Here is a 57,671-nt window from a genome sequence, read left to right on the forward strand (position 1 = left end):
CCGCTTGTGCGGGCCCCCGTCAATTCCTTTGAGTTTCAACCTTGCGGTCGTACTCCCCAGGCGGAGTGCTTAATGCGTTTGCTGCAGCACTGAAGGGCGGAAACCCTCCAACACTTAGCACTCATCGTTTACGGCGTGGACTACCAGGGTATCTAATCCTGTTCGCTCCCCACGCTTTCGAGCCTCAGCGTCAGTTACAGACCAGAGAGCCGCCTTCGCCACTGGTGTTCCTCCATATATCTACGCATTTCACCGCTACACATGGAATTCCACTCTCCTCTTCTGCACTCAAGTCTCCCAGTTTCCAATGACCCTCCCCGGTTGAGCCGGGGGCTTTCACATCAGACTTAAGAAACCGCCTGCGCTCGCTTTACGCCCAATAAATCCGGACAACGCTTGCCACCTACGTATTACCGCGGCTGCTGGCACGTAGTTAGCCGTGGCTTTCTGGTTAGATACCGTCAAGGGATGAACGTTTTACTCTCATCCTTGTTCTTCTCTAACAACAGAGTTTTACGATCCGAAAACCTTCTTCACTCACGCGGCGTTGCTCGGTCAGACTTTCGTCCATTGCCGAAGATTCCCTACTGCTGCCTCCCGTAGGAGTCTGGGCCGTGTCTCAGTCCCAGTGTGGCCGATCACCCTCTCAGGTCGGCTATGCATCGTTGCCTTGGTGAGCCGTTACCTCACCAACTAGCTAATGCACCGCGGGTCCATCCATCAGTGACGCAAAAGCGCCTTTCAACTTTCTTCCATGCGGAAAATAGTGTTATACGGTATTAGCACCTGTTTCCAAGTGTTATCCCCTTCTGATGGGCAGGTTACCCACGTGTTACTCACCCGTTCGCCACTCTTTTTCTTTCGGTGGAGCAAGCTCCGGTGAAAGAAAAAGCGTTCGACTTGCATGTATTAGGCACGCCGCCAGCGTTCGTCCTGAGCCAGGATCAAACTCTCATAATGATTTGTTTGAATGACCATACGGTCATTAAGCTCATAAAAATTAACTTTGCTAGCTATTGCTTGCATGTATTTGTTTCAATAAATTGAAACGTCCTACACATTGGTTCGTTTGCTTGCTTTGTTCAGTTTTCAAAGGTCTACAGTGCTGTGTTAGCAACTTTTATATCATATCAGAGCGACGTTTGATTGTCAACTCTTTTTTAAAAGTTTTTTTCGCTCGTTGTTTTTCAACTTCGCAGCGGCTGTCTCAGCGACTTCATTAGAATAACAAATGATTTGTTATTTGTCAACAACTTTTTTTAATTAATTTTGTTGATGTATCAACATCGATTAACTATTTTAAAATTGCGACTTCGTTATAATATCATCTGTCGAGCTGTGCGTCAACCACTTTTTTCAATTCTTTTTACGAATTCATTTCAGTCATTTGGCACATGTAATAATATACCAACTAAATCCCTTGCGGTCAATCATTTTCTATGGCTTTTTTTAATTTTTACAAACCCGTCTAATCACATTGAATCCAGCTTTTATCGTTCGTATTTAATCCGTTTCCTAGCATCTGTCCTAACGTATTTCCCTCTATTTCCTCGCAGTTTTTCTCTCTGGCTCAGTAGACAATAAAAAAGCCGCCCATCTCTTGCGAGTGGACGGAGCTTTTTTATCTCATTGTCGGGAATAATAAAACGTCACGAATCGATTGTGCATCGGTCAACAACATCACTAAACGGTCGATCCCGATCCCTAATCCACCAGTTGGCGGCATACCGTATTCAAGTGCTTCTAAGAAATCTTCATCCACCCCATGGGCTTCATCATTTCCTGCTTCGCGCTCTTTTTCTTGTCCTTCAAAACGTTCTCTTTGATCGATTGGGTCATTCAATTCCGTGAAGGCATTCGCAAATTCACGACCAACGATAAATAATTCAAAGCGATCCGTAAAGCGTTCATCTTCTGGATTCTTTTTCGCTAATGGCGAAACTTCCACTGGATGACCAAAGACAAAGGTTGGCTGCTGTAACGTTTCTTCAACAAATGTCTCAAAGAATTCATTGATGATATGGCCAACAGTCATGGCATCAGTGATTTCAACATGATGTTCTTTCGCTAAACTACGCGCTTCTTCAACGGACATTGGTTGCCAGAAATCAACACCTGTTTGATTTTTGATTGCATCGACCATATGGATTCGTGCAAAGTCGCTAGCTAAATCGACTTCTTGTCCATCGTATTGGATCGTTGCTGTATGCAAGACTTTTTCAGCAGCATTACGGATAATGCCTTCTGTCAAATCCATCACATCTTTGAAATCTGTATATGCTGTATACGCTTCTAGCATCGTAAACTCGGGATTATGGGTCGTATCGATTCCTTCATTTCGGAAAACGCGGCCGATCTCATAGACTTTTTCCATGCCACCCACGATCAATCGTTTCAAGTGAAGCTCAAGTGCGATTCGTAAATACAGATCCATGTCTAAGGCATTGTGGTGTGTAATGAAGGGACGAGCCGCTGCACCACCTGCTTGATTATGCAATACTGGCGTTTCGACTTCGATATATCCATGTCCGTCAAGGTAACGACGAATTTCGCTAATGATTTGGCTTCGTTTCATGAAACGATCAAAGCTCTCTTTATTACTGATCAAATCCAAGTAACGTTGACGGTAGCGTTGTTCTACGTTCGTCAAGCCATGGTATTTGTCTGGCAATGGACGCAATGCTTTGGATAAGATCACGATTTCTTTGGCTTTGATGGTCACTTCGCCAGTGTCGGTCTTCATGATTTCACCAGATACACCAAAGAAATCACCTAGATCTGCATGCTTGAATACTTCGTAAGGTTCGTCCCCGACTTGGTCTTTACGTACATATATTTGAATACGGCCTTCGCGGTCTTGTAAATGCGCAAAACCAGCCTTCCCTTTTCCACGTTTTGTAACGATTCTTCCTGCAATGCTTGCTGAAAGATTCATTTCGGCTAATTCTTCTTTGGTTCTTTGATCAAATAACTCATGTAACTCGGCAGAATTATGGGTGCGTTCGAATCGCTTGCCAAAAGGATCAATGCCTTCTTCCCGTAGTTTTTCCATCTTTTCACGGCGAACCAACATTTGATCATTCAATTCTTCTTGTGTTTGTCGTTCCTCTGTCACGAGTTTTCCTCCATTCTTAACTTGGGTTTCTTTCTTATAATGCCAATGATGACGCAAAAAATCAAGCCGAACTTTCGAATCGACTTGATTTGTTTCTTATTCCTTAAAAGTTGCTACCGGCTGTTTTTCGGTCTTCTCTACAAATGCATCCAATAAATCAAAAATCGTTTGCTTATCTTCTGCTTGATTGATAGCTGCCTTCACTTTGGCTGCCCGTGAAATACCTTTTAAGTAGTACGCAGCATGTTGGCGGAATTCTCGCGAAGCGATTTTTTCCCCTTTTAGATCAGCCAACCGTTCTAAATGAAGTTTCGCTGTCGAAATTTTTTCTCGTGGTGTTGGTTCCGGCAATAACTCGCCTGTCTCCAAGTATTGCTTGGTGCGGTGGATCATCCACGGATTGCCTAAGGCTGCCCGTCCGATCATCACTGCATCAGCGCCGACTTCTTCCAACATTCGTTTCGCATCTTCAGGGGTTCTGACATCGCCGTTGCCCATAAAAGGAATGGTGATACTTTGCTTCACTTGTTTCAAAACGTCCCAATCAGCCGATCCTTCATACATCTGTACACGGGTTCTGCCATGCATACCGATTGCTGCGGCACCCGCTGCTTCCGCGGCTTGGGCATTCTCAACCGCAAAGACGTGCTGCTCATCCCAACCGATCCGCATTTTGACGGTAACGGGCTTGTCGATCGCACTGGAAACAGCATGGACCATTTCATAAACCTTGTCGGGATCTAAAAGCCACTTCGCACCAGCTTCTGCTTTGATGATTTTGTTTACAGGACACCCCATATTGATATCAATGATATCGGCAGTTGTGTTCTCTGCGACAAATTGCGCTGCTTCTACTAAGGATGCTTTATTCCCACCAAAAATCTGAATACTAAGAGGATGCTCGGTCTCGTCAATAAACAGCATCTCAAGGGTCTTCTTGTTACGCAGTTGAATCCCTCGATCACTGATCATCTCACAGACGACTAAACCCGCGCCAAATTCTTTGACTGTCACACGAAACGCAGAATTGGTGATCCCTGCCATTGGCGCAACGACGACGCGGTTAGGAATCTCAACCGAGCCGATCTGCCATGTCTGTCTATCTTTCACTTACGCTTCCGCCTCTTTCTTCAACGCCGCCAATTCCGTTTCATCAAAATGATACTTGTTGCCACAAAACGAGCAGACTGCCTCTGCCCCATGATCTTCATCAATCATTGCTTGGATCTCCTCAGCCCCTAAGGTGATGATCGCTGTCGCAAATTTTTCTTTCGTACAATCACAGTGGAACTGGACGGGCATTTTTTCTAGTACTTCGATCGTCGTGTCTGGTAACAATGTCGCTAAGACCTCTTCTGGTGATTGGCCTTCATCGATCAAGGTTGACACTCGAGGCAATTCTCCCAAACGTTTTTCGATGGCATCAATGATCTCTTCACTGGCACCAGGCATGATCTGTAGCATAAATCCACCGGCTGCCCGAATCGAATCATCGGTTTCTACTAATACACTCAGACCAACAGCAGAAGGAATCTGTTCTGACACTGCTAAATAATAAGTAAAGTCTTCCCCAAGTTCCCCAGAGACGATCGGTGTTTGTCCAGAGAAAGGTTCTTTTAGCCCTAAGTCTTTGATTACGGTAAAAATTCCTTGGTCTCCCACTGCGCCCCGAACATCCAATTTTCCTTGAGGATTCAATGGCAGACTGATCTGTGGATTTTTTATGTATCCTTTTACGTCCCCACGGCCATTGCTGTCTACGACGATTGCCCCAGCAGGACCATTTCCTTGAATTTTGACGGTCAATTTGTCTTCCCCTTTTAAGGTACTGCCTAATAACAAACTTCCCACCATCGCTCGCCCTAAAGCAGCAGATGCCGTATTCCATGTTTCATGGCGTCGTTGTGCTTCGGCGATCGTCTCTGTTGCCGATACGGCGTATGCTCGGACGAAGCCGTCATATGCGAGTGCTTTTACTAAATAATCCTTCATCTTGATTCTCCTTTTTATTCATTAATGAATCATACTAGGAAGCGCCGCTTTTTTCAACTGAATGTGTTTGAATTTAAGAAAAGTCTTCTTAAATAGAAACAAAAAGGCGCCGAGTTTCCTCGGCGCCTTGATACGTCTTGTTTTAGGCGTTATCATCTTTGTTTTCTTGATCAGTCGGTTGGCTTTCGCTATTGCGGCGAACGTCTTCCAATTGTTGATCAAAATCGTTTGATGATGCATCTTCGCTGTGTTTTTCTGCAGCTTGCTTCTCTGCATCTTTTTCTTCCAGCGCACGTTTCGCTTCTTCAAACGTTTGGGCTTTTTCACTAGGATACTCAGAGCTTTCAGTCCCTGCAGGCATTTTGCCTTCTTCAAACAAGGATTTGATTGCTTTAGCATCCAATGTTTCATGTTCAAGTAGTTTTTCAGCGATCAATTTGTGTTGGGCACGATGTTCTTCAATGATTTCATGGGCTTTTTGATGGGCATCCATTAAAATCTTGCGAACTTCTTGATCAATTTCAAAGGCAACTTGTTCAGAGTATGCTTTTGTTTGACCGTAATCGCGACCGACAAAGACTTGATGGTTTCCTTCATATTGAACTGGACCTAATTTATCGCTCATTCCATATTCTGTCACCATGCTTCTTGCAAGAGCAGTTGCTTGTTCAAAGTCATTGGAAGCCCCCGTTGATTGCACACCGAAGATGATTTCTTCAGCCGTACGTCCACCTAGCAAGCCAACGATTTGTTCAAACATATCTTCTTTAGTCATCAAGAATTGATCTTCTTTCGGCAAGGCGATCATGTACCCACCAGCACGCCCCCGAGGAATGATGGTTACTTTGTGTACCACACGGGCACGACTCAAGACTAAACCAACAATGGTATGTCCTGCTTCATGGTAAGCAACCATTTCACGTTCGCGTTTGTTGATGACCCGGTCTTTCTTCGCAGGACCAGCGATCACGCGGTCTTCTGCTTCATCGATATCTGAAGCATCGATTTTTTTCTTGTTACGACGAGCAGCAACTAAGGCGGCTTCGTTCAAGACGTTTTCCAGATCCGCACCGGCAAAGCCCGGTGTTTGTTGGGCAACGACTTTCAAATCAACATCATCTGATAAAGGTTTGTTCCGAGCATGAACACGGAGGATTGCTTCACGGCCTTTCACGTCTGGACGACCAACTAAAATCTGACGGTCAAAACGACCTGGACGCAGCAACGCTGGATCTAGAACATCCGAACGGTTCGTTGCGGCAATGACGATCACGCCTTCATTCCCATCAAAACCATCCATCTCAACCAATAATTGGTTCAATGTTTGTTCCCGCTCATCATGTCCGCCACCCATACCGGCACCACGTTGGCGACCGACGGCATCGATTTCATCGATAAAGATGATGGCTGGTGCATTTTTCTTCGCTGTTTCAAATAAGTCACGTACCCGGCTTGCACCGACACCGACAAACATTTCAACGAAATCTGAACCAGAGATCGAGTAAAACGGTACGCCAGCTTCACCGGCAACGGCTTTGGCTAGCAACGTTTTCCCGGTTCCCGGAGGTCCCTCAAGTAAGACACCTGCTGGGATACGGGCACCTAATTCAACGAAGCGTCGAGGATCTTTCAAGAATTCCACGACTTCGACAAGTTCTTGTTTTTCTTCTTCTGCACCGGCTACGTCTGAAAAACGTACGCGGTTGGCTTTTTTGTCCGCTTCTTTGGCTTTTGATTTGCCAAAGTTCATCACACGGCCGCCACCGCCACCGCCGCCGCCTTGTTGGCTCATCATCATATAGAAGAAGAAAATGATGATCACAAGTGGTAAGAAGCTAACCAAAAGCGATAACCAAATACCACTGTTGGATTCTTCTTCGATGGTAGTTTTGACCCCTTGTGCTGAGGCCAGACTGGTGACTTCGCTCAGCGTAGAATCATTTGGTAAAATGATCGTTGAAAAGCGGGTCGAACTCGCCTGTGTATTGCCTAAAACAGACAAGCTGTTGTCATTGCTGACAGTTTGTTCTTCATTGTATTCACCCACGATTCGATAAACACCGTTAGCGGGTTGGACAGTAAATTGTTTGACCTTCCCGTCTTTCAGTTGTTCTGTAAACGTGGAGTACTCGATCGTTGGGGTCTGCTGATTGCCATTTCCAAAAATGAAATAAACGACCATGACCATCGCCAACAAGACAAGTACATAATATAAGGTATTTTTTACCATACCGTTATTTTTCTTATTCATGCGTACCTCCCTGGCTATTTTGTTTTATCAATCCTGACCATTTAATTGTATCACAATTGATTTAGAACAGTCACTAATTTGACTGATAAACACTAGGTTTTAAGACGCCAACGTAAGGTAAGTTTCGATATTGCTCTGCATAGTCCAGTCCATATCCAACAACAAACTCATTTGGCACATCGAAGCCGACGTAATCAGCATCGATCTCAACAACACGGCCTTCCGGCTTATCTAATAACGTCACGATTTTCACTGATTTCGCTTTACGGTATTTGAATAGATCTACCAGATAAGCCAACGTGCGACCGCTGTCAATGATGTCTTCAACGATCAAAAGATCGCGGCCCTCAACATTTGTATCTAAATCTTTAATGATTTTGACTTCTCCAGATGAAATCATGGCATTGCCATAACTTGAGACATCCATGAAGTCTAACTCCAAGTAACAATCCATCTCACGAACGATGTCTGCCATGAAAGGAACGGCACCTTTCAGTACACCTACGACTAGAGGATTTTTATCCGCATAAGCCGCCGTTAATTCTTGACCAAGTTCCACACAACGATTTTTGATTTCGTCACGGGAAATCAAAATTTTCTCAATATCTTTATCTAGCATAAAGTTCTCCTTCCAACTCTTACTTCTGATATTTATAAAGAAGTATGTAGTGTATTTTATCAGTTTCTGGCGTAATACTCAAATAGGAAAATGCATGAGGTAGTAAGGCAATCACCTGTTTATCAAGGTTTGTGACGACCCAACTTTTTTCTCGCTCTTCATTAGGAATTTTTGAATCGATAAAAAAACGACTGATCTTTTTGGTCAGGCCACGTGCCAAGCGGATTCGGTCTCCTGGCTGACGCTTACGTACGATCAGCTCAGAGGAATAGTTTAGCGGTAAATCTTGGGAAAACTCTGACCAATTTGTGATTTTTTTGGGAATATGCTGTTCATTTATCGGAAAATACCCAATCCATTCCTTTTCAGAAAGATAGATCCCTTCTCCTAAAACCAGACGCTGACTGACTTCTGTCAACGGCGCTGCAGGCTTTTGGGGAACAGCAATGAGTTCCAATAGTAATTGGTCATAACTGCGCCGCAGCTGCCACTGTTTGTGCAACGCCAATTGCCATTGCCCTTTCTTTTCGTCTAGCAAACGCAATAGCTGTGGCAGCTGTTTTTGATTGAGTGGATGCTTTGTAAAAGCTTCTGCTTGTTGCAAAAACCCCGCATAGAAAAAATAGCGCTGCGCCGGCGAAAACGTCGGCAGCTGTTGCAGATCGATCACTAAGCGAGTAGCTTGCTGTTGAACGAACGCAGACAACCATTGCTGCTGCTCTTGCTGGATCAACTGATTGGCGAACTGCATTTCTACAGAAAGCTGTTGAAAATGCGGCAACAGTTGCGGATTTTCCGCTTTTAATGCCGGCACTACTTGCTGGCGTAGTCGGTTTCGCAAATACAGCGGTTCGTGATTGCTTTCGTCTTCAAAGTAGGGAATCTGCTGTACTTGCGCATAGTCGTAAATCGCTGTCTTACTGACACTAAGCAACGGCCGCAACAGGATTCCAGCGTGAAAAGGCTGCTGCTGCTGCATCCCGCCAGCCGATTGCAAGCGGCCTTCTCGCATCATCTTCATCAGCATCGTTTCTACTTGGTCATCACTGTGGTGAGCAGTCAGCAAAACATCATAGCCTTCTCGGGACATGACATCGGCAAAAAACGTATAGCGAAAGTCCCGAGCGCTAGCTTCTATGCCAGTTTCTGGCGGATTTTCCCAGCACCGCTCATAAAAAGGAATGCCGCGTTCTTGGCAGTACTGCCGTAAAAAAGCAGCTTCCTCAGCAGATGCTGGGCGCAATTGATGGTTTACATGTGCCACACCAAAGACCTGCTCTTTTTGCATTTCGGGAAACAACTGACAAAAAACCTGCAGCAAGACCATGGAGTCGACTCCCGTCGATACCGCCAGCAAAAAGCGGCGTTTTTTTTCAGGATCGATGGCAGTGAGTTGCCCTCGAACGGTTTGAATGACCATCATTTGCCCTCCTTCTCATTTGGTAGATCCACAAGAAAGAAAGCTGAAACAAAACGAACCAACAGTTTTGTTTCAGCTTTTTCCAACTTGCTATTCATGTTTAGTTACGGCGTCCGCCGCGGCCACCGCGTTTTCCTTCTGTATTTCGACGTAATGATGAAAGACGATCATCACTATCTTTTAGAAAAGAACTCATCAATGAATCGAAGTCTTGTTTATTTACATTCGTAGTTTGATTGCGTGAAAAAGATTTTTTCGGATTTGGTCGATTGAATTCTTTTTTCGGGTATTCACGTTTTTCTTCCGGCTTATCTTCTGCTTTGCGGATCGATAGTCCAATTTTTCCATCGTTGCCGATTGCCGTAACAAGTACTGTCACTTCATCCCCAACAGACAACACGTCGTGAATGTCTTTGACGAATCCGTTTGATACTTCACTGATATGCACCAAACCAGTTTTCCCTTCACCAAGATCAATGAACGCACCAAAATTTGTAATACCAGACACTTTGCCCTTTAGTTTCGCTCCAACTTCGATTGACATATAAAAAATGTTCCTCCTAATTTTTACCCATTTAAAATAATTCAAACTACTGCGCTGAGTAGGTATGACATTGCTTAATCTTGTGACTCTGTGGATGATGATTCTTGTTCGCTTTGCGCAGAACGCTCATTAGTGTTTTGAGAATCCGTTCCATCTGGCAAGACAGGATAAATTTTTTCGCCATCTTTTGAGTAGAAGAATCGGCTGCGGGCCAATTTTGCCACATACTCATCGTCTTGCAATAAGGCAACATCTCGCTCCAATGAAGCCACTTTTTGTTCAGCTTCTTTTTGTTCGGCGACTGTTTCCGCCTTGTATTCCTTTAGTTTTTGCAGGCGCATTTGGTCGTTAAACATCTGAATCCCCACGACTGCAAATATCGCTAATGCCGCCACGAAAAACGCCACCAGCCGACGTCGGCGAAACACGACTTGCCGCCGCTCTTTTTCAAACTTGGCAAATTGCTCTTTCGCATAATCGGTCTGCAATAGTTCTATTTTTTTATTTGATTCTTTTGCCACCTGAACTCGCTCCCGTCGCTGTCTTTGTTTTTTACATTATACCAACATCCGCAAAGCTTGTCTAACTGAAAATGCCGTAAAAATCAAGCATTTTCTGAGATTCTTTCCTCTGAAACAATCTCATACATTTTTGCAGCGTCTTCTTTTTTCGTCGATTCATGCAATTCATTGACTTTTACTTCCAAGACCTTATTCCCGAACTGAATACGCATAGTATCGCCTACTTTGACGTCACTGCTTGACTTGGCTAATTTGCCGTTGATCTGAATACGTCCCTTGTCTGCCACTTCTTTGGCAACAGAGCGACGCTTGATGATGCGGGAGATTTTAAGAAATTTATCTAATCTCATGTTTTTCACCTCTTCTTAATAGTTTCTTTCCAAATGGAACTAACAGCCATTCGCGAATCGTTAACAATTTGATTTTGATCGCTGTCCCGATAAAGGCTGCGCCTCCCAGACCGACACCGCCTAGGCAAAAAATCAGCGCCTGTAGTCGATGGGTCAAAGGACCGTTCAATAAGATCGCAACGAAGCTATAATATAAGAATAGCACGCTTGCCATGATCCCTAAACAAAGAAATAATTTTTTTCCATAATTTCCTTCATACCAAAAGCGATTGATGCTACTTTGTGCTCGACGCTGTTCGGAAACCACAAAACAGCATAAGGTCGCGCCTAACCCCAACAGCGTACTGATACTTGCTCCTGCAGTCCCATAAGAAGCGGTCAGTGGCCACATCGATAGGCATTTGACCAAAAGACCAATCCCCGCAGCGAGCAAGCCGAAGGTATAGGTATTGCGACTTTGCTGAATGCTTTGATAGGCTTGAATCGTCGCCATCAGAGCGATGGAAAAGACAAACAATACCAGCGCAGCATTGCCAGATCCGTCTTTAAATAAGGCAAAATTGATATAAGGCAGCAAAATCGCTAACCCTACCGCAGAAGCCGAAGCAATCCCGATCGTTAGGCGCAAATACATTTTTGCCGACTTTTCAAACAGCTGCTGATTTTTTACCGTCAAATACTTGGTCAACGTTGGCAAAAACGTCGAGCTTAACGCCATCGCCACCACAAGACCTAGTTGGACGAGGGGTTGTCCGCGATCATAGATCCCTTTCGAAATCCGGGCTGCTTGTGCCGTCAATCCCCCCGCTTCTAGCGCATTGGTCAATAAAAACGAATCCGCTAACTGGAACAAGATCAAATAGCCGCTATAAATCGTCAACAGACCGCCTTCTAAGAAGAACCGTTTTTTCAACGAGGCGGATAAACCAGCGGTATTTTCTCCTGTACGGGTGACTGATTTATGCCATAGCGATAGGCGTTTGCCGTTGATTTGTCGGCTATAATAACTTAAAATCCACCACGCCGCAAGGCCCCCGACTAAGGCACCCATCATGGCGACAGTCCCCGTTTGATAAATCGTCCAGCCCAATTGCTGGAAGGCTGCCGCAGCACCTAAAATCACACCAACTCTAAGCAGCTGCTCTACAACTTGAGACACTGCGGTTGGCACCATTTGTAGATTTCCTTGAAACATTCCTCGATAAAAGGTCAAGGGTGGGACAAACAAAAAGGTAAAGGAAACGACTCGAATCAAGCCTGCCAGTTGATGGTCCCCCATCACTTGCGCGATTGGACCGGCAAATAAAAAGGTCACGGCCCATAAGCCGATCGCCGACCAAAGCACATAAGGCGTCAACGCTTGCAGCCGCTCCTTGCTTTTCAAAGGATCAGGTTCTTCAGCAACAATGCGGGAGATAAACTGCGGCAAACCTGACAACGCCAAAGTCATTGCCAATCCATAAATCGGATAGACCTGTTGATACACATAAAACCCTTCGTCGCCTACCAGGTTCTGAAAAGGGACCCGATAAACGGCACTTAAGATTTTTGCGATAAAGGAAGCGATCGTTAAAATAAACGCCCCTTCCATCGTACGCTTCAATTGTGATTTCGGCATCCCTCTGGTTCCTTTCTAGCCTTGGCTGGCGTATTTTTGTTCCCGTAACGCTTTGACAAAATCTTGGATTTCTAATAGCCAGGTGCTTTCTTTCATCACTGGCGGAATCTGTAATTTGATGGTCATTTGCTCATGATCGACACCCATCGTGGCTTTTAATTTAGTAGCTTTCAATGCTTCAAACAGCTGCTCCACCGAATAATTTTTCGTGCCGACTTTACTCAAAGTAAACGACACGGTTTGTTGCTGCTTGCGGATAGTTTCTAACAAGGCACGATCGCCGTTCATTTTGATCTCGCCCACCGTTAAGAGGTGCGCCACTTCTACAGGGTATTCTCCGAAACGGTCTAATAAATCATCTTGAAGTTCATCAACTGCTTCTTGTGATTCCAGCTCACGAATTCGTTTATAGATCTCGATTTTTTGCCGTTCGTCTTCAATATACGAAGTCGGTAAGTAGGCATCGATCCCCAGATCGATCTCAACGGTCGTTTTTTCTGTTTGGGTATTTTTCCCTTGTTTACGAGTGACTGCTTCCGACAGCATTTGTGAGTACATGTCAAACCCGACTGCATCGATAAAGCCGTGCTGTTGCGCCCCCAATAGATTTCCTGCCCCACGAATCGAAAGATCTCGCATCGCGATTTTGAATCCTGAACCTAACTCCGTAAAGTCCTTAATGGCTTGCAGACGTTTTTCACTGACTTCGTTCAACACTTTTTGCTGTTCATACATGAAATACGCATAAGCGACTCGATTGCTCCGACCGACACGGCCACGCAACTGATACAACGTCGAAAGCCCCATGTAATCGGCATTTTCCACAAACAACGTATTGGCATTGGGAATATCCACACCGGTTTCAATGATCGTCGTCGTCACCAACACATCGTATTGCCCTTCAATAAAGTCAAACAGGGTATTTTCCAATTGGATCTCGGTCATTTGCCCGTGGGCATAAGCGATTCGTGCATCTGGCACTAACGCCTGCAGTTCTTCGACTTTTCGCTCGATCGTATCGACACGATTATAGAGATAAAACACTTGGCCCCCGCGTGCCATCTCCCGTTGGATCGCTTCTCGCACCGCTCCTGGATTCATCTCCATCACATAGGTTTGGATCGGGTAACGATTTTCCGGTGGTGTTTCGATCACAGATAGGTCCCGCACGCCCAGCATCGACATATGCAATGTTCTTGGGATCGGCGTTGCCGTCAACGTCAACACATCGACTTGCGAACGCAGTTGTTTCAAGCGCTCTTTATGTTTGACCCCAAAACGTTGTTCTTCATCGATCACCAACAAGCCCAAATCAGCAAACTCGACATCTTTTGACAATAATCGGTGGGTCCCCACCAAAATATCGACTTGCCCTTTGCGCACTTGCTCGATCGTTTCATTCTGCTGTTTTTTCGTCCGAAAACGACTCAGCACCCCAACATTGACGGGGAATCCTTCAAAACGATCGACCATCGTTTCATAGTGCTGCTGCGCCAAGATCGTTGTCGGCACTAAGAAAGCCACTTGTTTGCTTTCTTTGATCGCTTTAAAAGCAGCCCGCAGCGCCACTTCTGTTTTCCCAAAACCGACATCTCCAACTAACAAACGGTCCATCGGCTTTTCTTTTTCCATATCCCGCTTAATCTCTGCCGTACTGCGCAGCTGATCATCGGTTTCCGAATAAGGAAAGGCATCTTCAAATTCTTTTTGATAGGCATCGTCTGGTTGAAAGGCATAGCCTTTTTCTGATTCGCGTTTGGCATACAATAAAATCAAATCATCTGCGATGTCTTCAATTTTAGCCGTCACTTTGCGCTTGGTCTTCGCCCACTCACTGCCGCCTAATTTATTGATTTTTGGTGTTTTCGATTCGGAAGCCACATATTTTTGAATCAAATTCAATTGGGTGACTGGAATAAAGAGCTTGTCTTCGTTTTGGTACAAGATCGTCATGTAATCTTGATGGACGCCATCGACTTCTAAGGTTTCCATGCCGATGTACTTCCCGATCCCATGATTCGCATGGACGACATAATCGCCGGCTTTTAACTCATTGTAGCTTTTGAGCCGTTCCGCATTGGTGACATTTTGCCGGCGGGCTCTTTTTTTGTTCATCTTTTGGAAAATTTCTTTTTCTGTAACCACCACTAGCTTGTCTTGCGGCATTTCAAAGCCGCTTTGCAAACGTTCCACCACGATTTGGGTGCGTCCCGTAAACAGGCGGTCTTGTTGCGTCTGCACGGCATAGATATCATGATCTCGCAGATCTTGCTCTAACTTCTTGGCCCGTTCTTGGTCACTGACCAGAAAAATCACCGTTTGCTGTTGCTTCTCCCAGCGATCGATCTCAACTTTCAAGAGACCCATTTGGCTGAAAAACTGCTGCATCGGCCGGTATTGGAATTGATGGATCGCTTGGAAGCGAATGTTCCCCATTCCTTTTTGGAATAAAGAAAAGAAGCTGGTCACAAAGGTTTCTTTTTGCAGCAGTTGATGGACATCGATCCCGAATTGCTGTTCAGAAAAGACCCGCAGCTCCGCTAATTTTTGGGTATGCCACTCCGCTTCTTCCCGTTCGATCTCACGATTGGTCTCCATGATCCGAGCATAATCATCGATCATCAAAAAGGCGTCTTCAGAAAAATAATCTAAGACACTCGTTTGCTGACGATAAAGCAAATCCGTGTAATAACGGGCACTTTCACCGGGAATCCCCGCTTGCCATTGGGAGGCCAATTGGCCGAAATAGTCTTCTAAAAACGCGCGATCAGTTACTTCTTTGGCGACCGCCAACCGTTTGTTCAATAATTCTTGTAGCTGCTTTTGCCCCGCCGCTAAATCTTCCGCTGAGAAAACCAATTCGGTAGTCGGTAAAATAGCCACTTGCTGCAGCGTTTCCACTGAGCGTTGCGTTTCCACGTTGAAAGAACGCATCGAGTCGATTTCTACATCGAATAACTCGATCCGTACGGGGTATTCGGCATTTAATGGATAAATATCGAGGATGCTCCCACGAATACTGAATTCGCCGGGTTTGCCAATCATTGACTGCCGTTCGTAACCCATCAAGATCAATTGTTGCGGCAAACGCTCTAAATCGATCTCATCGCCGATTTGCCATTGGAATTGGTTGGCTAACCAGGTTTTCTTCTCAGGTAAATACTTTCGCAAAGCCGCTACCGGCAACACATAGATCCCGGTTTTCCCTTGAGAAACAGCATTCAGCGCTGCCACTCGTTCTTCTCGTGCTTCTGGTGAAGAAAAAGCCATTTCGGCTGACAACACTTCGTCCACTGGGAAAACATAGACATCATCCGTCACGTTGCGCAGATCTTCGGCTAGTTGATTCGTATAATACAGATTTGGTGTCACCACGATCACTTGTTTTTGAAATGCCTGATACACACCGGTGATCGCCAATGTTTTTGCCGATCCAGCTAGACCGGTCAATAATTGCCGGGGGGCCTGTTCACGTAAACCTGCATGCCAAGCCGCCACTGTCGGCACTTTATTTATTAATTCAATTAAATCCATCTCGGCCCTCCTTAGTTAAATCGATTCATTGTGGCAAGAAAGTCGCCGTTGGTCAAGTAATCACTACTTGCCTCGACTGCCTTATCAATACTTTGTAAAACGATGGGCAGATCGTCTTTTGCAAAAGGACTCAGTACATGATTGACCACGGTTTGTCCTGGACGTGGCCGATCGATCCCGATTTTGATGCGGTCAAAGACTGTCGAGTCCAAATGCGCGATCAAACTCTTGATTCCATTGTGTCCCCCCGCACTGCCTTTTTGGCGCAAGCGGATTTTCCCTAATGCTAAATCAAGGTCATCATAGACCACTACTAATTCTTCTTGATAGATGCCAAAATAGGTCATCAACGGACCTACCGAACGACCGGATTCATTCATGAAGGTTTGCGGTTTGACCAAAAGGATTTTTTCACCCTTCAAGAAAAACTCTGCCACTTCTGCTTCAAAAGCCGACTTTTTAAAGGTTGCTTGGTACTTTTGTGCCAAGGCATCCACTACCATAAAGCCAACATTGTGTTTGGTTTTCTCATATTTTTTGCCGGGATTTCCCAAGCCTACAATCATTTTCATTTTTCGATTACGCTCCATTATTTCTAGTTTCAAGCTGATTCTTCATCTATTTTATCGGTTTTCTTATCCAAACACAAAATACTGGGCACACAAATGCGCCCAGTTCTTTTGCTGAAATAATTATAACACGAAATGGACTGTTATGGTGGCGTCCTCTTGCTCAGTTTTTATCTTTCTTAACGAATCTTAATAAAACGTTGATATATCCTCTTTTTGACGTAATAACAAAGAAAGCATTTACAACTGAAACAGCGATATTTTGTGTAATATTGTTGTGCAAATCACATGACAAATATACTTGAAAATGGTAGGATGATAGCGAGTAAAACAATTATGCGGAAGGAATGATACACAGATGACTGCAAAAACGAACAAAAAAGATCACCAAAAGGTAATTCTTGTTGGAGACGGTGCGGTTGGTTCTAGTTACGCGTTTGCGCTGGTGACCCAAAACATTGCGCAAGAAGTCGGAATCATTGATATAAATACAGCAAAAACAGAAGGCGACGCAATTGATTTGTCCCATGCCTTGGCCTTTACTTCCCCTAAAAAAATCTATGCCGCTTCTTATGAAGATGCACATGATGCTGATTTAGTCGTTATTACAGCTGGTGCGCCTCAAAAACCAGGTGAAACCCGCTTAGATTTGGTTCATAAAAACTTGAAAATCAACCGGGAAGTAGTTACCCAAATCGTTGATTCAGGGTTCAACGGAATCTTCTTAGTAGCAGCGAACCCAGTCGATATTTTGACTTACTCGACTTGGAAATTCTCAGGCTTCCCGAAAGAACGCGTCATCGGTTCAGGTACTTCTTTAGACTCTGCACGTTTCCGTCAAGCTTTGGCTGAATTAGTCGATGTTGATGCCCGTAACGTCCATGCCTATATCTTAGGCGAACACGGGGATTCAGAATTCCCTGTTTGGTCTCATGCCAACGTAGCCGGCTTGCAAATCTATGAATGGGTCAAAAATAACCCAGACATCGATGAAGAAGCAATGGTCAACATTTTCTTCAGTGTTCGTGATGCAGCCTACACCATCATCGAGAAAAAAGGTGCGACCTTCTACGGGATCGCGGTAGCCTTAGCACGGATCACTCGTGCGATCTTAGACGATGAAAATGCTGTTTTACCATTGTCTGTGTACATGAACGGCGAATACGGCTTAAACGACTTGTACATCGGTGCGCCTGCAGTTATCAACGCCCAAGGGATCCAAAAAGTGATTGAGATCCCATTGACGGATGGTGAAAAAGACCGGATGGCCGCTTCTGCAAAACAATTAAAAGATATTCTTGATGAAGCTTTTGCGAAACTAGATGCAGAAGACAATCAATAATTTCTTTCACTTCGTTTAGCTAGTCAACTATGCCACTGAACGAACCTTACAGCTCACTCTTTTTCAGAACAATTTGATCAAGATGATTTGCTGCGGTTCGTTCAGTTTTTTTATGCAAAGAAATGCTTTTCTACAGCTTAGCTAAAGATAGTTTAAGAATTTTCTATTTTTCATGGAAGTTTCATTTGCCATATTCGCTTTCTTGGGGGAATATGGTATGATTTAAGCGTTATTATCTATTATGCCATTAGAAAAAAAGGAGTAGTTGAATGACTCGTTCAAACAAACATACTGACGCCAAGAACAATACCAAGAAAATTGTTCTGATCGTTGTGGCTGCTATATTAGTAGTGATCGCTGGCGGCTATACCTACCGAAGTACATATTATGCAAACCGTTTTTTACCAAAGACTGAAATCGATGGGATCGACATCAGCAACAAAACTGTTGCCGAGGCCAATGCCCTGCTGCATGACCGCTATTCGCAAGAAGATTTCACCATCAAAGAAGGCGATAGCGAATGGAAGACAATCAACCTTGCTCAATTTGGGTTACAAACGGATTTCACCGATGAGCTGCAATCGTTAAAAGATGAACAGAACCAGTGGAGTTGGGGAATGGCTTATGTTTCCGCTGCAGAAGAAAAAACACTGGACAATCTCTCGGTGGATCAAGATACGCTAAACAGCGAAACGGATACGATTCAAAAGGAACTAGAAACTTTAAATGAGGATCGTACCAAGTCAGCCGATGCAACATTGGAAAAAGGCGAAGACGGCTTTTCTATCAAACCAGAAGTTGACGGCGATGCCATTGATGTGGACAAAGCAGTAGCGGACTTACAAGAAGCCATCGTCAGTGGCGAAAAGGAATTAAATCTCGTCGATTACGTCACAAAACCAAGTGTGACCGCTGATGATCCTGATCTAACCAAAGAAATGGATTCGTTGAATAAAATCGCCAAAGTAACCGGCAATTATACGATCAACGGAAACACGTTTCAAATTCCAAGAGAATCGATCATGGATTGGCTCTCTTACAAAGATGGCAACACCACGATCGACGAAGACAAAGTAAGAAGTTATGTCGCTTCGATCGGAGAGCAATACAACACCAGCACCAATTCTTCGACCTTCAAGAGTACCAAACAAGGTGAAGTAACGGTTCCAGCCGGCACCCTCAGCTGGACGATCCAAACCGATGCGGAAACAGAAGCATTGATTGAGGCGTTAAAAGCCGGCGAAGACTTCACGCGCACACCGATCGCTCAAGGAAGCACCGATGCTGGCAGCCCGTTATTTGGCAACACGTATATCGAAGTTGATTTGAAAAACCAACACATGTGGTATTACAAAGATGGCGAGCTGGTGCTAGATACGAAAATTATTTCTGGAAAACCAGCCACACCAACGCCAACTGGTGTCTTCTATGTCTGGAACAAAGAAGAAGATGCAACCTTGACCGGTGAAGATTATGCGTCCCCTGTTGATTACTGGATGCCGATCGATTGGACCGGTGTCGGAATCCATGATTCTGATTGGCAAACGGAATACGGTGGTGATCTTTGGAAAACCCGCGGCTCTCACGGCTGTATCAATACTCCGCCAGGCGTAATGAAAGAATTGTACAGCAAAGCCGAAGTCGGGACACCCGTGATCGTGATTTAATGGAAAAAAGAGTCAAACCTTTTTATAGATGAACCAAAAGCTGCAAAAGAAAATTCTTTTGCGGCTTTTTTGTTGTTTCCCAAATGTTCCTGTTTACAAAGCGTCATTTAATTAATATACTTAATTAAGCATATTAATTAAAAAGGAGAATCACTTTGGAAAAAGTTGTCTTTATTGATCGTTCTACTTTAGCTGGAAGTCTGATTAAAATTTTCGCCCGCAACATCCAAATGCTGTCCGAGGATCAAATCAGCGTGACTGTTGTGACACCAGAACGTCTGATGAATTATCGTTTTTCGCAAGAAAAAATCGTTTTGGTCGATCCTTTGCTTTCTTTAACAGATCCGATGATCAAGCAGGCCATCCCGCCGCGAATCAAGCGCCTGTCATTTCCCATCAATCATTACAGCGGCATGAATGCTGAAGCCATTCTAGAATTGATCCAACAAGCATAACCTAAAAAAGGCCGACGGAAACCAATGGTTTCTGCCGGCCTTTTCTCATGCCACTTGCCCTCTGCTAGACAATCGCCTCTTCTTGTTCTAACAAAGTAACTTGTTCTCCTTTGTCTTGTAGCGCAGCGACGTGCATCGTGCCCCACTGGCAAAGGGTATCCAATAAGCCGCCTAACGTTTCTCCATATTCACTCAAGGAATACTCAACTTTGGGTGGTACTTGATTATAGGATTTGCGGGTAACGATATCAGACTCTTCTAGTTCCCGCAATTGCTGCGTCAACATTTTTTGACTGATGCCAGGAATTTTTCGTCGTAAATCACTAGGACGCAATGCCCCATGGCGTAAATTACAAAGAATGATTGGTTTCCATTTCCCGCCGATGACATCCATCGTTGCTTCTACACCGATATTATAAATTTTTTCTTCCATTTTTTTCACCTCATCAAGTCTGCAAACACACAAATGTTACCAAAAGGTGTGTATCAAACAAAAAAGTACGTACTATGCAACCTTACCTCCTCATTATATGATGATTACAGAAAAAAATAAAGGAGATGTTTTTATGATCGAAAAATTATCGGATACCGTTACACTGAACAACGGCAGCAAAATCCCCGGTTTGGGGCTAGGTGTCTTTCAAATCCCTGAAACTGAAACAGCAGAGGTCGTGAAACAGGCCATTATCAATGGGTATCGCCTGATTGATACGGCGGCTATTTACGGCAACGAAACAGGAACAGGGGAAGGAATCAAACAAGGCTTACAAGAAACGGGGTTGGCTCGTGAAGAACTCTTTGTCACTTCCAAACTTTGGAACGATCACTTAACTTATGATGAAACGATCCATGCTTTCAATGAGAGTTTGGCCCGCTTAAACCTCGAGTATCTCGACTTGTACTTGATCCATTGGCCGGGAAACCAGGCATTTCAAGAGTCATGGCGCGCATTGGAAGACTTGTATGCCGCTGGAAAAATCAAAGCAATCGGGGTCAGCAACTTCCAGATTCATCACTTGGAGCAACTATTGGCCGCTGCTAAGGTCGTTCCTGTCGTCAATCAGATCGAACTGCATCCCAAACTTACGCAGCAAGACCTGCGGGACTTTTGTGCTGAAAAGGGGATTGCGATCCAAGCTTGGTCACCTTTGATGCAAGGCAAACTGCTGAAAGAGGAAACCGTCTTGGCGATCGCCGATGCACAGCAAAAATCAGCGGCACAAGTGCTTTTACGCTGGGCTATCCAACAAGGAATCTTAGTCAATGTCAAATCGACACACCCTGAGCGAATGCGCGCCAATGCAGCGATTTTTGATTTCCATTTATCAGAAGATGAAATGGCCCGCTTGAACGCATTAAATGAGGACCTGCGAGTGGGTCCAGATCCAGACACATTCGATTTTCATTAACCAAACGATATACTAAACAAAACCTTAGGAGGAAGTATAATGACAAACACAAACACAGGATTTTCAATGGTTAACCACGTGGGAATCACCGTCAGCAATCTCGAACGTTCCATTCAATTTTATGAAGCATTAACTGGAAAGAAAATCGCTAATCAAGATACGATCGGTGGCAAACGAATGGCGCAAACGCAAGGTTTAGAGGATACATTGATCAAATACGCCAATCTTCATTTAGACAATCTCAACATCGACCTTTTAGAATACGTCGAACCAAAATCCAACAAAGCTAGCTATTCCAATGAGCAAATCAGTGCCATGCATCTTTGTTTTGAAGTCGAAAATATTGATGAAGCCGTTGCTCGTCTAAAAGCCATCGGGGTTGAACCTGACGGTACCCCAATCGTTTTTGAAGAACAAGATGGTTTAAAAAGCGGCTTCGGGACAGGTGTTGCCTACTTTACAGATCCAGATGGCACCAATCTTGAACTGATTGCACCAAAAGGACCATTTCAACGCGGATAATTGAAAAAGGGATGGCGACTTATAGCGCCCTCCCTTTTTATTTACGCAAAACTATCTATTTTTTCAATAGTTCCCCTTCATAGAATCCTTTACAGCGAGTACAATAAATAGATAATCCTTTTTATTCGCTGATTTTCCCAACAAACCTCGCTTGAAAGGAAGTGATCTCGATCGATATTGGTCTTTTGTTGTTGATTTTTACGGGTATTTTTTTCATCGTCTTCCGGTTCTTTTACCGAGAAGAACCCAATTATATATTCGGCTTTCGCACCAAGCGCAGTACAGCCAGTGTCAGCAATTGGCGTTTTTCCCAGCAGTGGTTCTCCCTGTTGGCGATGCTCTTTCTAGGTGGGGTCATTTTGCTGCAGCGCAACGAGCTGATTGAAGAGAAATTTTACCAGATAGCCGTCCTTGGTAGCTATCTTCTAGCAGCACTGCTGGTAGAAATAGCGCTTTATCTCAAAGATTCACGCGCGAGCACCAAAAAGTAAGACAAAAAAGACATTCCGGGGAATGTCTTTTTTCTATTCTTTATTTTGACTGTGGATCGTGATTCCCAACACCAGGGCTAAAATTCCTGAAACCACCCAGATGGTCCGGTGGAATAAGAAAATTCCTAGCAAGCTGCTTAAAACCGCCCCAAAAAAGAAACCGCCGATGATCAAGGAAATAGAAATGATCTTGGGTGTCACTGATCGGTCCTGCTTAAACCCGCGCAAATACAAGTAATCAGCCAGCGAACGTAAATTGCCAGTGGTCATCGTGGTGGCATAGGGCATCCCTGCCAAGCGCCGATAAGCGGCATATTGAATCGCTGCAAAAAAAGATAATCCGGAATCAACCAGGACATTGGGTAAAGAACGCGCAAAAAAGCCCAGAACCAAAATACCGATTGCTTCAAAGATCAACGCAGCATTTTGCCAAACGATCCAACCACCAGTCGGAAAATGATGCTGCAGATAATTCGTCACCACGATCCCCACTAAAAACATACAGATTGGTGGCAGATACCGAAAGGCTTGTTCAAACTGCCCCGTTGAAAGATTGATCCCTAACAAAATAACATTCCCCGACTGCATGCTCGCAAACACTTCACCGTGAAAGAGATAGGTATAGGCATCTAAAAAGCCGCCAGCCATCGCGAGAAGAACCCCCACCGGCAAACTTTCATGCACGACAAACTCGGTTTTGCCTTTGACACTACTCAAACTTTTTTCCATTGGTTTCGCCTCTTGTTTTTTATACTTTCTAACAGCTTAACGCTTAAAAACGCCGACAACTCGTTATGTTTTGCGGCGTTTAGGTGACTTTTTCGATAACTGACAAATCAACCACCCCAAAAGAACGGCGGTCAGTGCTCCAGCTGAATCCAGCATGACATCTTGAAAAAGCGGCGTCCGTCCTCCCGTCAGCATTTGATGGTATTCATCGATCCCAGCATAGCCGGTAGCTGCTAACCAAGCAAAAAAAGCGGCTAGCCAATACGGCGTACGGCGATATACGAGAACGAAGAACAGACTGCCCCCTAAGACAAAATAGGTAAAGAAATGTGCGCCTTTGCGAATGAAAAATTCCACAAATGAGAAATAGCCTTTTTCCGCAATACTGATCTCCGAACCAGCATAGGAAAAAGAAATCTTCTCTAGCCACTCTTTCAATGGTTCATTTTTTAAGATTCGTGAAAGCAACCCGATTTGTGATTGCTGCTCATAGGTTTGTGAAGAACTGATAAAGAGGATGACCATAACCGCAAGTGCGATACAAAAGTAAAAATTCGGTTCTTTCAGTAATTTTTTCATAGTTTTCACTCCTCATTTTCCTATCTTACCATTTTCATTTGGTGATGCAACTGTTTTTCCAGCAAACCGTGGTGACATTGCACACACAAAAAGAGTGCTTCCGTGAAGATTAGAAGCACTCTTTCTTTTTAAAAATAGCCATCGGTATGAAAAGCCGTCACCCGTTTGGTTGTGAGATTTTGGGGCTTGTGACGTTCAGCTCCTTCAACGATTCTCAGGGCTGTTTTGCGTTTTTTTCTCCAGTAAACAATGACGAACCCATCTCGTAGCCTTCTACATAATGGTTCAACCGATCGACGACCTCTGCTGCCGCTTCTTGTGACGGCGTGATGATCAATAAAATATCAAACCCTGCAATCGTGCCGACAATTTCTGGTAGCTCCATTTCATCAAGATAATTGGCGATCACATCGGCGCCGTTTTCAGCCGTATGAACGACAACTAAAAAGTCAATCTGCGTAATCTTTTTTAGGTACTCATACATCGAAAACGCAATTCTGTCTTCTAGATCCTGCTCTTTGGATTCAAAGATCGAATAATACGGCCGACCGTTTTTAGCATACGTTTTAGCGATGTTCATTTCCCGCATGTCTCTAGAAATCGTGGCTTGGGTAGCTGAAACATTTTCTTTTTTTAATAAATTCATCAATTCTTCTTGAGACTCAATCCGATGTAGGACAAAGAGTTTTTTGATAATTGCTTGTCGCTCTTTTTTTTTCATTTACTTGATCCGCTCCTCTCAAGTCGCCTCGCTTACTGAAATAGTTGATCCGTCTCGTTCACATCTTGAAACGTAGCTTACAAGAACAACATTGAGAAGATTAAAATGGCAAGATTGGAAATTCCGATAACCAGTAACGGTTTGCGCATAAAGCGGGTCCAAGTGGAATAGTTGACCCGAGCCAGCTCCAATCCCCCCATCACGACGCCAGAAGTTGGTGTGATCAAATTCACTAATCCGCAACCAGCAGTAAAGATCATCACCATGACGTTCGGATTGAGTCCGATGCTTTGCGCCAAGGCCCCCATGATCGGGATCGATACATACGCTAGTCCGGAAGTCGATGGAATCAAGAACGATAAGAGCAGATACAAAATGTAGGCGCCAATCACAAACAGGACAGGTGATAGACCTTCTAAAAGATGGGAAGCCCGATCCAAAATAAACAGATCCAAGTACGTCGTTTGCATAATGTAGGAAGCACCCCGTGCCACAACGATGATCAAGACAACGGATAAAATGTCTTTGACCCCATCGATAAAGTTGGTCACGATTTCTTTTTCTGAGAATCCTTGAATCAACGCAATGATGATACTGATGTAGAAGAACCACATGGCCAAATCACCAAAATACCATTCACCGAAGCTATTGCCGGTCAAAAAGGCGGTCCAACCGTCAAACACATGGATATCAAAGTCGCCCCAAGGAATCAAGGAAACCACCATGATCACAAAGGATAAACCAAAAATCGTCAAAATCAGGCGATGTTTTTGCGTAAACACCAAGGCTTCGTTCGTGTCTTTGACAAAATGTTCTTCCATTTCTTTTTGCTCTTGCAGCGATAAGATCGTGGAGCCTTTGTCGGCTTTGACTTTTTTGGCATAAGACATCACCACAAAGATACAGTATGCGGTCGTGACTAACCAAAGCAATGCCCCGACTACTAAGATCGTGCCATTGTTTGGGGCAATATCGATGCTTCGCAAGGCATCCATCGCAACGCCGGTCGCAAAGGGATTGACGGTGGAGCCAATCACGCCGGCACCAGCACCCAGCATAACGGTTCCTGCTGCGACGATCGTATCAAAACCTGATGCCACCATCGTTATTGCTAATAAGGAATAAAAAGGAATCGTTTCTTCCGCCATTCCATAAGTGGAGCCGCCGATCGAAAACAAGATCATTAAAATCGGAATCAAAATCAACTCATTGCCTTTGAGTTTTTTGACCAAATGCTGAATCCCGGCTTCCAAAGCGCCTGTTCGCGTGACGATATTCAAAAAACCACCCAAACAGAGAATAAACACACAGATCTCGATCGCATCACGAAATCCGTTAAAAGGCGCCATAAAGAAATCAGAAAACTTGGCACCCACCACTTGGCTGACCATCTCTTCTTGGCCTGCTGGTAAAGAAGGCGCAAAAGGCTGCCCTGCTAAGAGCCAGGAAGCGACCGTCAAGGCGATAATGATCAGAAATAAGATACTGAATGATGTCAGCGACTTTTTTTCTTTTTGCTTTTTTTTCATCTGTGTTCCCCCTTTTTTGAATCGATCCTATTTGCTGCCAGCCATTACTTGGCAACATGAGAAAAATAATCTTGGTCATAAATAATGAGTTCTTTGTAGCGATAATAAATCTTTCTTTTATGCACGAGCGCCTTGAGCGTTTGACTGACTGTCTCTCGCGTCGTTCCACTGTACTTGGCTATATCATTGATAAAAACTGGAAAAGGGATGCGAATCTGCTCACCTTGTGTCTGCCCATGCTCGATCATCAAAAGACCAATCGTATTAACGACTCTTGTTTGCGCGCTGGAGGTGACACAATACTCGACACGGCGTCTTTGCTTTTCCAACTGCCGGCTCATTTGCTGATTGAGCCACAGCAACTGACTTGTAGACGAAACGACTAGCGGTTCAAACAGTGACATCGCTGCAAACTGCACGACAATGTCTGTTGCAGCGAATGCCGATACATCATAGTTGTCTCTTTCAAACAAGCCAATCAAAGGAAATAACTGATCTGGCCCAACAAAATCTACATAACAATAGGAATCAGTTCCGTCGGTCTTTTCGATCCGCACAAGTCCTTCTATCACAAGGAATATCCGATCTCTTACGTCGCCTTCATAAAAAAGCACTTGACCTTTTTTGTACGTACGGCAGTAAATATGCTCTTTCAAACGCTGCTGATTTTCTTCTTCCAGCCATTGAAAGCTGTTCGCTCTTGTTGATGGATCTTTTATTTGGTGGTCGATCATTTTTCTCACTCCAATGTTTTGGGTCTTGCTTTGCTGCTTCGCTTACTTCCAGGTGATCTGCGTGCCAGCATCATCGATAGCTGCCAGCTTGTCTAAAGAAGTAATCACTGCCCGTTTTTCCGCCCCCATTTTGACAAAGTTCAAAGCGGCTTGTACTTTCGGCAACATACTACCTGGTGAAAAATGGCCTTCATCGACATAGGTTTCCAATTCCGCGGCGGTCACATGATCCAACCACTGCTCACTTTCCTTGCCAAAGTTCAAAGCGATTTTTTCTACGCCCGTTAAAATGATCAGCTGATCCGCATCGACTAATCGAGCCAATTTTTCAGAAGCAAAATCTTTATCGATCACGGCTTCAACACCCAGGCCATTGTCTAGCACGGGAATGCCGCCGCCTCCTGCACAAATGACGATCGTGTTTTGTTCAATCAGCGCTTTGATGCTGGCAACTTCTTGGATCGCTTGTGGTGCAGGACTAGCCACGACTTTCCGCCAGCCACGACCAGCATCTTCCCGGTAGATGGCATCTGAAGCCGCCATGGCTTCTTTGGCAGCCGTTTCCGTTAAGAACGGCCCGATTGGTTTTGTCGGATGGGCAAATGCTGGATCTTGGGCATCGACTGTAATTTCCGTGACCACAGTCACCACCGGCTTCGCTATTTGTGCTGCTTTCAACTGGATTCTCAGCTCATTTTGCAACCAATAGCCAATACTGCCTTGGGTCATGGCGACACAGGTATCTAAAGGCATTGCTGGGTTTTTGCTAGAATCGCTCGCTTGCTGCTGCAAAACCAGGTTTCCCACTTGGGGACCATTCCCATGAGTAATGATCAAATTGACGTCTTTTCGGATCAAGGGAATCAGGTAGTCCACGGTCTGTTTGAGTCGCTCTTTTTGCCCTTTGGCACTGGCATCTTCTGCTAAGATGGCGTTGCCGCCAAGGGCGACAACGATCGTTGGTTTCTTTTCACTCATCTGCTCACTGCTCCTTCTCACACTCTAGGAATAAATAGATCGCCTAATGTTACTGCCATGATCGCTTTGATCGAGTGCATCCGGTTTTCAGCCTCTTCAAATTGACGACCCCAGTGACTACGGAAAATATCGTCTGTGATCTCCATTTCAGAAATGCCAAATTTTTCTTCGATCATTTTTCCATACGTCGTATTCGTATCATGGAACGCTGGCAAGCAGTGCAGCACGATCAAGCCATCGTCTTGTTTTCCGGTGGCCATCACCATTTCGCGGTTGATCTGGTAATCTTTCAACAGCTTCACCCGCTCTTCGAACTGGTCTTCTTCCCCCATTGACACCCAAACATCGGTATACAAGACGTCTGCATCTTTGACGCCTTTTTGGATATCATCTGTTACCATCAACTGACTGCCAGATTCTTTAGCAAATTTGTTGGCATAGTCTGTCACTTCTTGCGCTGGGAAAAGTTCTTTTGGTGCACAGATACGAACGTTGACCCCTAAAATTGCCCCCGTCACTAACAAACTATTCGCCATATTGTTCCGGCCGTCGCCCACATAAACTAGCGTAATGTTTTCCAAGGTGCCGAAGTTTTCTTTGATGGTCATAAAGTCAGCGATCATTTGGGTTGGGTGCCATTCATCGGTTAAGCCATTCCAAACAGGAACACCGGAGAATTTGGCTAAATCTTCAACGACTTGTTGACTGAATCCACGAAACTCAATACCGTCAAACATGCTGCCTAAAACTTTTGCTGTATCTTCGACAGATTCTTTTTTGCCTAGCTGAATATCATTCGCGCCTAAAAATTCTGGATGGGCACCAAGATCGATGGCAGCTGTCGTAAAGGCCGCCCGTGTCCGAGTCGATGTTTTTTCAAACAAAAGGGCAATGTTCTTGCCTTCTAAATAACGATGAGAAATATTTTGTTTTTTCAATTGTTTTAAATAGATTGAAAAATCAATGAGGTATTCTAACTCGGCTTTCGTAAAATCTTTTTCTGCTAAAAAACTTCTTCCTTTAAATACTTGTTCCATCGATGATTCCTCCTCTGATTTAAATATCTTCTCTAACAAATGGCATGCTCATGCAACGAGGACCGCCACGACCACGAACCAATTCACTGCCGGAGATTTTGTGCAATTTGATACCGGCTTCTGCCAACTTCTGATTGGTGATGGTATTGCGGTCATATACGACGACTTCGCCAGGTGCGATCGTCAAGGTATTGGAACCGTCATTCCATTGTTCCCGAGCTGCTGCAATCAAATCACTGCCGCCGCAACGAATCAATTCAACCGTATTTAGTTCTAGATAGCGACATAAAATATTTTCCAACGTGTCCTTTTCTTCTTTGATCGTCACCCCATCACCTGCTCGTGAGATTGAATAAACCGTCAGCTCTCCTTCGATTTCTGGATGGATCGTAAACTTGTCATGATCGACCATTGTAAATACCGTATCTAAATGCATGAATTTGCGCTCTTGACCAATGTCAAACGCTAGAACATACTCAAAGCTTGGCTCATTTTCGAACACTTTGCGGGCCAGCTGCTCAATCGAAGCGGCATCCGTTCGTTGCGAGATACCAATCGCCAACACATGTTTTGACAGAACTAATTCGTCGCCACCTTCGATGCGGGTTGGTTGGGCGCGATCATAAAGCATATGAGGCGGATTTTGCTGGAACATTGGATGATGAGCAAAAATATATTTGCCGTATAACGTTTCGCGCCGTCTTGTTTCTGAATACATGCGATTCAAGGATACTCCGTTACCAATCGTCGCAAAGGGATCTCGTGTAAAATACAAATTCGGCATTGGATCGATCAGAAATGGGTATTGATCATCCACGGTCCCAGCGAGGCTCTGGGTATTTGGCAGCTCCAGTTCATTTTTGGCTAAACCAGCCATAGTTTTGTCGATCAGTTCCCGATCATTGTCACAAGACATAAAATAATCCGTGACTTCTTTGATGATCTCAGAACTTTGGATTGTAGTTTCCGCTAAATAATCCTTGAGAAATTGCTGTTTGATTTCTGGTGACGTGAGCGATTCAGCAGCTAAATCTTCTAGATACAACACCTCCACATCATTTTGACGTAGGACTTCCGCAAACCGATCATGTTCTGCTCTGGCTTGTTCCAAAAAAGGAATATCATCAAATAGCAGGCGGTTCAAATGATCAGGAACAAGGTTCTCCAATTCCCGACCAGGGCGGTGAAGCATGACTTGCTTCAATCGTCCAATCTCTGAAAAAACATGAATAGCATTTGGCATTTTTCTTCCTCCTTCTTCTGTTTACACCTCTATGCTACCTAATTGTATACGCTTTCGAAGTGGTATATTTCGTGTTCTTTTCGCAAAGGATTTGGCATTATGCATGAAAAAGCGAATATCGCTCATCAGGCGTTTTTTTACTCGCTGTTTTTTTTCATATGTAATATTTATCCATCGATTTTTTTCTAAGAATTTGATGAGGATGTGATAGTTTTTTTATTTTTGACGTTTTTCCGCCCTATCAATAGATCAAGGAGTTATACATTCCATTTTTTGTTTTTGGTACAGTTTCATCAAGAACCCTTATTTCATAAGGATTCTGATGGTTGCGACCAAATTTCGTTATGCTATACTTAATAAGATCGAAGGAAAAGAAAGGGGTTTGATAGGAATGACCTATTCAATCAATTGGAATCTGGAAACAATCTTTCCGGGAGGCAGCGATTCTGTTCAATTAAAAGAACGCATGAGCCAACTGGAAGAACAAATTGCAAATTACCGAACAACAGTCGATGCATGGTCGCCCAACAGCGAAGACGATGCAGCAAAATTAGAAGAGTTACTTGATTTATCCGCAACTATTAGTCAAGGATTTTCACAATGCGGCAGCTTTATCAATGCCTTGCTTTCAGCGAATGTCAATGACAGCAAAGCCAAAATCCTGACGGGTGACCTCTACGCAAAATTGCCAGCACTGCAAGCAGCACAAACCGTTTTCTCGAAAAAATTGACAGAAATTTCTGAGGATGATTGGACAGCACTAGTTAAAGCGGAAAACTTAGCACCTGTCGCTTTTCGTTTAAGCGAGATTCGCCGCGACGGCAAAGAATTGTTATCCGAAGCAGAAGAGACCATCATCAATACTTTAAATTTAGATGGCTTGAATGCTTGGAGCCAACATTACGATACGATCGTTGCCTCGATCGAAATTCCTTTCCTGCAAGAAGACGGCACGACGATCAAGTTTTCAGCTGGTCAAGCCTTCAATAAAATGATGGGTGATCCTGATCCGGAAGTTCGTGCGCGTTTATTCGACACTTGGGAAAAGACGTGGGCAGAAAAAGAAGACCTCTTTGCGGATACCTTGAACCACTTAGACGGTTTCCGCCTTTCTACCTTCAAACTTCACGGTGTCACTGATTACTTGAAGGAACCATTAGAATACAATCGTCTGCAAAAAGCGACATTGGATGCTATGTGGGGCACGATCCAAAAGAACAAACAGCCGATCGTTGATTTCTTGACCCGCAAAGCGCAGCTTTTCGGCAAAGAAAAAATGGAATGGCAAGACCAAGATGCGCCAATCATCCTTGGCGATATGGAAGAAAGAACCTACACCTTTGATGAAGCAGCTGACTTCATTTTGACCAACTTCCGTAAGTTCAGCCCAAAAATGGCTGACTTTGCCCAAGTCGCTTTTGAAAAAAGCTGGATCGAAGCAGAAGATCGTCCCGGCAAACGTCCTGGCGGCTATTGCACCAGCTTGCCAGAAACCAAAGAATCACGTATTTTCATGACCTACAGCAATTCTGTCAACGAAGTAGCGACGCTTGCCCATGAGCTCGGTCACGCTTTTCACAGCAGCGTTCTTTGGGAGCTGCCAGAATTAAACCGCAACTATGCCATGAACGTTGCCGAAACAGCAAGTACCTTTGCTGAATTGATCGTTGCTGATGCAACCCTCAAAGAAGCAACGACAAAAGAAGAAAAAATCAATCTATTGGATGCTAAAATGCAAAATGCGATCGCGATGTTCATGAACATCCACGCACGTTTTATTTTTGAGAACAGCTTCTATCAAGCTCGTCAAAAGGGCTTGGTTTCAGCGGAACAAATCACGGAAATGATGACTGCGGCGCAAAAAGAAAGCTATGCGGATGGGTTAGCGACTTATCACCCACATTTCTGGGCAGCCAAATTGCACTTCTTTATTGACGATGTGCCGTTCTACAACTTCCCTTATACCTTTGGTTACCTCTTTAGTATGGGGATCTACGCGTATGCCAATGAAAAAGGGTCTAGCTTTGAAGAAGAATACATTGCTTTATTGCAAGATACTGCTTCAATGACGACGGAAGAACTGGCGCAAAAACACCTTGGTGTCGATTTAACGAAACCAGACTTCTGGCAAGCAGGGATCGACATGGTCCTAAAAGATGTTGCCAGCTTTATGGAATTGACTGAAGACTATATCTAAAAGAAAAAACCCTCTTCCAACAAGACGCTTGGAAGAGGGTTTTTCTATCAGGCATTCAATAAAGTTAAGCCAATCGTTAAGTAGCCGGCGTATAAACACCAAATCAAATAAGGAATAAACAAGTACATCGCTTTTTTGTCGATGCGAGCAAAAAGGATCATACAAATAATCACTGATAACACTAACAAGACAATAATGACCGTTCCTGCCCAGTAAGCATTCCAGCCAAAGAAAACGATACTCCAAAAGAAGTTTAATACTTGCTGGATCGCAAAGAAGATGTAGGCATTCTTTTTAAGCGCTGGATTGACTTTGGCGACGATCAACAGATACAACGCCGTTCCCATAAAGGCATACAAAATCGTCCAAACGATCCCAATGATCCCGCCAGGAGGGGCTAAAAAGGGTTTTTCCATTTGCGCATACGTTCCGGCAATGTCCCCTGCAAACAAACTCGAGATGATTCCTGTTGCTTCAATGCCGATCACACAGACCAGCCAAATTAAAAATTTCATGTTCTCCACTCCTTCTTTTTTTCATAACTCACTAGTTTCATCGTACCATCGAATCGAAAAAAAGCAGAATAGAACGCTTAAAAAAAGAAACGGCCGTGTGGACGTTTCTTTCTTATTCCTTTCGATTTATGCTGCTTGTTCCCCTTCTTGGGCTTCTTGCTTGACTAGGCCTGCGTCATAAGAACGAGCGAATGGGAAGTAGATCAAAAAGGCAACGCCTGCACATAAGAAAGCACAAACTGCGGCTTTCCAATCGCCTCCACTTCCAATAAATGCGCCGATGCCGATTGGAGAAGGCCATGGCATTTGGGCGATCATCGGTCGAATGATTTCCAATTCGATCGCAAAATAGGCAATCGATGCGGATGCCATCGGTGCTAAGAAAAAGGGAATCGCTAAGAAAGGATTATAAATCAAAGGAATCCCGAAAATCAACGGCTCGTTAATATTGAATAATGCTGGAATGATCGAAGCTTTTCCTAACACTCTTAATTGTTTTGATTTCGCCAGATAAACCAAGAATAAAGCGAGACCTAGCGTTGCCCCTGAACCACCGACGGTCACATACGCATTGTTAAACTCACCAGCTAATGCAAAATTGGCGCCCTCAGCATTGGCTGTCAAATTGCCTAAGGTGATTGGCGTCAATACAGAGAAAATGATATTTGCGCCATGAATCCCTACTAACCATAATGCACTGACTAAAAAGTAAATCACCATCAAACCTAACCAACTGTTGGTCAAATTGGTAACAAACCCAAAAGGTACCGCAATGATTTGGAAAATATCCGTTCCTGCTGCAACTAATGCGCCATTGATGATAAGAACCGTGAAGGCCACAACAAAGGCGGGAATCAATGCTGTAAAGGCACGGGCAACCCCTAATGGGACTTCTTCAGGCATTTTAATGACCCATTTTTTCGTCACACATAAACGGTACAACTGAACGGCCAACACCGCCATAATGATACCGGTAAATATCCCGGTCGTTCCTAAACGCTCCACCCCGTCGCCACCGATCGCCCAGCCATTGATGATAGCATTTTCTTGATCGGTGATCCGTGACATGTTGCCATCCACAATCATCAATTGTGGGATCGACATGAAAAAGGCAAACATCGATAGTAACGCCCCACTCATAGGCGCAAGATCCAACTCTTCTTCTTCCGCATAGATCTTGGTGTATTCATAGCCGAGAACGATACAAAAATATAATGCCAAAAGTCCCATTGTCGTGCTGTTTGCCAGCATATACAATTCACTGACTCTGAAAAAAGTATTATTGAAGAAATCTTCTAAAAAGGTAAAGGTCTGCGGCAATACATTGATAACTAAAAACATCGAGCCAACGATCGTAAAAGGAATCGAAGCCATCCCAGCAGCCATGATGGCACGTACGATTTTGAACTGTGCCACTTTTCCTAACGGTCCCATGACGGCCGTTTCTAAGAGACTGAACAACTTGCTATTTGATTGTTCCATAATGTAACTACTTCCCTTCAATGAGTTTTTGGTATTCTTTAATATATCCATAATACGTATCTTTTTTGTGACGGATCTTATTCACACGCTGCAAACATAGCGCAGCTAACGTTAGCCCCACACTAAGCCAGAGTGTAAGAATGCCTCGATTGTGCAGTGTATTATCAAGAAAAGGAAAAACGAATGAAAACAGAGGAGAGAAGAAACAAACGGCGCATAAAAGGAGATTCATCGTCAGTTGACAAAGATAAAACAAGCGCGTCCACCGCAGTTTTTCTGCTATTTGCTCTGAGTGGCTGCCATAAAGGCGCACGTATTCTCCAATTGCCGAAATAGCCAAAACCAACAGCGCCAGCGGAAGAATCAGGAGTAGGGCATTGCTGGCCATCGCAGCCAATAACCAATAAAGATTTGCAAAGAAAAACACTGCTAATACATACCTTAGAAATAAAAAGCGATTAAACCGAAAATTTTTTTCTGCCATTTTTTTCTGTTGTTCTTGATTGGTCATTTGTTCCCTTCCTTTCTACCGCTCTCGCTGGTATAACGCCAGCATTTCAATCGCCACTTCTCGCAAAGTCATCGTTGTCATTAGATGATCTTGTGCATGGACCATGATAATCTCCATGTCGATTTTTTCGCCGCTGGCGTATTCTTGTAATAAGCCCGTCTGTGCTTTATGGGCCTCTACTAGTGCTTCATTTGCTTGATCCAGTTTTGCTTGTGCTGCTTCAAAAGTTCCTTGGCGCATCTCTTGGAATGCTTCATGAACGATTGTCCGAGCATCCCCGCTGCTAAGAATGATTTGAAAAGCGGTCTCTTGTAATTTTTCTGATTCCATTGTTCTTTCTCCCTTACATGTGCTATATATGTGCTTCTAGGTGATACCCAATAAAACATTTCATAAAATGTTCAAAATCACCACTTGCTATGAGTGCATCTTTAAATGATTCATCTTCAATGATCGGTACTAACAGTTGGCTGATTTTGTTCAATTCTACTTGCCCCAATCGATCAGGGGAAAGTAAGAAAATCAGCTGGATCTGGTCATGCTCGTCATCCCATTTTATGCCTTGTTTTAGTATAGCAACGGCCGCATAAGCATCATTGGTGATCGGTTCAATGGGGTGCGCCACCGCCAAATGATCCGAAAAGGCTACTGAGCTATAGGCTTCTCGTAAAGCAAGCTGCTTGCCTAGCGCTTCTTTCACTGAACGTTTTTCCAAGCCTTCAATTTTCGTCAGCAACTGATCCATAACAGTTGCTTTGTCAGTCTCTTCCTCTATCAGCAGAAAAAGTTCTGAGCGAAAGCTGGTCTCAATCAATTCCCGCTCCTTGTCAGATAAAGATTTCGGCTGTTGTTTCAGTATGCTACCATACTGTTTTTTGATTTTATACTGCTTCAACTGGCGATTGATTTTTTGGATATCTTTTTTATCTAAAAAAACACTGACGGTGACGATGGGGATATTTAGAACCACATCTGGTACTTTGATGGATGAAATGATCAAATCGATCCCTGCTAGTTTTTGTTCACTGATTTCGTAATAGCTGATCATATCTTCAATCACGATTTTTGAACCAAGTTCGTGTTCCAAACGATTTTTTAACATTTGCGAACTACCAATTCCTGTTGCACAGATCACTATGACCTTGGCTTTTTGTTGATTCGCTAAGCGTTCCATCGCAGCAGTTAAATGGATCGTCAAATAGGCAAGCTCTCCTTCGGTCACTCTATAGGGGGCAAAGAAGGGAACATCAGAAAAATGCCGAATCGTTAACTGAAAAAAGTCACTGTAATCTTTTTTGATGGTCTCTAGCAAAGGATTCTCCATACTCGTACCGTTATTCAATCGTTGCAATAAGGGGGTGATATGCATCATCAGCCCTTCTATCAACAGTGGATCTTCGACTAAGCAAAAGCCGGTTTCTTGATCGATTTTATGCAAAACAGCTAACAGCTGTTGTTTGACCTCGTTATCATCTAAATCGATCTGTTCACGGATAGTTTCGGAAACTAGTTTGTTTTTTAAGTGAATGGCGATATAAAAAGCCTCTTCTGGCGGCAAAGCAATGCCCATCTGTTGGCGAATCTTCTCAACGATCTCTATAGCCGACTGGTATTCTGCTTCTTGTTCCAATTCAGGATCCTGCGGATGCAGCTGGATCTCAAAGCCCGACTGCAGCCGTTTTATCGCTAAGCCTATATGCAGAACGATCGTATAGATCATAAAATCAGAGAGTTTCAAAAAGTATTTACGACAGGTGTCCAAGACGATGATCACGATCTCCTCGATCGCTATCCCCTCTAATAGATGTTTGTACATTGAGAATGCATAAAGATTGTCTTGCAGGCGATTCATGAAAAAGTAATTCATGATGAAATGCCGTAGACTGTTTTCAGATCCTTCGACATAAATGCCTTGGCTGGTTCGATGTTTCAACTCGATCGTGTAAGGCTTTAATAATTGCTTGATTTCAACGATATCATTCGAAATCGTCGAGCGTGAAACACATAGATCCGCTGCCAAATCATCAACAAAAACGGGCTTATGCCCAAATAACAATTGATTTAACAAAAAATATTGCCGGTCATTGGCTTCATTGATCGTGGTTAGATCGTCAGCTGTTGGCCTGAGATTGGTCTTCTCTGAATAAAACAGATCAAAGGAACGCTGGTCCGTGATGTTCAAGCGATACCCCTGTCCTTGCTTGGCACAAATTTGACCAATCTTATGGTTCTTCAGGATAAGTCCCAGACCTTGAACGTACTTGCGAGTAGTCCGATCCGAGACCCCCAGTTGATTTGCGATCTGTTTGCTGCTAGTGTATGTGTTGCGGTTTTGGTAGAGCATCTTTAGCATGATGATTTCTTTTTTACTCAACATTATTCATCAACCTTTTTCATCAACCTATTTTCATCTAGCTACTTATTTGAACTGCTTTGAACTGCTATTTGATATTTTGTTCTACCACAGCAGCTAATTTTTCAATGCCCATCGGTATCGGAACATAGGCTTGGGGCGGAATATTTACGATGGGTCGTTGGTACTTGATGGCAGCTTTTTCAAGATTCGCAAAGTACATCTTAGTTTGAGGGCTGACTAAGTATAGGTCGTATTCATCTTTGGCGATCGTGGCTGCTCCTTGAGAGGCAGACGTTGCATCTAGTTCAATTTCTTTTCCTCGCTCTTTAAAATATTCCGTCGTTTTTTTTGCAATGACCGATGAAGACATACCGCCTGCACAGATGATTAATGCTTTTTTCATATAGTTTTCCTCCTTAACAAATACACTCATTTTCACTATCTATGTTCAGTAGCTGCTAAATAGTGGTGTAGTACTGATTTTCCTTACGTTGAATAAATCAGTTGCTCACCTGATTTAGCATGGCAATGGGTTGATAATGTCATCATAATAGATAGCGCTTTCTTTTTGAACACAAGGTGTTTCCTTATCGATGCGGAAGCAAATTAGATGCGTCTACTTGATTTTACAAGAATTCCCTTCAAAAAATGATCGAAAAAAAAGCTTTACCTGTCTTTTGTCCAAGTAAAGCTTTTTTAATCATACGCTCTTTGATTGTTCCTCTTCAAACTTCCGCCGTTCATTTTCTACATATTTGTATAACGAACCGTAGCGGCTGCGATAGCCTTTCTTCCATGGTTTCTCTTTGCCGCAAAAATGCAGCAAAACGGTATGTTCGATGACCCAATCCAAACTCCATTCCCCTAGGCTGATCGTCTCATACGTACGGTTTTTCCGTACATCATAGTTATAGAGCTGATCAGGAATCGCTAGCACCCGATCACCATATAACCCATTCAAAATATCTTGATCCGGCAAAAAGAGGTTCAAATGATTTTTCTCAATGAAGGCTGCGATTTCTGTTTCTTTGACCTCTTGCCGTAGCTGGTGCACATTCATCAGCAAGACACCTGAATTATAGTAGCCTTCTGACTCATAATTGCGCAAACGGACTTTATTGATGACCGTCGTCACTTCTGTCAGCTTGGAATGACTGGCAGCGGCATACAGAAAATCCCCTAACGTCAGCTCATACAAGGGGCGCAAATCATTGATGCACAAAATATCCGCATCCAGATACAGGATTTTTTCCACCTGCTGCGGCAAGTAATTTTGTGCCAACAATCGATAGTAGATTGATTCTGGGTAGCGGTCACTAACTGGTGCCGTTTTAAAGATCGAACCAGAACCGATGATGACGGGATGATAGGTCATCGCCAATTTTTGACAAAAGACCTCTAGCTCTGCACCTTGTCTCAATTCTTTTTCTTGTAAGACATAGACATCGAAAGATGCTGCTGTCGTATGGCGTTTGATTGAATATAACGTTGTTTTTAATTGTTCACTGAATCGATCATCAATCGCAAAAAGTAGATTCATGCTCTTGTTCACTCCTCTGTTACTGGATGCACTCGTTGGGCAAAAAATCGAACGCAGTTGCCCGCATCTTCTGTTCTTCTAGTATACCCGATTTTTAGTCATTCTTTCAGTGAAATAGCCTTTCCAGTGAAAACCATTCCTTGGAAACGCAAAAAAATGCTGCTCCATTCAATGAATGAAACAGCAAATGATCGATGATAAATGGTGACCTCCTAAAACAGATCAGCGAATCGTGGCAAAAGCTTTTGACCACAACAACAATTCATCCAGCATGTCATTGACACCTGCAGCCATGTGCGCACCGGGTTTGAAGGTACTGAAATTTTCAAAATCTGTGAAGAGATTGAAGGCTGGGTTAGTCCGCACGGTGGCAACTTTTTGTTCAGCTAAAACGTTACGCAATTGTTCAGCGGCACGAATCCCACCGCCAGAACCATAACTGACGATCCCAGCTGCTTTATCAAACCATTCTTCCCGTGCAGAGTCTACGGCATTTTTCAAGGAAGCCGCAAAACCGTGGTTGTATTCTTGTACGATGAAGATATAGCCATCTAATTCAGCGATTTTTTTGTTCCACGCCATGTTTGGCTCAGCCGTTCCCATAAACGGTAAATCAAATGCCTTTACATCAACGATCTCAAACTGATGCTCTGACCGTTGAGTAGCAATTTCTTGAATATATGCTCCGACTTGCGGACTTACGCGTCCTTCTCTTGTACTGCCTAAAATAATACCAAATTTCATGATAGGTTCCTCCTAAGATTGTTTTCGTTTGTTTTTTAACGATTGGCAAATGTGTCTGCCCAGTCCAATAATTCCGTCAACATATCGTTCATTCCTGCCGTCATATGTTCGCCAGGAGTAAAGGTGGCAAAATTTTCAAAATCAGTAAATAAGTTGAAGGCTGGATTAGTGCGCACCGTGGCTACTTTTTGTTCCGCCAAAATCAAACGAACTTGCTCAGCGGCCCGAATCCCCCCTGCTGAACCATAGCTGACGATTGCTGCTGCTTTGTTGAACCATTCCTCGCGGGCGCTGTCTAACGCATTTTTCAAGGAAGCCGATAGCCCATGATTGTATTCTTGTACGATGAAGATATAGCCGTCTAATTCAGCGATTTTTTCGTTCCACGCTTGGTTCGCTTCGCCTGTACCCATAAAGGGCAAGTCGTAGTCTTTGATATCAATGATTTCAAATGAGCGGTCGCTATGTGCTCGTGCTGTTTGTAAAACGTAATTGGCTACTTGCGGACTCACGCGGCCTTCTCTCGTACTGCCAACGATGATTCCGATTTTTTGCGCTTTTTTCTTTTCCGGAGTGCGATACACCTCTTTAATTACTTCTTTTTCAATTATTTGTTCTTTTTTCCCAAATCCAAAGACCATTCTTTTGTACTCCTTTTATTGTGTTTTCTTTAACGATGGACTCAGCATATCAAACTTACTTTTAGTAAGTCAATCATTTTGCTTACTTTTTGTTAGAAAAAAAATCCCAGCTACTTCCTCTTGACATTCTTTCGGCACCGAACTATAATCAACTCATCGATATCATTAGGTACCGAACAATAATTCAAAAGGAGTGTTCTCAATGAGTACAATGACCGATCACTTAATGAAACAGCTTCGTTTTATCAGCGAAGCCAGCAATGCTTTTATGAGTCAAAATAACCAACGCCTTTCTGGACAGCAACGCGTCCTAGCCGTTTTAAATTTAGAAGATGGCTTGGTGCAAAATTACCTCGCAGAAGTTTTAGATTTACGGCCAAGTTCCTTGGCAGAACTATTGAAGAAAATGGAAAGCAGTGGGGATATCCAACGCAAAGAAGATGCAGCCGACAAAAGGATCAAACGAATCTTTCTGACAGAGACTGGACGAAAAAAAGCAGAAAAATTACTGGCACAAAAAGAAGCCGCCAGCAGTCAAACGTTTTTTGCTGGGTTAACAGAGGAAGAACAAACCGAATTTGCCCGTCTGCTTGAAAACATCGCCGCTGGGTGGGAAGCTGACTTTCAGCAACAGACGCAACGCTTTATTGACCCGATGGATCGTCTACAAGCTATGCAGGAGATCCGGGAACAGATGATGAAGCAATGGGGTGGAAATTGGCAGGAAATGACGAATGACGATCGCCGAAAAATGAAGCAACAAATGAAAGATACTTGGCAAGATATGGGCGCTGACGAGCGGCGTCAAATGAAAAAGCAGATCAAAGAAGCCATGCGGCAAATGCCATTTCCTGGACACCGCGGCATGTTTGGCAATCGGCCATTTGGGCCATTTGGGCCATTTGATAGTAGCGAGGCGAATGATCCACGGGACACATGGGGAAAAGGCAACTTGTTTGATGCCTACGGGTTTGGACAAGACCGCAAAGCAAGACCTGATTCCGCTTATAAAGACGAAGCAGCCGAAGATGATTGGCAGGATTTCTAATAGCACCTAATGAAAAAGAAAAAGCTGCAGGCCATCTTGCTTGTAGCGGAGGAAAACGAATGGAAACAACGACACCAACAGTGAACAAAAACACATTTAAAATGAAAGACTTTATCCACCTGATCGTCAGTGTCAACCCCAAGAATGGCTTGTTTCTTTTAGGGATGCTCTTTAGCCTGATCACAAGTGCCGCCAGTTTGGTCGTGCCGCAGCTGACGAAAACGCTAGTCGATGCCAGCGGCACCCCCACGTTCAGCTCCTCCATGCTGGTCGTTTTGATCCTAGCCTTTGTGCTGCAATTAGGCGTAGGCACTTTAGGCGGCTTTCTCTTGCGCTATGTGGGAGAAAGTGCCGTGAAAACGTTGCGGGAACGTCTTTGGAAACATCTGCTGCATTTGCCAGTCAGCTATTTTGATGACCACAAGTCGGGGGAAAGCAGTTCGCGACTCGTCAATGATACTTCCGTGATCAAAGACCTAGTCACCTCGCAATTTCCCAGCTTTGTCACCGGCTTGATCCAATTGGTCGGTTCGATGATCATCTTGTTTTTGATGGATTGGAAGATGGCTGCGATCATGTTCAGTGCGGTGCCTTTGATCACCTTGATCATGTGGCCGATCGGCAAGATCATGTCGAAACTAGGACGCCAACTACAAGCAGCGACTGCCGATTTCAATGCGGATGCCAGCGAAAAACTCTCAGAGATCCGTTTGATCAAAGCCAGCAACGGAGAAGCTAGTGAACAAGAAAACGGTCGGCGCAACATTGGAGCAATCTTTACCCTCGGGGTCAAGGATGCGAAAGTTAGTGCGATTTTGCAGCCAATCATGACGACGGCAATGCTGGGATTACTCGTAGGAATCCTCGGTTATGGCGCGATCCGTGTCCAAGCCGGCACCTTGACGAGTGGCGCATTGATTGCTTTTCTACTGTATCTCTTTAATATTATTGCGCCTGTGACTACGTTTGCGATGTTCTTTTCACAAGTCCAAAAAGCGATGGGTGCTACGGAACGGATCCAAGAAATTTTGGATACGCCGCTGGAGCCGATCCAGGCAGCACCCAAAGCCGCTATCGACGGCGCAGTCCTACGGGCAGAACAGATCGATTTCAGTTACGATCCCAAACGGCCGATTTTGCAAAACATTTCTTTTGAAGCCAAACCCAACACCGTGATTGCTTTTGCGGGACCAAGCGGCGGCGGAAAATCCACGATCTTCGCTTTACTGGAACGCTTTTATGAACCCACCAGCGGGCGCTTGCTGATTGGTGAACAGCCGATAGCTGACATTGATCTGCAGGACTGGCGGGCACAGATCGGCTATGTTTCCCAAGACAGTGCGGTCTTTGCCGGTACGATTCGGGAAAACTTGCAATACGGATTAAGCCGAACACTGTCAGAGGAGGAATTGTGGCAAGGACTGGCATTGGCTTATGCCGATCAGTTCGTCCAAGAGTTCCCCGAAAAACTAGAAACACAAATCGGCGAACGCGGCGTCAAACTATCTGGCGGGCAAAAACAACGGATCGCCATCGCACGAGCATTCTTGCGAGACCCCAAGCTGCTGATGCTCGATGAAGCGACCGCCAGCCTAGATTCTCAGTCGGAAGAAAAGGTCCAGCGGGCGTTGGATCATCTAATGGAAGGGCGCACGACATTAGTGATCGCCCATCGCTTGTCGACCATCGTGGATGCCGATCAAATCTACTTTATAGAAAAAGGTACCATTACCGGTCAAGGTACCCATGCAGAATTGATCAACAATCACCCGCTTTATGCTGCCTACGTGAATGAACAAATGATCAATTAAAGAATAAAAACTAGAAAAAAAACTGCTTATTGATGGATAAGCAGTTTTTTTCTATTAGCCAACAGCTGAATGTTGCTTCTCTTCACGCGCCACAGGCACTTGATTCCCTCGCTGTAATTCTTTCAGCACCTGGTTTTCTGCCCGCAATAAATCCCTTTCGCTTTGGGCAGTAGCAAGCTTTCCTTGATAGACCAAGACTTCTTCTTGGTAGGTTTTGGCGGTCTTTTGGACTTCTTCTTCTAACTGATCGATTTTATGGGTCAATTCTTGATTGATCTGTTCATATTTTAGGTAAAGCTTTTGGGCATTTTCGATATTCGTTTGTTCCAAATTCGCTTTGCTGGATACTCGGGTAGCCAAATAAGTAAGTACACCAGTAATGAGTGACGGCAAGACAACAGTTACGATCGATGTATCCATGATCCTCCCCCATTCTTTTTGATACGATTCATATCATCTGTTTCCAGTATAAAAGATACGATTCGTATCGTCAACTGATGTGATATTTTTTATATCAAATAATACAAAAATAGATACAAATTATATCCAACGTGCTATACTACAAAAAAGGAGGCGATCACTCATGCTTGGCGAACGGCTAAGAACACTCAGACTACGAACCAACCAAACCCAACAGCAGATCGCAGATCAGCTAGGGATCACCCGCGCAGCGTATTCGCATTTCGAAAATGATCGTAACGAACCCGATGGCGAGACCATCGTCAAACTCGCGGAGATTTTTCAAGTATCCACCGATTTTTTATTAGGCAGACAAGTCCCGGCAGGCTTTACGCCGCCCTCTGCAAAAGTTCAAACCGTTGCGGCCCATATTGATGATGACGTCACCGATGAGCAGATGGAAGATATCCTCAGCTACATTGAATTTATAAAACAGCGGCACGCCCAAAAGGAATGATGGAAATGGATAAAGTAGAAGAACTGATGGCCGCCTACCCAGACTTGCACTTTATTTTCGATAAAAATATGCCTGATGGTCAGCAAGGATTGTACATCGATCACCATATTTACTTGAACCCTGACCAATCACAAGAAGACCTCTTGAGCACCATCGGTGAAGAAATCGGTCATTATTTGACCAGTGCTGGCGACATTACCGCCCAAGACACCAACGAAAAACGCAAACAAGAACGCAAAGCCCGTGACATTGGTTCTGCGATCGTGGTCACGCCCTATGATATCATCGCTTGTTTTGAAGAAGGCTGCAAAACGTTGGCGGCATGCGCTGATTTTTTAGGTGTCCCCCCACAAACCTTCAAAGACGCAGTCACCTATTATGCTCGCCGCTTTGACGGTATCAAAACCGAAGAAAACTATACCTTGTTTTTCCATATCGACGGCACGATTGAAGTTGTCAAAACCTTTGGCAATCAAGGTTAAGCCTTTTTTGCACAAAAACAGACGTTCCTTTCCTGCTGCTAAATTCAGCGTTTACGGAACGTCTGTTTTTTATCCTTGCATGTTGACCCACATCAATACGCGGTTCGGTCGATAGTTTTCTGAGGATTGATGAACCAGCGCGCCTTCCTCAAAACGATACAAATTGTATCCATAGCGTTCTTCAAAACGGACCATCCCCTCGCCTTCATCTTCCCCGACAAACGACATACTTGCCACAGTATAGTAAGGAATCCCTGCGATCGTTCCCGTAAATGCATGATGGGTATGTCCGCTGAGAATACAAGAGATCTGATACTGCTGCAATAATGCCACCAAACGATTGGCACCGGCCCATGCCGGCGTGCTTGCTTGATAAGGCAACAAATGATGGTGCGTCACAAAGATGATCTTTTTCTCTTTGAGCTGCGCCAGCGTGGCTTGCAGCCATTCAAACTGTCGTTCATCTACGATACCGTCGGCATAGCCATAGCAGGAATTATCGAAAGCCACGACCGCCAATGTCTCCGTTTCATAGACTTGATTAAAAGGTGTATCACTGGCCGTTTCTACTGACTTGCCTTGCCAGCCTTGGCGAAAATGCCGTTTAATATCATGATTGCCTAGCGTTACTACGATCGGCACTGAGCCAAAGGCTTTTTCTAGATAATGCTTCAAAGAGGCATAATCGGCAGGCGCGCCATCTTCGGTCAAATCGCCGCTGATCACCACCAAATCAATCGCCCCTCGCGCCTTGGCATCTTGGATACACTCTTCAAGAGGAATCAAGGGATTTTGCATAGCTGCCAGCATTCCTTGATACCCTTCTTCACAAGGCAGGTAACTTTCTCGAAAATGGATATCTGATATATGCAATATATTCATAGGTTTATCTCAATTTCTTTCTGATGATTCCAGTCAACTGGTCTAATAAGAAGACGGTCACAACGACGCCCAACAAAATAATACTTACCTTGCTCCAGGTTCTGGTTTGAATAGCAAAAATCAATGGTGCACCGATCCCGCCGGCACCGACTAACCCTAACGTTGCTGCACTGCGGACCGCAATTTCAAAATGATTCAACGCAAAAGAACTATAGATGGGTGCTAAATAAGGAACCCGCACGAAAAACATCGTTTGCCAAAAGTTGGCACCGACTGCTTGCATCTCTTCCGTCAAGCGCTCATCCATGGCTTCCATTTCTTCGGTGAACAACTTGCCCAGCATACCGATCTGGTGGACACCGATCGCCATAACCCCAGCGAAAGGTCCCGGACCTACCACACGGACAAAAATAATCGCATAAACTAGCTCTGGAAATGCCCGCAAGATATTGCAGATCATTTTGCCGATCTTCGCGACCCACGGCGCAGAAGACCATAGGTTGGCGGCACTCAGCAAGGTCACCGGTATCGCGCAGACTGTTGCGATCATCGTTCCTAGACAGGCGATCCCGATCGTCAGTAACAATAAGCTCCACAGATCCTCCCCGCTACCGTCGTAAAAGAAAGACCAGTCTGGCTGACTCAACCCTTGCAGGACATCTCTTCCCATCGCTAAGGAAAAAGTACTCAATCCGGAATAATCCAGCGTCGCTGCAGATAATGCCAGTAAGATAGCAAAGAGTCCCCATAACAGCCAAGTCGTTTTCTTCACTTCTCTGATCATCATAGGAATGACCTCCTTACCCGCTCACTTAGAAAATCAACGATCGCTACCGTTAGCAAAATCGTCAAGATAATGATCGAGACCCGTTCATAATTCAACAATGCCAATGAGGCGTTCAAGATGACCCCGATCCCGCCGGCACCAACATATCCTAACACCGTCGAAGCTCGAACATTGACTTCAAAGGCATAAAAAGTATAGCTGGCAAACTGGCTGATGACTTGAGGTATGATCGCCCAAACAGTCACTTGAAATTTATTTGCCCCTACCGCCGCCGCTGCTTCGATTGGCGCAAAATCAATGGTTTCGATCGCTTGGAACATCAGCTGTGAAACCATCCCAAAGGTAAAGACCGCGATGGTCAAAACACCAGTGGCTTCACCGATCCCAAAAATCGCTACGAACAATGCCGCCAACAATAAATTGGGGATCGTCCGCACCAGACCTAAGAGAAAACGCATCGGCACAGAGACCCACCGGCTTTCTGTCACGACTGTCGTCGCCAACAGACTCACCGGTATCGCTGCGACTACTCCTAAAACAGTGCCTAAAAAGGACATTTGCAATGTCTTGATCAAGGGCATCATCAGTTGCGGTAAATAACTAAAATCCGGATGCAAAAAGCGAGCCATGAAAGCCGTCATCTGGCTTCGATTCGACCACACTTGTGCAAAATCAGCCCCCGTGATCCAGGCACTGCTTTGAAAAAAGAGCAGCAATAAAAGAATCAGCAGCAGGTGTTTGTACCAATTAAAATGAACTGTTTCTTTCAGTTTCATCGATTTCTCCTGCCTTTTCTTCAAAAATTGCTTTCCCATAGATTTGTTCTAAACGCTGATCCGTCAAAGCGGCTGCGTTGCCGTCAAAAACGATTGCACCTGCTTTTAAGGCAATGATCCTTGTTGCATACTGACGAGCCAAGGGAATCGAATGCAGATTGATGACAATCGTTTTGCCCATTTCTTGATTGATCTTCTTCAAATCCTCCATCACTTTCTCTGTGGTGATGGGATCTAGCGATGCCACGGGTTCATCTGCTAAAATCACTGGCGCTTGTTGGACCAAGGCACGGGCGATGGATACCCGCTGCTGTTGCCCACCACTCAACTGGTCGCTTCTCGTTTGCAGTTTGTCTGACAAGCCGACAGTCGCTAGTGCTTCTTTCGTTCTTTCATAGTCTTCTTTCGTAAATAACCCTAAAATACTTTTCCATGTCCCGTAATACCCCAAACGACCAGATAGCACATTCTTTTGGACAGTACTACGTTTGACCAAATTGAAGCTTTGGGAGATCAATCCGATTTGTCGGCGAATCAAGCGCAATTCTTTTTTATTGGCTTTCGTGACTGATTTGCCATCTACCCGGATATCTCCTTCAGTGATTGGCACTAAGCGATTGATCGAGCGCAAAAAGGTACTCTTACCAGCACCGCTCAAACCAATGATTGCCACAAATTCTCCTTGTTCAATCGTTACATCTATGTTCTGTAATCCTTTGACCCCATTCGGGTAGACTTTGGATACATTCTCAAAAGTTATCATCTGTCTTCTCCATTATGTAGGGACCGCGGCAAAGTTTCCCCAATCGGTCACGGTCTATCTCACTAAAAAATGCACTGATACTGCGTATTCCACCTATTCCCCTAGTAAATCGCTGCACATCTCCGTGTACCGTTATCCTTCTACCGCAATCCCTGATTTTTTACTCTGCTGCTCGTTTAGTATAGTCGCGAATGGTATCGTAAGCAGAATCAGCTGCTTCTTCATACCCTTGGTGTCCCCACAAGCTCATTGCTTCGGCGCCTTCTTCATCGTCTGCCATATTCAAGAACACTTCTTTGATCTGCTCTTTTAGTTCAGCATCCATCGTCGGTTGAACGGCAATGGCGTCATTCGGGATGTCCCCTTCGGTTAAGTAAAGAACTTTTAGATCTTCGAATAAATCGTTATCTGGGAAGCTTGACGCAAAGACATTCCGTGCCCCTTGAAACACAAAGGCGGCATCCATCTGACCATTCAAGACTGCAGTGATCTCACTTGGAATATCGTTCACCGTCGTTAATGTAGCATCCGTCGTTGGATCAACTCCTGCATCTTTCAACTCGGCAACTGGGTAAATATAGCCGCTGGCAGAGTTCGGACTCAATGTAGCGATTTTTTTCCCTTTTAAGTCCGTCAATTCTGTCATATCGCTATCCGCACGTACCAAGATCTCCCCTTTGAAGGTATTGGTTTTTTCCCCTTCTAATGGCAAGCCGGTCTCTGGATCATAGGCACCTAATTGAGAAGTCAAAATCGCTTCTGCTGCATCCATGTCTTTGGCTTGAACATAAGCGGCTGGCGGCATGATCCCTAAATCAACTTGGCCAGAAGCCATCGCTTCTACGATCGTCGAATAATCCGTTGCTAACGTTACTTCTACTTCACGGTCTAATTTTTTTGATAAATACTCAGCAAACGGTTTTGCTTTGGCTTGCATCGAGCCGTCATTATTGGTCGGTACGAATTGTACCACCAGCTTTTCTTTTTCGGCTGCGGCACTGCTGTCGCTGCTGCTGCTCCCATTCCCACAGCCGGTCAATGCTGCAACTAACGCAATTCCTAACATTCCTTTAACAATTCGTTTCAATGGCATTTTTTCTCCTCCTAATGGTTTGAAGCTTTCTTACATTCAAATCATACCAAGTATCCCTTCAAAATGAAGTGACACATGTCCTATTTTACCTTATTTTTACATACAATTTACATTAGTTTTTATTTATCGTTCGTGTTGAGTCAAAAGGGGAACTAAGCTATACTTAAAGAAAACCATTCAGGAGTGGCTGATTCCCATGAAAAAAATCGATGATACCGCACGCCTCAGTAATTACATTGACACATACGATCTGCAATCTTATATGGACAATGATTTGTTAGCGATGGCCACTTTGCATTCCTTTGAAAAAGAAGAGCACCTGATTCGAACGGGCACGCCTTCTGAATACTTGTATTTTCTCGTGGAAGGAACCGTGATGGTCTATTCCTTCTCTTCGGATACCCAAACGATTTGTATTGATTACGCCAAGCCGGCTGCACCTTTAGGGGAAGCTTCCTCTTTATGGGAACTCTTGCCGAAAAGCAGTGTCAAAGCCGCTTCTGCTTGCGTCTGCGTCTGCATCCCTTTGAATCGCTACCGCAGCACCTTGCAACAAGACGTCCGCTTTTTGCAAACCATCTGTCAGTTGCTCAGTTCCCGCTTGAATTCGGGGATCAACTTAGCGAATTCATTGACGGAACCTGTAGAGACACGGTTGGCCAAATTTATTCTTGCGCATCAAGAAAACCAACACTTTTCCTTTCAGTTAACCACCTGTGCCGCAATCTTGAATGTCAGCTATCGCCACCTGCTGCGAACCTTTACCAGCTTTCGTGAAGACAAGCTGATCGAAAAACAAAAACAGGGCTATGCAATTCTCGATTTCCCCGCTTTAGAGTCGCTTGCCGAAAATTTAAGCCATGTATAAGGAGCAGCCCATAAGAATGTTCGGATTTTCCCTGAGTACGCGTTCCTGATGTTGGTCTTGCCCTTAACTAGCGCTGTGACAAGCATTCTCCACCGAAGAAGGCAAGCGAGACCGGCAACTGCGCCTTATTTTCTTACAAAAAACCCGATCCTTGCTGATATTCAGTCGAGGATCGGGTTTCTTTTGCTTATTTTACGATGGCTAAGAAGTCTTCTCCTTGCAAGACATCGGTTTGATTCATATCCATCACATCTAAATATTGCGGGGTATTCGTCACAACAATTGGTGTAATCGTGGATAAGCCGGCAGCTTTGATCGTATCTAGATCAAACTTCACCAACAAATCACCGCGTTTGACTTGATCGTCTTGTTTAACAAAGACCTCAAAGCCTTTGCCATCTAGCTCCACGGTATCCATACCAATATGCATCAAGACTTCTGCTCCATCCGTGGTGGTCAAACCAACAGCATGGCCGGTAGGAAAGAGCGTCGTGATGGTGCCATCTGCCGGCGCATACAAAGCCCCGACGGTCGGTTCGATGGCGATGCCTTTTCCTAATGCACCAGAAGAAAAGACTTGGTCTTTGACTTCTGCTAAGGGAACCACTTTGCCTTCTAACGGACTGCTGAGGATCACTCGTTCTTTAGACGAACTATCTGTGGGTGCTGCTGGCTCTTTTGCTGGTGCTGCACTGGCATCGGTTGCTGGCTGATCTTCAAAACGTAAGAAGAAGGTCAAGACAAACGCGGCGCAAAAAGCGATAGCCGTTCCGATGGAAGCTGCGATCAGACCACTTAGATCTTTCGTATCTTGTGGGATAAAGGAAGGAAGACTTAGTAAGCTGACTAACCCAAAGGTATAGTTTTCGACTTGGCTGAAGCCGATGAAGGCTCCCCCGATGGCACCACTGATACACGCGGCGATAAATGGTTTTTTCAATGGCAAGGTTACCCCATACACCGTCGGTTCTGTGATCCCAAAAATTGAGGTGATCGTTGAAGAAAGGGCCAAGCCTTTCAATTTCACATTTTTTGTCATAAAGAACACTGCTAGCGCTGCACCACCTTGAGAAAGGACAGCTGGCAACAGCATCGGCACCATCGTATCGACACCAGTTTGACTGAGATTCAACATGATGATCGGTACAAAGCCCCAGTGCATGCCAAACATCACAAAGACTTGCCATAAACCACCCATGACAGCGCCAGCGATCAGTGGGCTGAAGTGGTAAATGCTGTCATAGGCACTACCTAACAAGTTTCCTAAAATCGTTCCTAGTGGACCGACGACAATAAAGGTCACTGGCGCCATGATCAAGAAGACCGCTAAAGGCACACAGATGATCTGTAAGAAGCTAGGAATGACTTTTTTAAAGAAACGCTCCACATAGCTTTGTAAAAAGACCGCTAATATAATCGGAATGACGGAAGACGTATAAGCACTCGCACCAATAATGACCGGAAGGCCTAAGAAACTCAAGGTTTGCCCAGCCAAAGCGGTGATGTCTGGATGAACCAACGCCATCGCTAAGGAAACCGCTAGAAATTCATTGGTACGAAACTTCTTCGCTGCAGTAAAAGCCAACATCACTGGTAAATAGGTAAATAACCCATCAGCAATCGCATACAATACGGTGTAGACCCCAGAATCAGCTGCTAACCAATTCAAGGTGACTGCCAGCGTCAAGAATCCTTTTAAGACCCCGGCACCTGCCATTGCGCCTAAAAACGGCGTGAAGATCGACGAAATAATATCCACCAGTTGATTCAACAGGTTGCCTTTGTCGCCTTTGCTGTCTGCTTCACCATCGAAGTTCGCTACTCCATTCAATTCACGGTAAACGTCGCTGACATGACTGCCGATCACCACTTGGTATTGTCCGCCGCTTTGAACGACTTGGATCACGTCGTCGTCTTGATTCAAGCGTGCCGTATCCGCTTTGTTCTCATCTTTTAATTTGAAACGCAAGCGGGTCGCACAATGCACCACGCTATTGACATTTTCTTTGCCGCCCACCGCATCGAGGACGCGAACTGCAATTTCTTTATTTGAACTCATTTTTTCAACACTCCTTTTTTAATAAAAAAACCCAGATTGAAAAAACGACCGTCCAACGAGTCTTTTCCTCGCTGACTGTTGTCTTTTCAATCTGGGTATTGCCTGCCTGACAGTAACAATCCGTTAATGATTGAATGTTAATTGGTTTGATCATTGACGACACGTTCGATATGGATCGTTAAGTAGATCATTTCTGATTCACCGATCGATTTGTCGTAGGTTTTGATCAAATATTCGTTGATCCGTTGAACCGTTTGAAACGCTTTAGGGTACTTCGATTGCACAAGGGCAAATAAAAATTCATCTTTTTCCCCCGAAAGTTCATCGCTTAAATAGCGCTGCGCAAAATACTGTAAATGCGTGGTGATCCGTTGATAGTTCAAGGAATCTGGGTTAAAGACTCGTCCATAAAAACGACTGATGATCGCCAATACGTCACGAACGATCTCTACCGCTTGCATCGTGGTTTCCATCGTACCATTTGCTTGTTCGCTATTGACGATATGAAAGGCGATAAAGCCAATTTCCGATTCCGGCAATGAAATCCCGAAGACTTTTTCAAAATAAGCAACGGCATCTGCTGCAACCGCATACTCTTTCGGATAAAATTTGCGGGTCTCAAACAACAATGGATTCGGCAGCTCAATGCCTTCACGTGCCCGAACTAGCGCATAATGGATATGATCGGTCAGTGTCAAATAAATATTTGGCGACAGCTCGATCCCCAATGACGCTTCTGCATCATCCACCACTTGCTTGACGGCTTCGACTTCTTCCACAGGAATGTCTGAAAACAATTGCTGAAACTGATTTGCGGTAAACGTATCCTTTAACACAAATTCTTTTTCGACAAAGGCTTCATCCACTGGATCGCCGACCTTCTTCTTAAACGCAATGCCACGACCCATATAGATCACTTCCTGACCGGCATCATTGGTCGAGATGACGACATTATTATTTAATATTTTCCCAATAACCATCGTTTTCCCTCACTCCAAAATAAAAAAACCTAGAATCTCCCCATTAGCGCGCTACGGTCAATTCTGGTTTTGCCTGCCGAACAGTAACAATCCTTGTAACTGAAAGAATAATAACACACCCCTGTGGCAGATGCAACCCTTTTCAATCAGAATTTCTGCAACGTGCTTTTCCTTTGTTATACCATTGAACAATTCTCCTTGCAACATCCTTCACTATCTAAATTGAGTTGTTTTTTAATAAAAAAAGGAACGGCTCAGCTGCAGCCATTCCTGATGTATCAGAGTTGCTTTCTTTGCTGTCCCATGCGCCGCTCTTTCATAGCCGTGCCTAACGTACCATAGGTGAAGACCGCGATCCCTAGCCAAATAAACGCAAAGGCGGAAAATTGGGCCAGTGAATAGGTTTCGTGAAACAAAAAGATGGCCAACAAAAGCATGATCGTCGGGTTGACGTATTGAATAAACCCAAGCGTAATGTAAGAAACATTTTTCGCGGCTTCCGCAAACAGCAACAGCGGAATAGCCGTCACGATCCCGGCACCCATCAATAAGAGATTGGTTTGCAAGGGATAATTCATAAAGCCGACGGTTGAAAATCCTAAAATATACACGAGCGCAAAGGGGAAAATCACCATCGTTTCGATCGTTAACCCAGTAACCGAACTAATGGGGATCCTTTTTTTGATCAAGCCATACGTACTAAAGGAAAAGGCCATGATCAGTGAGGCATAAGGAATCGTTCCTGTTTGGATCGATAATAAGATCACCCCGATACTTGCCAGCAGACACGCCAGCATGCCAGTACGACTAAGACGTTCTTTCAAAAAAACGGTTGCTAACAAGACATTGACTAGCGGATTGATATAATAGCCTAAGCTGGCTTGCATCACATGGCCCGCACTCACCGCAAAGATAAAGGTGAACCAGTTGATGGAGATCAGCACAGAAGCTAAAACGATCAGTCCAGCAAACACTTTGTTCTTCCACAGCAGACGCGCTTCTTGTAAAAATTGCTTTTTCTTCCCGGAAAGCAAAATAAACAGCACCATAAAAACAAAGGACCACACGATTCGGTAGCACATCGTTGCTAATGGCGAAACCCCAACGATTATTTTCCAATATAGTGTGACCAAGCCCCACAAGACATAGGCAGACAACCCAAAATAAACGCCTTTATTCTTCATTTTCTCCCTGATTTTTTTCCATGAAAACAAGTCTTTCCTGAAAAAAAATACTCCTCCTAAACCATAAGTTATCTTATTATATCGAATTTTTTGGTTTTTCATAGAGTTTCATGAAATAAATCAAGAAAAGCACCCTTCAAAGAAAGGTGCCCCTCTTTATTCCAGCGGTTCCTCCGCACCTTCCAGCCACACGGCTTCTGGTTTCTGATCACGAATCAAGAATAGCCCCGTTGCAAACAGCAGTCCAGAAGCGATCGTCATCAATAAGAAAGAAACATTCATCCCATGAAGCAACGCACTCGTTCCTGTTAAGGTCGTGCTTTTTTGCGCCACACTATTCATGATCCCGACAAATAATGCTGTCCCGATGGCGCCTGCCACAGTCCGCAAAGAAGTCAATAACGCTGTTCCATGCGCCGTCAGTTGCGGCGGAATATTTTTATTTCCCCACGTCACGAAGGGCATCAACAAACAGCCTGTGGCGGCACAGCGCAGCATGTTCAAAACCACTGCTACCCAAATACCCGTGTGCATATGGATAAAATACATGCCGATGTTGCTCAAGACCAGTGAGCCGCCGCCAAAAAGCGTCAACAGACGGATGCCGACTTTGTCATAGATTCGCCCAGCCACGGGACTTAAGAAAGCCGAGACCAGAGAGCCTGGCAAAACGACTAATCCCGAGATCGTCGCTGATTTGCCTAAAATCGACTGCACGTAAAGTGGCATCAGCATCGCCGAACCCATCAAGACCAAGTAAAGCATGATACTGCCAAAGACACTGATGGCATACTCTTTTGTTTTTAAGACCCGCAGATCCAAAAATGGGGTTTTCGCTCTTAACTGACGGAAGACAAAGAAGATCCCTGCTACCAAACCGATCGCTAAGGTTCCTAAAACCGGCAAGCTGAAAAAGCCATAGCTGCCGATGTTTCCAAAGCCTAAAGTGATCCCACCAAAAGCAAAGGCACTCAAAACAAAAGAGGTCTGATCAAATTTGCTGTTGCTTACTGGCAACACATCATCAAAAACCTTTATGGCCCAAATCAATGAGATCAAAACAATCACGGCAACGATATAAAAAATTGCATGCCAGTTCAATCGGTCCACGATCAGCCCAGCGATCGTCGGTGCGATCACGGGTGCCGCGGTGATTGAGAGTCCATACCAGCCCATCACGACACCGATGCGATTGATCGGATAGATCGATAAGAGGATCACTTGTGCCATCGCGGTCAAGATTCCATTGCCTACGGCCTGCAAAATACGAGCAAGCATCATGACTAGAAAATTGGGCGCTGTGGCACAAAGCAGCAAACCCACCAGAGCGATTCCTAATGCAGCGAGATAGAGCTTTTTGGTTGGCACACGATTCATAAGATATGCCGTCAAGGGCATAACGATCGCCATTGCCAAAGAATACCCGCTAGTCAGCCATTGGCCCGTAGTGACGGAAATCTGCAAGTCAGTGACGATGGCGGGTAAAGCCGTCGTCAAGGCGGTCGCTAACATGGATACGGCAATACATGTAATCATTAAATTAATAAAAATCAGCGTCCGCTGACGTTCCGTTCGTTGGACTGTTTCACTCAATCAACGTCCGCCTCCTTCTCAAGATAAAACTGTTCGATTTTTGCTAAGGCTTGACCAAAGGCTTGTTTTTCTTCTGCCGTCAAATAGGTCAGCATTTCTTGGTGCGCCTTGCTGCGTTTTTCTTTCATTCGCTGTGCCTCTTCCTTGCCTGCTTCTGTCAGCGAAATCAAATGGCTGCGTTTATCTTTCGGATCGACTTCTTTTTGGATCAGCCCTTTTTCAGCCAGTTTCTTTAGTAGTTCGCCAGTTGATGTCGAACGAATCGCTAAATACGCGGCGAGATCTTTTTGGGTCAACGTGCCTTTTTCGTCCAATACCAGTAAACAATTGAACTGCCCCCGTCCCGGCATAAAGCGTCCATACTTTTGTTCCGCATACCGCCGATTTAATTTATACACTTCAAACAATCGTTCCACGATTTCTTGTTCGGAAACCATCGATCTTCAGCTCCTTTCGCCTCTTCACTATTTAGATAGGTAGCTAGTTAAAAGTCCGTTCTCCATTTTACATAGGTACCTATCTATTGTCAAGAAAGGATTGACATTGAGAGCGGATGCAGCAACCAAAAACGAAAAAAGCATTGAAACTTACGCTTCAATACTTTCCTCGTGGTTCTTTTTCTCCGCAAACTCTGCCAGCAGTTGCCGAACTTCATCCGTTGATTTGGTATTCATCAATTTTGCTCGCAAATCACTGGCTCCTGGGAAGCCTTTGACATAGATTTTAAAGAAACGATGCAATCCTGCGATCGAGCGTGGCACCATTTTGGCGTAATGATCCTGCAAGTCTAATTGCAGCTGTAGCAAGCCTAATAGCTCTTCTGAGGTATGCTCTTTCGGTTCTTTTTCAAAGGCATAGGGATTCTTGAAAATACCCCGACCGATCATGATTCCGTCTACGCCATATTTTTCTGCTAGCTCTAAACCTTTGGTACGATCAGGGATATCGCCGTTGATCGTCAGCTTCGTTTGTGGGGCGATTCGGTCCCGCAAGGCCACCACTTCAGGAATCAATTCCCAATGGGCATCGACCTTGCTCATTTCTTTGCGGGTTCGTAAATGGATCGAAAGGTTAGCGATATCTTGTTGCAGGACATGGGTCAACCAGGCTTCCATTTCCCCTAGTTCGGTATAGCCCAAACGCGTCTTGACGCTGACCGGCAAGCCGCCAGCTTTGGCTGCTTGGATCAGCTCAGCAGCAACTTCTGGTCGCAAGATTAAGCCGCTGCCTTTGCCTCGTCCGGCAACGTTTGGCACTGGACAGCCCATATTTAAGTCAATCCCTTTAAAGCCCATCTCGGCTAATCCGATACTCATTTCACGGAAATACTCTGGCTTGTCTCCCCAAATGTGGGCTACCATCGGTTGCTCATCTTCGGTGAAGACTAAACGTCCCCGCACACTGTCGCGTCCTTCTGGATGACAGTAACTATCGGAGTTGGTAAATTCCGTAAAGAAAACATCTGGTGCGCCGGCAGCTTGAACGACATGCCGAAAAACGACATCGGTGACATCTTCCATTGGTGCTAGAATAAAAAAAGGCTTCGGCAATTCAGCCCAAAAATTTGTTGTCATGATTTACGCTCCATTTCTTTGTCCAAGGATCTTATTTTATGACCCCACTTGCAAAACAAACCCCATTATACTAAGAATGCGTCAAAGAAGCAAAAGAGCAAGACGACACCCGCCGGTGCTTCGCCTTGCTCTTTTGCAACAGACGCTTAATACTGCCGAATAACTGGCGGTTCGTAGGCTTGAATAAAGGCTTCAAGTTCATTCGTTGTTTGCGCAAAACCGATTTTTTCGCGATCGGCCTGCGTCAAGAACTCATTTTCCACCATGTTGTCATACAAGGCTCTCGTTGCGCGGTAAAAGTTGTTCACATCATAAAAAGCACAAGGATTCGGGTTTTGACCGATTCTTGACCACGAGATCATCTCCGTGATTTCTTCCAGCGTCCCGGGACCACCTGGCAGTGCGACAAACGCCTGCGACAATTCGAACATTTTTCGTTTTCTTTCTGACATCGTCTCGACGACATGGAGTTCGGTCAATCCAGGATGTGCTAGTTCCCGATCTTTTAAAAAGGTTGGGATCACCCCGATCACCTGACCGCCATTTTCTAAGACAGCATCTGCCAGCACGCCCATCAAGCCCGCTTTTCCGCCGCCATAGACCAGCGTATTTTGCCGTGAAGCGATCCACTGCCCCAATTCTTGGGCGGCTGTTGCAAAACTAGGTTCATTACCGACACTGGCACCACAATAGACTGCAATTTTCATAAAACTCTCCATCATCCTTCTCAATCATTTTGAAATAGTATATCATGATTCTGATAAAGGTTCTGGGAAAGGATGGAAAAAAAATTATGAACATTGAGGAATATCAACGATTTATCAGTGACTTCTACAAAGCCCGCAACTGGTATCAATATGATCCGTTTATTCGGGCGAATTTTTTAGCAGAAGAAGTCGG

The 57,671-nt window shown here is 44.5% G+C and carries 55 protein-coding genes, 1 rRNA gene and 1 pseudogene (2 of these 57 running past the window's edge); 13 read left to right on the forward strand and 44 right to left on the reverse strand.

All coding sequences use genetic code 11. The features are described 5' to 3' along the window. The 13 genes and pseudogenes from IGJ74_RS16495 to pth form a co-directional block, all read right to left on the reverse strand. Positions 1-960: ribosomal RNA gene (locus IGJ74_RS16495) — 16S ribosomal RNA — on the reverse strand; it reaches 600 nt to the left of the window's first position. Positions 961-1,621: 661 nt separating this feature from the next. Then, positions 1,622-3,115: a lysine--tRNA ligase gene (gene lysS / locus IGJ74_RS16500; RefSeq protein ID WP_005230758.1), complete on the reverse strand. Its 1,494-nt coding sequence runs from the start codon at positions 3,113-3,115 to the stop codon at positions 1,622-1,624. Positions 3,116-3,211: 96 nt separating this feature from the next. Further along, complete coding sequence (gene dusB / locus IGJ74_RS16505) at positions 3,212-4,225, reverse strand: tRNA dihydrouridine synthase DusB (protein ID WP_005233357.1); 1,014 nt, start codon at positions 4,223-4,225, stop codon at positions 3,212-3,214. Continuing rightward, entirely contained in the window at positions 4,226-5,107 is an 882-nt protein-coding gene (gene hslO / locus IGJ74_RS16510) for an Hsp33 family molecular chaperone HslO (protein WP_005233356.1), read from the reverse strand. Between the two features lie 249 nt (positions 5,108-5,356). Continuing rightward, positions 5,357-7,358, reverse strand: a pseudogene (ftsH, locus tag IGJ74_RS16515) (ATP-dependent zinc metalloprotease FtsH); the annotation flags it as partial. A 73-nt stretch (positions 7,359-7,431) separates the two neighbouring features. Beyond that, positions 7,432-7,977 carry a hypoxanthine phosphoribosyltransferase gene (gene hpt / locus IGJ74_RS16520; protein WP_005230750.1) on the reverse strand — a complete coding sequence of 182 codons (546 nt, stop codon included), beginning with the start codon at positions 7,975-7,977 and terminating at the stop codon, positions 7,432-7,434. A gap of 19 nt (positions 7,978-7,996) precedes the next feature. Beyond that, positions 7,997-9,397, reverse strand: coding sequence for a tRNA lysidine(34) synthetase TilS (tilS, locus tag IGJ74_RS16525; protein ID WP_087664541.1), 1,401 nt, complete (start codon positions 9,395-9,397; stop codon positions 7,997-7,999). Positions 9,398-9,497: 100 nt separating this feature from the next. After that, on the reverse strand, positions 9,498-9,941 hold the full coding sequence (locus IGJ74_RS16530; protein ID WP_005233352.1) for a S1 domain-containing RNA-binding protein: 444 nt from the start codon (positions 9,939-9,941) through the stop codon (positions 9,498-9,500). Positions 9,942-10,015: 74 nt separating this feature from the next. Next, positions 10,016-10,462, reverse strand: coding sequence for an FtsB family cell division protein (locus IGJ74_RS16535; protein WP_005233351.1), 447 nt, complete (start codon positions 10,460-10,462; stop codon positions 10,016-10,018). Positions 10,463-10,545: 83 nt separating this feature from the next. Beyond that, on the reverse strand, positions 10,546-10,812 hold the full coding sequence (locus tag IGJ74_RS16540) for an RNA-binding S4 domain-containing protein (protein ID WP_005230745.1): 267 nt from the start codon (positions 10,810-10,812) through the stop codon (positions 10,546-10,548). Continuing rightward, the gene (locus IGJ74_RS16545; RefSeq protein WP_218193087.1) at positions 10,799-12,430 is read right to left on the reverse strand and encodes a polysaccharide biosynthesis protein; all 1,632 of its coding nucleotides are present in this window, start codon (positions 12,428-12,430) and stop codon (positions 10,799-10,801) included. The genes IGJ74_RS16540 and IGJ74_RS16545 overlap by 14 nt, the downstream gene beginning before the upstream one ends. 15 nt (positions 12,431-12,445) lie before the next feature. Further along, entirely contained in the window at positions 12,446-15,964 is a 3,519-nt protein-coding gene (mfd, locus tag IGJ74_RS16550) for a transcription-repair coupling factor (protein ID WP_218193086.1), read from the reverse strand. Between the two features lie 11 nt (positions 15,965-15,975). Continuing rightward, positions 15,976-16,536, reverse strand: a complete 561-nt coding sequence (pth, locus tag IGJ74_RS16555; protein ID WP_008380153.1) for an aminoacyl-tRNA hydrolase — start codon at positions 16,534-16,536, stop codon at positions 15,976-15,978. 355 nt (positions 16,537-16,891) lie between these two features. On the opposite strand from pth, the gene IGJ74_RS16560 reads away from it, so the two are divergent. From IGJ74_RS16560 to IGJ74_RS16570, 3 genes are all read left to right on the forward strand, one after another. Beyond that, on the forward strand, positions 16,892-17,875 hold the full coding sequence (locus IGJ74_RS16560; protein WP_005230720.1) for an L-lactate dehydrogenase: 984 nt from the start codon (positions 16,892-16,894) through the stop codon (positions 17,873-17,875). 269 nt (positions 17,876-18,144) lie between these two features. Next, on the forward strand, positions 18,145-19,542 hold the full coding sequence (locus tag IGJ74_RS16565; protein ID WP_101699440.1) for a L,D-transpeptidase family protein: 1,398 nt from the start codon (positions 18,145-18,147) through the stop codon (positions 19,540-19,542). A 155-nt stretch (positions 19,543-19,697) separates the two neighbouring features. Next, on the forward strand, positions 19,698-19,997 hold the full coding sequence (locus tag IGJ74_RS16570; RefSeq protein WP_005233340.1) for a hypothetical protein: 300 nt from the start codon (positions 19,698-19,700) through the stop codon (positions 19,995-19,997). A gap of 64 nt (positions 19,998-20,061) precedes the next feature. On the opposite strand, the gene IGJ74_RS16575 is transcribed toward IGJ74_RS16570, so the two are convergent. Continuing rightward, positions 20,062-20,430: a winged helix-turn-helix transcriptional regulator gene (locus IGJ74_RS16575; RefSeq protein WP_005233339.1), complete on the reverse strand. Its 369-nt coding sequence runs from the start codon at positions 20,428-20,430 to the stop codon at positions 20,062-20,064. 97 nt (positions 20,431-20,527) lie between these two features. On the opposite strand from IGJ74_RS16575, the gene IGJ74_RS16580 reads away from it, so the two are divergent. The 3 genes from IGJ74_RS16580 (at position 20,528) to IGJ74_RS16590 (ending at position 22,419) form a co-directional block, all read left to right on the forward strand. Then, positions 20,528-21,406, forward strand: a complete 879-nt coding sequence (locus tag IGJ74_RS16580) for an aldo/keto reductase (RefSeq protein WP_101495169.1) — start codon at positions 20,528-20,530, stop codon at positions 21,404-21,406. Positions 21,407-21,445: 39 nt separating this feature from the next. Next, positions 21,446-21,928: a VOC family protein gene (locus IGJ74_RS16585; protein ID WP_005233337.1), complete on the forward strand. Its 483-nt coding sequence runs from the start codon at positions 21,446-21,448 to the stop codon at positions 21,926-21,928. Positions 21,929-22,089: 161 nt separating this feature from the next. Then, positions 22,090-22,419, forward strand: a complete 330-nt coding sequence (locus IGJ74_RS16590; RefSeq protein WP_016611997.1) for an SdpI family protein — start codon at positions 22,090-22,092, stop codon at positions 22,417-22,419. Positions 22,420-22,452: 33 nt separating this feature from the next. Here the strand turns inward: IGJ74_RS16590 and IGJ74_RS16595 are convergent, their stop codons facing one another. The 8 genes from IGJ74_RS16595 to arcA form a co-directional block, all read right to left on the reverse strand. After that, positions 22,453-23,148, reverse strand: a complete 696-nt coding sequence (locus tag IGJ74_RS16595) for a YoaK family protein (RefSeq protein WP_008380162.1) — start codon at positions 23,146-23,148, stop codon at positions 22,453-22,455. Positions 23,149-23,211: 63 nt separating this feature from the next. Then, positions 23,212-23,727, reverse strand: coding sequence for a VanZ family protein (locus IGJ74_RS16600; RefSeq protein ID WP_008380164.1), 516 nt, complete (start codon positions 23,725-23,727; stop codon positions 23,212-23,214). Between the two features lie 214 nt (positions 23,728-23,941). Then, positions 23,942-24,448 carry an arginine repressor gene (locus IGJ74_RS16605; RefSeq protein WP_005233333.1) on the reverse strand — a complete coding sequence of 169 codons (507 nt, stop codon included), beginning with the start codon at positions 24,446-24,448 and terminating at the stop codon, positions 23,942-23,944. 77 nt (positions 24,449-24,525) lie between these two features. After that, entirely contained in the window at positions 24,526-25,977 is a 1,452-nt protein-coding gene (locus IGJ74_RS16610) for a YfcC family protein (RefSeq protein ID WP_008380167.1), read from the reverse strand. A gap of 44 nt (positions 25,978-26,021) precedes the next feature. Further along, positions 26,022-26,711: a Crp/Fnr family transcriptional regulator gene (locus IGJ74_RS16615; protein WP_005233329.1), complete on the reverse strand. Its 690-nt coding sequence runs from the start codon at positions 26,709-26,711 to the stop codon at positions 26,022-26,024. A 42-nt stretch (positions 26,712-26,753) separates the two neighbouring features. After that, positions 26,754-27,689 (reverse strand): carbamate kinase, encoded by a 936-nt coding sequence (arcC, locus tag IGJ74_RS16620; protein ID WP_005233327.1) that lies wholly within the window; start codon positions 27,687-27,689, stop codon positions 26,754-26,756. 17 nt (positions 27,690-27,706) lie between these two features. Further along, positions 27,707-28,726 (reverse strand): ornithine carbamoyltransferase, encoded by a 1,020-nt coding sequence (argF, locus tag IGJ74_RS16625; RefSeq protein ID WP_008380172.1) that lies wholly within the window; start codon positions 28,724-28,726, stop codon positions 27,707-27,709. A gap of 19 nt (positions 28,727-28,745) precedes the next feature. Further along, positions 28,746-29,969: an arginine deiminase gene (arcA, locus tag IGJ74_RS16630; RefSeq protein ID WP_008380174.1), complete on the reverse strand. Its 1,224-nt coding sequence runs from the start codon at positions 29,967-29,969 to the stop codon at positions 28,746-28,748. A 391-nt stretch (positions 29,970-30,360) separates the two neighbouring features. Here arcA and IGJ74_RS16635 point away from each other — a divergent pair, with 391 nt between their 5' ends. After that, positions 30,361-32,166 carry a M3 family oligoendopeptidase gene (locus IGJ74_RS16635; RefSeq protein ID WP_034872886.1) on the forward strand — a complete coding sequence of 602 codons (1,806 nt, stop codon included), beginning with the start codon at positions 30,361-30,363 and terminating at the stop codon, positions 32,164-32,166. Between the two features lie 47 nt (positions 32,167-32,213). Here the strand turns inward: IGJ74_RS16635 and IGJ74_RS16640 are convergent, their stop codons facing one another. From IGJ74_RS16640 to IGJ74_RS16680, 9 genes are all read right to left on the reverse strand, one after another. After that, on the reverse strand, positions 32,214-32,681 hold the full coding sequence (locus IGJ74_RS16640) for a TspO/MBR family protein (RefSeq protein ID WP_005233316.1): 468 nt from the start codon (positions 32,679-32,681) through the stop codon (positions 32,214-32,216). Between the two features lie 126 nt (positions 32,682-32,807). Further along, positions 32,808-34,163 carry a PTS cellobiose transporter subunit IIC gene (gene celB / locus IGJ74_RS16645; RefSeq protein ID WP_008380179.1) on the reverse strand — a complete coding sequence of 452 codons (1,356 nt, stop codon included), beginning with the start codon at positions 34,161-34,163 and terminating at the stop codon, positions 32,808-32,810. 7 nt (positions 34,164-34,170) lie between these two features. Next, positions 34,171-34,674 carry a hypothetical protein gene (locus IGJ74_RS16650; RefSeq protein ID WP_086332733.1) on the reverse strand — a complete coding sequence of 168 codons (504 nt, stop codon included), beginning with the start codon at positions 34,672-34,674 and terminating at the stop codon, positions 34,171-34,173. Positions 34,675-34,689: 15 nt separating this feature from the next. Then, complete coding sequence (locus IGJ74_RS16655; protein ID WP_016620318.1) at positions 34,690-35,004, reverse strand: PTS cellobiose transporter subunit IIA; 315 nt, start codon at positions 35,002-35,004, stop codon at positions 34,690-34,692. Between the two features lie 22 nt (positions 35,005-35,026). Continuing rightward, a complete protein-coding gene (locus IGJ74_RS16660) occupies positions 35,027-37,051 on the reverse strand; it encodes a BglG family transcription antiterminator (protein WP_087664540.1) in 2,025 nt (674 codons plus the stop codon). Between the two features lie 64 nt (positions 37,052-37,115). Beyond that, on the reverse strand, positions 37,116-37,433 hold the full coding sequence (locus IGJ74_RS16665) for a PTS cellobiose transporter subunit IIB (protein ID WP_008380187.1): 318 nt from the start codon (positions 37,431-37,433) through the stop codon (positions 37,116-37,118). Between the two features lie 297 nt (positions 37,434-37,730). Beyond that, complete coding sequence (locus IGJ74_RS16670; protein ID WP_008380189.1) at positions 37,731-38,570, reverse strand: glycosyltransferase family 8 protein; 840 nt, start codon at positions 38,568-38,570, stop codon at positions 37,731-37,733. A gap of 222 nt (positions 38,571-38,792) precedes the next feature. After that, positions 38,793-39,314 carry an NADPH-dependent FMN reductase gene (locus tag IGJ74_RS16675; protein WP_005233313.1) on the reverse strand — a complete coding sequence of 174 codons (522 nt, stop codon included), beginning with the start codon at positions 39,312-39,314 and terminating at the stop codon, positions 38,793-38,795. Positions 39,315-39,349: 35 nt separating this feature from the next. Further along, positions 39,350-39,955 carry an NADPH-dependent FMN reductase gene (locus IGJ74_RS16680; RefSeq protein ID WP_005233311.1) on the reverse strand — a complete coding sequence of 202 codons (606 nt, stop codon included), beginning with the start codon at positions 39,953-39,955 and terminating at the stop codon, positions 39,350-39,352. A gap of 202 nt (positions 39,956-40,157) precedes the next feature. Between IGJ74_RS16680 and IGJ74_RS16685 the strand changes: the two genes are divergently transcribed. Continuing rightward, positions 40,158-41,003 (forward strand): MarR family transcriptional regulator, encoded by an 846-nt coding sequence (locus IGJ74_RS16685; protein WP_016620316.1) that lies wholly within the window; start codon positions 40,158-40,160, stop codon positions 41,001-41,003. A 59-nt stretch (positions 41,004-41,062) separates the two neighbouring features. Beyond that, positions 41,063-42,814, forward strand: a complete 1,752-nt coding sequence (locus IGJ74_RS16690) for an ABC transporter ATP-binding protein (RefSeq protein ID WP_042890891.1) — start codon at positions 41,063-41,065, stop codon at positions 42,812-42,814. A 54-nt stretch (positions 42,815-42,868) separates the two neighbouring features. Here the strand turns inward: IGJ74_RS16690 and IGJ74_RS16695 are convergent, their stop codons facing one another. Then, positions 42,869-43,234: a hypothetical protein gene (locus IGJ74_RS16695; protein WP_005233306.1), complete on the reverse strand. Its 366-nt coding sequence runs from the start codon at positions 43,232-43,234 to the stop codon at positions 42,869-42,871. A 163-nt stretch (positions 43,235-43,397) separates the two neighbouring features. Between IGJ74_RS16695 and IGJ74_RS16700 the strand changes: the two genes are divergently transcribed. After that, positions 43,398-43,730: a helix-turn-helix domain-containing protein gene (locus IGJ74_RS16700; protein WP_005230670.1), complete on the forward strand. Its 333-nt coding sequence runs from the start codon at positions 43,398-43,400 to the stop codon at positions 43,728-43,730. Between the two features lie 5 nt (positions 43,731-43,735). Beyond that, the gene (locus IGJ74_RS16705) at positions 43,736-44,212 is read left to right on the forward strand and encodes an ImmA/IrrE family metallo-endopeptidase (RefSeq protein WP_034858679.1); all 477 of its coding nucleotides are present in this window, start codon (positions 43,736-43,738) and stop codon (positions 44,210-44,212) included. A gap of 69 nt (positions 44,213-44,281) precedes the next feature. Here IGJ74_RS16705 and IGJ74_RS16710 read toward each other — a convergent pair whose 3' ends face one another. The 5 genes from IGJ74_RS16710 to IGJ74_RS16730 all read right to left on the reverse strand — a co-directional run bounded on the left by IGJ74_RS16710 (position 44,282) and on the right by IGJ74_RS16730 (position 48,513). Next, positions 44,282-45,094 carry a metallophosphoesterase family protein gene (locus IGJ74_RS16710; RefSeq protein WP_087664539.1) on the reverse strand — a complete coding sequence of 271 codons (813 nt, stop codon included), beginning with the start codon at positions 45,092-45,094 and terminating at the stop codon, positions 44,282-44,284. A gap of 4 nt (positions 45,095-45,098) precedes the next feature. Next, positions 45,099-45,881, reverse strand: coding sequence for a phosphonate ABC transporter, permease protein PhnE (gene phnE, locus IGJ74_RS16715; RefSeq protein WP_005230666.1), 783 nt, complete (start codon positions 45,879-45,881; stop codon positions 45,099-45,101). Next, entirely contained in the window at positions 45,878-46,657 is a 780-nt protein-coding gene (phnE, locus tag IGJ74_RS16720) for a phosphonate ABC transporter, permease protein PhnE (RefSeq protein WP_008380208.1), read from the reverse strand. The genes phnE (IGJ74_RS16715) and phnE (IGJ74_RS16720) overlap by 4 nt, the downstream gene beginning before the upstream one ends. Continuing rightward, positions 46,629-47,420, reverse strand: coding sequence for a phosphonate ABC transporter ATP-binding protein (phnC, locus tag IGJ74_RS16725; protein ID WP_005230661.1), 792 nt, complete (start codon positions 47,418-47,420; stop codon positions 46,629-46,631). The genes phnE (IGJ74_RS16720) and phnC overlap by 29 nt, the downstream gene beginning before the upstream one ends. Before the next feature lie 160 nt (positions 47,421-47,580). Then, entirely contained in the window at positions 47,581-48,513 is a 933-nt protein-coding gene (locus tag IGJ74_RS16730) for a phosphate/phosphite/phosphonate ABC transporter substrate-binding protein (protein WP_008380209.1), read from the reverse strand. A 196-nt stretch (positions 48,514-48,709) separates the two neighbouring features. Between IGJ74_RS16730 and IGJ74_RS16735 the strand changes: the two genes are divergently transcribed. Continuing rightward, positions 48,710-49,381 carry a cyclic nucleotide-binding domain-containing protein gene (locus IGJ74_RS16735; protein ID WP_005233292.1) on the forward strand — a complete coding sequence of 224 codons (672 nt, stop codon included), beginning with the start codon at positions 48,710-48,712 and terminating at the stop codon, positions 49,379-49,381. Between the two features lie 187 nt (positions 49,382-49,568). Here the strand turns inward: IGJ74_RS16735 and IGJ74_RS16740 are convergent, their stop codons facing one another. The 7 genes from IGJ74_RS16740 to IGJ74_RS16770 form a co-directional block, all read right to left on the reverse strand. Next, positions 49,569-51,440: a beta-glucoside-specific PTS transporter subunit IIABC gene (locus IGJ74_RS16740; RefSeq protein WP_087664538.1), complete on the reverse strand. Its 1,872-nt coding sequence runs from the start codon at positions 51,438-51,440 to the stop codon at positions 49,569-49,571. A gap of 137 nt (positions 51,441-51,577) precedes the next feature. Beyond that, complete coding sequence (gene licT, locus IGJ74_RS16745) at positions 51,578-52,420, reverse strand: BglG family transcription antiterminator LicT (RefSeq protein WP_005233287.1); 843 nt, start codon at positions 52,418-52,420, stop codon at positions 51,578-51,580. A gap of 278 nt (positions 52,421-52,698) precedes the next feature. Beyond that, the gene (gene rarD, locus IGJ74_RS16750) at positions 52,699-53,604 is read right to left on the reverse strand and encodes an EamA family transporter RarD (RefSeq protein WP_008380213.1); all 906 of its coding nucleotides are present in this window, start codon (positions 53,602-53,604) and stop codon (positions 52,699-52,701) included. Positions 53,605-53,760: 156 nt separating this feature from the next. Continuing rightward, on the reverse strand, positions 53,761-55,197 hold the full coding sequence (locus tag IGJ74_RS16755; protein ID WP_242691991.1) for an MDR family MFS transporter: 1,437 nt from the start codon (positions 55,195-55,197) through the stop codon (positions 53,761-53,763). Then, complete coding sequence (locus IGJ74_RS16760; RefSeq protein WP_005230651.1) at positions 55,194-55,634, reverse strand: MarR family winged helix-turn-helix transcriptional regulator; 441 nt, start codon at positions 55,632-55,634, stop codon at positions 55,194-55,196. Before IGJ74_RS16760 ends, IGJ74_RS16755 begins: the two co-directional genes overlap by 4 nt. Before the next feature lie 150 nt (positions 55,635-55,784). Next, positions 55,785-56,771, reverse strand: coding sequence for a tRNA dihydrouridine synthase (locus IGJ74_RS16765; RefSeq protein ID WP_005230648.1), 987 nt, complete (start codon positions 56,769-56,771; stop codon positions 55,785-55,787). A gap of 146 nt (positions 56,772-56,917) precedes the next feature. Continuing rightward, positions 56,918-57,478: a TIGR00730 family Rossman fold protein gene (locus IGJ74_RS16770; protein WP_087664537.1), complete on the reverse strand. Its 561-nt coding sequence runs from the start codon at positions 57,476-57,478 to the stop codon at positions 56,918-56,920. A gap of 86 nt (positions 57,479-57,564) precedes the next feature. Here IGJ74_RS16770 and IGJ74_RS16775 point away from each other — a divergent pair, with 86 nt between their 5' ends. Beyond that, positions 57,565-57,671, forward strand: the start of a protein-coding gene (locus IGJ74_RS16775) for a MazG nucleotide pyrophosphohydrolase domain-containing protein (protein ID WP_034872892.1). The gene runs 235 nt beyond the window's last position; 107 of the gene's 342 nt are visible here — the first part of the coding sequence; the start codon lies at positions 57,565-57,567; its stop codon lies beyond the right edge, outside the window.

It is taken from the genome of Enterococcus sp. AZ009 (assembly GCF_050548785.1).
Lineage (GTDB): Bacteria > Bacillota > Bacilli > Lactobacillales > Enterococcaceae > Enterococcus_D > Enterococcus_D entomosocium.

Coding starts and splice junctions, on each gene's coding strand:
- hslO (WP_005233356.1), bottom strand. CDS start 5,107: ATGAAGGATTATTTAGTAAAAGCACTCGCATATGACGGCTTCGTCCGA.
- hpt (WP_005230750.1), bottom strand. CDS start 7,977: ATGCTAGATAAAGATATTGAGAAAATTTTGATTTCCCGTGACGAAATC.
- tilS (WP_087664541.1), bottom strand. CDS start 9,397: ATGGTCATTCAAACCGTTCGAGGGCAACTCACTGCCATCGATCCTGAA.
- IGJ74_RS16530 (WP_005233352.1), bottom strand. CDS start 9,941: ATGTCAATCGAAGTTGGAGCGAAACTAAAGGGCAAAGTGTCTGGTATT.
- IGJ74_RS16540 (WP_005230745.1), bottom strand. CDS start 10,812: ATGAGATTAGATAAATTTCTTAAAATCTCCCGCATCATCAAGCGTCGC.
- IGJ74_RS16545 (WP_218193087.1), bottom strand. CDS start 12,430: ATGCCGAAATCACAATTGAAGCGTACGATGGAAGGGGCGTTTATTTTA.
- mfd (WP_218193086.1), bottom strand. CDS start 15,964: ATGGATTTAATTGAATTAATAAATAAAGTGCCGACAGTGGCGGCTTGG.
- pth (WP_008380153.1), bottom strand. CDS start 16,536: ATGAAAATGATTGTAGGCTTGGGAAATCCCGGCAAAAAATATGAGAAA.
- IGJ74_RS16560 (WP_005230720.1), top strand. CDS start 16,892: ATGACTGCAAAAACGAACAAAAAAGATCACCAAAAGGTAATTCTTGTT.
- IGJ74_RS16565 (WP_101699440.1), top strand. CDS start 18,145: ATGACTCGTTCAAACAAACATACTGACGCCAAGAACAATACCAAGAAA.
- IGJ74_RS16575 (WP_005233339.1), bottom strand. CDS start 20,430: ATGGAAGAAAAAATTTATAATATCGGTGTAGAAGCAACGATGGATGTC.
- IGJ74_RS16580 (WP_101495169.1), top strand. CDS start 20,528: ATGATGATTACAGAAAAAAATAAAGGAGATGTTTTTATGATCGAAAAA.
- IGJ74_RS16585 (WP_005233337.1), top strand. CDS start 21,446: ATGACAAACACAAACACAGGATTTTCAATGGTTAACCACGTGGGAATC.
- IGJ74_RS16595 (WP_008380162.1), bottom strand. CDS start 23,148: ATGGAAAAAAGTTTGAGTAGTGTCAAAGGCAAAACCGAGTTTGTCGTG.
- IGJ74_RS16600 (WP_008380164.1), bottom strand. CDS start 23,727: ATGAAAAAATTACTGAAAGAACCGAATTTTTACTTTTGTATCGCACTT.
- IGJ74_RS16605 (WP_005233333.1), bottom strand. CDS start 24,448: ATGAAAAAAAAAGAGCGACAAGCAATTATCAAAAAACTCTTTGTCCTA.
- IGJ74_RS16610 (WP_008380167.1), bottom strand. CDS start 25,977: ATGAAAAAAAAGCAAAAAGAAAAAAAGTCGCTGACATCATTCAGTATC.
- IGJ74_RS16615 (WP_005233329.1), bottom strand. CDS start 26,711: ATGATCGACCACCAAATAAAAGATCCATCAACAAGAGCGAACAGCTTT.
- arcC (WP_005233327.1), bottom strand. CDS start 27,689: ATGAGTGAAAAGAAACCAACGATCGTTGTCGCCCTTGGCGGCAACGCC.
- argF (WP_008380172.1), bottom strand. CDS start 28,726: ATGGAACAAGTATTTAAAGGAAGAAGTTTTTTAGCAGAAAAAGATTTT.
- arcA (WP_008380174.1), bottom strand. CDS start 29,969: ATGCCAAATGCTATTCATGTTTTTTCAGAGATTGGACGATTGAAGCAA.
- IGJ74_RS16635 (WP_034872886.1), top strand. CDS start 30,361: ATGACCTATTCAATCAATTGGAATCTGGAAACAATCTTTCCGGGAGGC.
- IGJ74_RS16640 (WP_005233316.1), bottom strand. CDS start 32,681: ATGAAATTTTTAATTTGGCTGGTCTGTGTGATCGGCATTGAAGCAACA.
- celB (WP_008380179.1), bottom strand. CDS start 34,163: ATGGAACAATCAAATAGCAAGTTGTTCAGTCTCTTAGAAACGGCCGTC.
- IGJ74_RS16650 (WP_086332733.1), bottom strand. CDS start 34,674: ATGACCAATCAAGAACAACAGAAAAAAATGGCAGAAAAAAATTTTCGG.
- IGJ74_RS16655 (WP_016620318.1), bottom strand. CDS start 35,004: ATGGAATCAGAAAAATTACAAGAGACCGCTTTTCAAATCATTCTTAGC.
- IGJ74_RS16660 (WP_087664540.1), bottom strand. CDS start 37,051: ATGTTGAGTAAAAAAGAAATCATCATGCTAAAGATGCTCTACCAAAAC.
- IGJ74_RS16665 (WP_008380187.1), bottom strand. CDS start 37,433: ATGAAAAAAGCATTAATCATCTGTGCAGGCGGTATGTCTTCATCGGTC.
- IGJ74_RS16670 (WP_008380189.1), bottom strand. CDS start 38,570: ATGAATCTACTTTTTGCGATTGATGATCGATTCAGTGAACAATTAAAA.
- IGJ74_RS16675 (WP_005233313.1), bottom strand. CDS start 39,314: ATGAAATTTGGTATTATTTTAGGCAGTACAAGAGAAGGACGCGTAAGT.
- IGJ74_RS16680 (WP_005233311.1), bottom strand. CDS start 39,955: ATGGTCTTTGGATTTGGGAAAAAAGAACAAATAATTGAAAAAGAAGTA.
- IGJ74_RS16685 (WP_016620316.1), top strand. CDS start 40,158: ATGAGTACAATGACCGATCACTTAATGAAACAGCTTCGTTTTATCAGC.
- IGJ74_RS16690 (WP_042890891.1), top strand. CDS start 41,063: ATGGAAACAACGACACCAACAGTGAACAAAAACACATTTAAAATGAAA.
- IGJ74_RS16695 (WP_005233306.1), bottom strand. CDS start 43,234: ATGGATACATCGATCGTAACTGTTGTCTTGCCGTCACTCATTACTGGT.
- IGJ74_RS16700 (WP_005230670.1), top strand. CDS start 43,398: ATGCTTGGCGAACGGCTAAGAACACTCAGACTACGAACCAACCAAACC.
- IGJ74_RS16705 (WP_034858679.1), top strand. CDS start 43,736: ATGGATAAAGTAGAAGAACTGATGGCCGCCTACCCAGACTTGCACTTT.
- IGJ74_RS16710 (WP_087664539.1), bottom strand. CDS start 45,094: ATGAATATATTGCATATATCAGATATCCATTTTCGAGAAAGTTACCTG.
- phnE (WP_005230666.1), bottom strand. CDS start 45,881: ATGATGATCAGAGAAGTGAAGAAAACGACTTGGCTGTTATGGGGACTC.
- phnE (WP_008380208.1), bottom strand. CDS start 46,657: ATGAAACTGAAAGAAACAGTTCATTTTAATTGGTACAAACACCTGCTG.
- phnC (WP_005230661.1), bottom strand. CDS start 47,420: ATGATAACTTTTGAGAATGTATCCAAAGTCTACCCGAATGGGGTCAAA.
- IGJ74_RS16730 (WP_008380209.1), bottom strand. CDS start 48,513: ATGCCATTGAAACGAATTGTTAAAGGAATGTTAGGAATTGCGTTAGTT.
- IGJ74_RS16735 (WP_005233292.1), top strand. CDS start 48,710: ATGAAAAAAATCGATGATACCGCACGCCTCAGTAATTACATTGACACA.
- IGJ74_RS16740 (WP_087664538.1), bottom strand. CDS start 51,440: ATGAGTTCAAATAAAGAAATTGCAGTTCGCGTCCTCGATGCGGTGGGC.
- licT (WP_005233287.1), bottom strand. CDS start 52,420: ATGGTTATTGGGAAAATATTAAATAATAATGTCGTCATCTCGACCAAT.
- rarD (WP_008380213.1), bottom strand. CDS start 53,604: ATGAAGAATAAAGGCGTTTATTTTGGGTTGTCTGCCTATGTCTTGTGG.
- IGJ74_RS16760 (WP_005230651.1), bottom strand. CDS start 55,634: ATGGTTTCCGAACAAGAAATCGTGGAACGATTGTTTGAAGTGTATAAA.
- IGJ74_RS16765 (WP_005230648.1), bottom strand. CDS start 56,771: ATGACAACAAATTTTTGGGCTGAATTGCCGAAGCCTTTTTTTATTCTA.
- IGJ74_RS16770 (WP_087664537.1), bottom strand. CDS start 57,478: ATGAAAATTGCAGTCTATTGTGGTGCCAGTGTCGGTAATGAACCTAGT.